This is a genomic window from Rathayibacter sp. AY2B9 (assembly GCF_002931595.1).
Lineage (GTDB): Bacteria > Actinomycetota > Actinomycetes > Actinomycetales > Microbacteriaceae > Rathayibacter.
Genome location: NZ_PSUB01000013.1, coordinates 1 through 54,296, shown reverse-complemented (window position 1 = coordinate 54,296; position 54,296 = coordinate 1). Strand labels below are relative to the sequence as shown.

Here is a 54,296-nt window from a genome sequence, read left to right as displayed (position 1 = left end):
CCCTCCTCCGCCCGTCGAGCGCAAGGCCGAGCGGCGGGAAGGCGCCGAGTGGTAGACCTGGGGGCATGAGCAACGACATCCGCGCACTCGCCGAGGGCGAGAGCTACCTCGCCTTCTTCCAGGGCGGGCCGTTCGACGGCCAGACCGAGAACCGCGTCAGCACCGAGGGGGGCTACGAGAAGGAGGTCGACGTCTACGCCGCCGTCGACGGCCAGGAGACGCACCTCGTCTACAACGCCGTCTCCGCCAAGGAGGTCGGCGAGGCGGTCCACGTGACCTACTCGATCGACACGCCCGACTCCGACCCGATCGAGGACCCGGAGGACCGCGGCGGCGGATTCCAGTAGTCCGCACCACTCTTCGGATGCCGCTCCGGCGTCGCGCTCAGCGCGGCCGGGGCGGCATCGGCATGTGAGGACGCGCCACTCCGGAGACCACGCCTCCCGCCGCTCCTAGGATGATGGTTCCTCACTGTCTCGGCCGATTCAGGTCCGCGTTCCTCGGGAGCCGCCGTGTCCGATCCGCTGATCCGCCCGATGCCCCTCCGCGGCGACTCCGCCCGGCACTGGCTGCGGGCCCGCCACGCCGAGGCCGGGCCCGACCCCGCTTTCGCCGTCACCGGTCAGGAGGCCGCCGCCGGGGGCGTGCTCCTCCGGCGGATCTGGCACACGGCCGGCACGATCGACTTCCGCCCGAGCCCCCGCGCCGACCCGGGGTCGGTGGTGCTCCTGCTCCCGCTCGAGGGCGCGTTCACCGTCGCCAGTCGGGAGGAGCGCGAGTTCGTCGGTCGCGGCACCCTCGCGGTGCTGCCCGCCCGATCGGGAGCGACGATCAGCACGAGCGCTCCCAGCTCCCGGCTCGTCCTGGTCGTGCGGCCCTCGGGCGACGCGGATCCGCCCGCCGGCCTCACCGTGGTCTCCTCCCCCGCGGCACCGGTGCTGGTCGCCGCCGCGAACGCGGTGCTCGACGCCGGGCTGCCCATGAGCCCCGGGCTGCACACCGCGCTGCGGGGCCTCGCCGCGGCCGTCGTCGCGGAGTGACGGGAGCTGTCAACCCTCCCCGCCCCGGCCATCCGCTCGCAGGGACGTCCTCGAACATCGAGTGACGCCGATCGTCGGCGCCGGAAGGAGCACTCGCCATGGCCGAGATCACCGCCCACCACGGACTCTTCAAGGACACGGACCTGCACGTCGACGACACCGGCGGATCGGGCCGCCCCGTGGTCCTCATCCACGGCTGGCCCCTCTCGGGCGAGTCGTGGAAGGAGCAGGTCCCCGCGTTCGCCGAGGCCGGCTACCGCGTCGTCACCTACGACCGCCGCGGCTTCGGGCGCAGCGACAAGCCGCTCACCGGCTACAGCTACGACACGCTCACCGAGGACCTGCACACCCTCCTCACCGAGCTCGACCTGCAGGACGTCACCCTGGTCGGCTTCTCGATGGGCGGCGGCGAGGTCGCCCGCTACTTCACGAAGTACGGCGCCGATCGCCTGCACAGCGTCGTCTTCGCCTCGGCCGTCCCGCCGTACCTGATGAAGACGGACGACAACCCGGACGGCCCGCTCGAGAAGGCGCAGGCCGCGCAGATGACCGCGGGCCTCACGAAGAGCGAGGACGACTTCTACGACCGGTTCACCACCGACTTCTTCTCGGTCGACGGCGTGCTGAAGGTGACGGAGGAGCAGCGCCAGGAGGCGATCGCTCTGGCGAAGCAGTCGGCCAAGCACGCGGCACTCGCCTGCATGACGGCGTTCGCGACCACCGACTTCCGCGAGGACCTGCCGAACGTGTCGGTGCCCGCGCTCGTCATCCACGGCGACGGCGACGGCACGGTTCCGTTCGAGGGCTCCGGCGCCCGCACCCACGCGGCGATCCCCGGCTCCGAGCTGCACGTCGTCCACGGCGCCCCGCACGGAGTGACCGTGAGCCACCCGGAGGAGTGGAACCGCGTCGTCCTGGAGTTCCTCGCGAAGTAGGGGCGGCACTCCCGCATGCTGGTCGAGCAGCCCCGCAGGGGCGTATCGAGGCCCTCCGCACAGAGGCGGATCTCGATACGCGCCCTGTGCGCTGCTCGATCAGCAGGAACCGGTCACCCACGCGCGCTGCTCGATCAGCAGGAGCCGGAGCCCCCGCGTCAGCCCTTCTCCGCGCCCTCGGTCGTGTTCATGATCCGCCGCTGGAAGACGAAGAACAGGACGGCCACCGGGATCGACATCAGCACCGCGGCCGCGAGCTGCAGCGGGTACTGGTTGCCGGTGCCCAGCTGCCCCGACACGAGCGACGCGACTCCGGTCGTCAGCGTGTTCAGCTCCGGCGACTGCCGAGACACCACGAAGTGCGAGAACTCGTTCCACGAGCCCTGGAACGACAGGATGAACAGCGTCACGATCGCCGGACGCGCCATCGGCACCACGATCGAGCGGAAGGTCCGGAACACCCCGGCCCCGTCGATCCGCGCGGCCTCCTCGATGGAGAGCGGGATCGAGTCGAAGAACTGCTTCATGATGAAGATCCCCGCCGCGTCCACGATCAGCGGGACGATCATCCCCGCGTAGCTGTCGTAGAGGCCGAGCTGCTTGAGGATCAGGAACCGCGGGATCAGCAGCACCACCGCGGGCACGCTCATCACTCCGATGAACAACGCGAACAGCAGGCCCCGCCCGCGGAAGCGCAGCCGCGACAGCGCGTAGCCGGCCAGCGAGTCGAAGAAGACCCGGCCGACGGTGACGAACACGGTGACGATCACCGAGTTGAGCGTCCACAGCGGCAGCGGGACATCTGTGAACAGCCGCTCGTAGGAGGCGAACGACCAGGTCGCGGGCAGCAGCGACAGCGGGTTCGCGGTGGCGTCGGCGTCCGACTTGAACGACGAGGCGACCGAGATCAGGAACGGGTAGATGTACACCAGCGCCAGCGCGATCAGCAGCAGGTAGCCGCCGATCAGCGACGCGCGGCCGCGGGCGCCGAGGCGGATGCGGCGGTGCGGCACCGGTGCGGCGGGCTCGGGGCTCTCGGGGGCGCGGGTGCCGGGCTCGGTCAGCGTGCTCATCGGATGCCTCCCGTGGTGAGGGTCGTCGCGGCGTCGGCGCGGGCGGCGCGGCGGGGGCGCCGGCGCGGCTCCCCCTTCTCGCGGAGGAGCGCCCTCTGCAGGAGCGTCAGCACGACGATGATGAAGAAGAGGATGAAGGCGATCGCGGCGCCCTGACCCCAGCGGAGATCCGTGAACGAGGACTCGTAGGCGAGGTACGCCGGGGTGAGCAGCGTCTTGCCCGGCGCCCCTCCTCCGGTGAGGTAGATCTGGTCGAACACCTGCCAGGTGCCGATCAGTCCGAGGGTCAGCACGGTGAAGAGCGTGGGCTTGAGCATCGGCAGGGTGACCGAGAAGAACTTCCGGAGCGGGCCGGCGCCGTCCATGAGCGCCGCCTCGTCGATCTCGGCGCCGATGTTCTGCAGCGCCGCGAGGAACAGCAGCATGAACGTGCCCGAGGTGGTGAAGATCGCCATCGTGATCAGCACGCACATCGCGACGGACGGGCCGGACAGCCAGTCCCACCAGGTGAGTCCGAGCGGGGCGCCCGCGGCCAGCGGCCCGGAGCCGTCGACGCCGACGGCGCCCAGGAGCGAGTGCAGGACACCGGTCGGGTCGGCCATCCAGGTCGGCCCGTCGGCGCCGAACCAGCCGAGCACCGCGTTGACGACGCCCGAGGCGGAGAAGAGGAACAGGAAGATCACGGTGATCGCGATCGAGGAGGTGACGGAGGGGAAGTAGAAGGCGGTGCGGAAGAAGCCCCGGCCCCGCAGGATCCGCCGGTTCACCTGCACGGCGAGGAAGAGCGCGAGCGCGGTCTGCAGCGGCACCACGAGCAGCACGTAGTAGACGTTGTTGCGGATCGCGGTGCCGAAGTCCTTCTGCGCCAGGCCGGAGTCGGTGAGCACCGCGCGGTAGTTGTCGGCTCCGACGAACTGCGCGGTCGGCCCGAGGGGCGAGCCGAGCCCGTTCCAGTTGCTCACGCTGACCCAGAGGGCGAGGCCGATCGGGACGACGAGGAACACGCCGATCACGACGATCGCCGGGAGGGTGAAGAGCCAGCCGTAGCGGGCCTCGTGCCCGCGGATGCCGGAGCGGCGGCTCCGGGGGGCGGCGGTGGTGCTCATCGATGCGTCTCCTTCGACTCACGTGCGCGGGGTGGGGCGTGCCGGTCGGGCACGGGGAGGCGGCGGTCGGGTCCGCCGCCTCCCGGCCGGGCTACTTCGCGTTCGCGGTGTCGAGCGCGTCCTGCAGGTTGGTCTGCAGGTCGCCGAGGATCGACTCCGGGTCGCCGGTCGCGAGGCCCTCGAGCGCCGAGTTGAAGTCGGTGATGACGGTCGCCGCGCCGGCGAAGGCCACGGGGCTCACCGCGTAGTCGTTGCCGGAGACGAAGGCGGCGTTCTCGGGGTACTTCGTCGCGTACTCGGCGGCTCCGGTCTCGGTGGAGGGGATGACTCCGAAGGCGTCCGAGAAGGCGAGCTGCTGCTCGTCCGAGGTCAGGGCCGACACGAGCGACTCCGTCTTCTCGGCCGTGGCGCTGCCGACGGGGATGCCCCAGCAGTTGCTGAAGGTGAAGGTCGACTTCCCGCCGGGGCCGGCGGGGAGCTCGGCGACGCGGTAGTTCACGTCGGGGTAGTCGGCCGCGAGCGCTCCGTTGATCCACGGGCCCTCGATGACCATCGCCGCCGCGCCCTTGCCGAACGCCTCGCCGGACCAGCCGGAGTCGAGCGCTGCCGGGAACTTCAGCACGCCGTCGGTGAGCAGCGTCTTCACTTCGGTCAGGCCCGCGACGTTCTCGGGGGTGTCCGCGGTGACGGTGGTGCCGTCCTCCGAGAGGAGCGATCCGCCGGCCTGGTTCATGAAGGTGCCGATGCGCGCGTACTCGGCGCCGAAGGAGAGCCCGGTCACTCCGTTCGCGGTCAGCTTCGTCGCCGCCGACTCGAGCGAGGCCCAGTCGGTGGGGACGTCCGCGTCGGTGAGGCCGGCCGCCGCCCAGAGATCCGTGTTGATCACGAGGCCGAGCGTGGAGAAGTCCTTGGGCTCGCAGTAGAACCGGTCGTCGTAGCTGAACGCGTCGCGCAGCGCCGGGTAGAAGGCGTCGGCGTCCCCGGCGTCCTGGGCGTACGGCTCCAGGTAGCGGTTGCTCGCGTAGGTCTGGAACTGGTCCCAGCTCATGTAGAAGAGGTCGGGCGGGTTGCCGCCGGAGAAGCCCTGGCCGAGCTGCTGCGTCAGGTCGCTGGCGGCGACCACGTCGACCGTCGTGCTGTTCTGCTCGCCCCAGGCGTTCACGGCGTCGGTGACGGCGGTCGTCTCGGCGTCGCCGGACGAGCCGATCATCACGGTGAGGGCGGAGTCGCCGCCCGCGTCACCGGAGTCGGAGCCGCTCGAGCAGGCGGCGAGCGGGAGCAGCAGGCCTCCGGCGAGGATCGCGGCACCCCAGCGTGCCGCGCGGTGGGTGGGGGTCATGGTCTGGCCTTTCGTGGGGAGGGGCGCCGGTCGGAGTGACGGCGCCTCAGTCGGCGGGGTGGTGGAGGGGGGTGCGGAGCACGAGGTGGGGCTCGATCAGGCGGTGGGCCTCGCCCGGCGCGAGCGAGCGGTGGACGACGTCGTCGCCGCGCTCGCCCAGCAGGAGCTCGAGCGCGCCCGCGGCCACCGCGTCGAGGTCCTGCTCGATGCTCGGCAGGCCGACGGCCGCGGCGACGGGGGTGTTGTCGAAGCCGACGATCGGGAGGGAGGGCCGGCCGACGGCCACGGCTGCCATCGAGGCGCCGAGCGCGAGCGAGTCGGAGACGCAGACCAGCCCGTCGAGCTCCGGGGTCGAGCGGAGGAACTCGATGGCCGCGATCCGGGCCTGCTGGACGTCGTCCTCGGAGGAGGCGGCGAGCAGTGGCGCGTCGGGGAACCGCTCGCGGTGCACCCGCTCCCAGCCGCTGCGGCGGTCGTCGCCGGTCGCGGATCCGCTCGGCCAGCCGAGGAAGCCGATGCGGGAGCAGCCGCTGTCGGCGAGGTGCGCCGTGGCCTGGGCGAGCCCGGCGGCGCCGTCGACGTCGACCCAGAGGTGCTGCGGGTCGTTGCGGTCGTCGACGCCCCAGGGGCGGCCGAAGGTGACGAAGGGCACGGCCTGCTCGATCAGCCAGGCGGTCCGGGGGTCGCCGTAGAAGGTGGAGGTGAGCACGAAGGCGTCGACGTCGGCTCCGTCGCGGAGGCGCCCGATCCGCTCGATCTCCTCCTCCGGGCTCTTCGCCGTGTAGAGGAGGATGCGCATGCCCCGCGCGTCGGCCTGCTCGGTGACGGCGTGGAGGAAGCGGTCGAGCAGGCTGCCGGAGATGCCGTCGAGCACGCGGTCCATCCGGACACCGATGGTGCCGGACTTGCGGGTGCGGAGGCGGCGGGCGGAGGCGTGCGGTCGGTAGTTGAGGTCGCCGATCGCCTTCTCCACGCGCTCGCGGGTGCTGTCACGGACGATGTGCGGGCTGTTGAGCACGTTCGACACGGTCTGGCGCGAGACGCCGGCGGCACGGGCGACGTCCTCGACGGTCGGCAGTGCCATGCGTCCTCCTCGACGTGCTCTTGATCGTTCCAACCCGGCGGAATATACCGGTTTGATCGATCAAATCCTTCGGTAAGGTTACCTCCGACGACGCCGCTGTCAACCGTCCGCCACGCTCCGGCACTCCCGGGGCCGGCGGAGGACGATCGGCGGCACGCCCCCAGCACCGACGATCCAGTGAGGAGTCGACCGTGACGACCGAGCGCGACGACCGACAGACCCCGCCCCGCCAGCCCCTCCTCCACGACTCCCTCGTCCTGCTCCGCGCGCCCGTGCAGCTGTGGTCGGACGAGGCGGGCGAGGTCGGCTCCCGCCCCGTGCACGGGCTCTACCTCGGCGACGTGCGCGTGCTCGCGGGCGCCTCCCTCCGGGTGGGCGGCGCGGCGCTCGAGGCGATCGCGACCGGCCGCGACGGCGCCTCCTCCGCCCGCTTCACCGCGCTCGCCCGCCATCTCGACGACGCCGCCGCGGACCCGCGGATCCGCGTGGTCCGCTCGCGGGAGGTCTCCGCCGGCGGCGTCCGCGAGAGCATCCGCCTCGAGTCGGCGCTGCCCGACGAGGTCGCGACCACCGTCGAGCTGACCCTCGACCCCGACTTCTCGCTCGTGCACGTGGTGAAGGCGGGGCTCCGCGACGAGCCCTCCTTCGCGACCGCTCTGGTGGACGGCGGCCTCGACTGGACCCACGGCCCGGTCCGCGCCGAGCTGCGCGCGCCCGGCGCCTCGATCTCGGGCACGGTGCTCACCTGGAGCGTCGTGATCCCGGCCCGCGGGAGCGTCGAGGTCGTGTGGAGCGTCGCCGCGGGGGACGCCTCCGCCGTGGTCGCCGCCGCGTCCGGACCGGCCGAATGGGCGGGGACCGCGCTCGAGACCGGCGACTCCCGCCTCGCCTCCTGGTGCCGCGCCGCGCTCGACGACCTCGACGCCCTGCGCATGGTCACCGTGGAGCGCCCCGGCGAGCCCTTCCTCGCCGCGGGAGCGCCGTGGTTCTTCACCCTGTTCGGCCGCGACTCGATCTGGGCGGCGCGGATGCTCCTCCCCCTCGGGACCGGGATCGCCGCCTCCACCCTCCGCGTCCTGGCCGGCCTGCAGGGCACCCGCCACGTCGCGGACACCGCCGAGCAGCCGGGCAGGATCATGCACGAGCTGCGCGCCACGACCCTCGAGATCCCCGGCGAGGGCGTCTCGCTGCCCCCGCTCTACTTCGGCACGGTCGACGCCACCGCGCTCTGGGTCTGCCTCCTCCACGACGCCTGGCGCTGGGGGCTCCCGGACGACGAGGTCGAGGAGCTGCTGCCCGCTCTGGAGGCGGCGCTGCGCTGGCTCCGCGACGACGGCGACTCCGACGGCGACGGGTTCCTCGAGTACGTCGACACCACGGGGCACGGCCTCGCCAACCAGGGCTGGAAGGACTCGGGCGACTCGATCCAGTGGCGCGACGGCACGCTCGCGGAGGGTCCGATCGCGCTCTGCGAGGTGCAGGCCTACGCCCACGAGGCCATGGTCGGCGGAGCGGCGCTGCTCGAGCACCTCGGCCGTGACGGCTCGGAGTGGCGCGAGGCGGCGTCGACGCTGAAGGCGCGCTTCGCGGAGGCGTTCTGGATCGACGACGCCGACGGCGGCTACCCGGCGATCGCGCTCGACGCGGCCGGGCGCCCGGTCGACACGATCACCAGCAACCTCGGCCACCTCCTCGGCACCGGCATCCTCTCCCCCGAGCACGCCGCCCGGGTCGCCGAGCTGCTGGTCTCCCCCGGGCTCGACTCGGGCTTCGGCCTGCGCACCCTGGACACCGGCTCGGGCGGCTACTGGCCGCTGTCGTACCACGGCGGCTCCGTCTGGGCCCACGACACCGCGATCGCCGTCACCGGGCTCGCCCGGGAGGGCTTCGGGGCGGCGGCGACGACCCTCTCGCGCGGACTGATCGCCGCGGCCGAGGGCTTCGGCTACCGGATGCCCGAGCTGCACTCGGGCGACCCCGCCGCCGAGGTGCACGCGCCGGTGCCGTACCCGGCGGCCTGCCGACCGCAGGCCTGGTCGGCGGCCGCCTCCGTCGCCGTGCTGTCGGCGGCGCTGGGGCTCGCTCCCGGAGGCGACACCCTGGTCGTCGCGCCGCTCTCGCCCGCGCTCGCCGGGCCGATCCGCGTGGACGGGATCCGCTACCGCGGCTCCGTGGTGCCGGTGGACTGGGACGGCAGGATCTGAGGCGCCGCGCCGCTCAGGGCGGACCGGCTCAGATCAGGCCGGCTCAGGGCAGGCGCGCTCAGGGCAGGCGCGCCACGACCGCGCGCGCGATGCGCCGGCCCGAGCGGTTCGCCCCGATGGTCGAGGCCGTCGGGCCGTAGCCGGCGAAGAAGACGCGCGGATCCGTCAGCGAGGCTCCGTCGGCGACCGCGATGCCGCCCTCGCGCTCGCGCAGCCCGAGCGGAGCGAGGTGGCGCAGCTCCGGCCGGAAGCCCGTCGCCCAGATGATCGCGTCGGCGCGCGTGAAGGAGCCGTCCGGCCAGCGCACGCCCTCCTCCTCGATCGACGAGAACATCCCCCGCTCGTGCAGGAGCCCGCGCTCGATCCCGGCGACCACCCGGCGGGTGCGCTGCACGCCCGTGCCGCCGACGATGCTCGGGAGGGGCAGCCCGGCGCGGGCGGCGCGGTCCTGCTCGGCCACCGCCTCCACCGCCGACTCCATCGCCAGCTGCTCGCCGTCGTGGTAGACCACCGGTCGCCGCGTCGCCCACGTCAGCGAGCGCGCCACCCGCTCGAGCTCCAGCAGGAAGCCGATCGCCGAGGTGCCGCCGCCGACCACGAGCACCTGCTTCCCGGCGAAGTCCTCGGCGCGGACGTACTCGGTCGGGTCGATCTGCACGCCGCGGAAGCGGTCGCGCCCGGGGTAGTGCGGGACGAAGGGCGATCCCCAGGTGCCGGTCGCGTTGACGAGCAGGCTCGCGCGCTCGACCGCGCGGTCGGACTCGACGACGAGCGGCGACCCCGTGTCGTGCGGCGTCGCACTCGTGACGCGCCGCACCGACTCCGGACGGCGGATCTCGAGACCGAGCTCCTCCTCGTAGCGCCCGTAGTACTCGCGGACCACGTCCCGTGCCGGTCGCCGGTGATCGGCCGTGCGGAACGAGAGCCCCATCCGCTCCATGCCCGGGAGATCGTGCACGCGGTGCGCGGAGCCGAGCCGCAGGGCCTCCCAGCGGAACTGCCAGGCCCCGCCGGGCTCCGGACCGCGGTCGAGGACGATCAGGTCGCGCCCGGGGACGAGGCCGAGACGGCGCAGGTAGTAGGTCACGGACAGACCCGCCTGACCCGCGCCGATCACCACGACGGGACGCGGTGGGGCGACGCTGTCCACGGTGCTCCTGACGCGGTCGAGGATGGGCGGCCGTCCGGCAGATCGAGGCCCGGGGTGGCGTGTCCCCCGTCTGCTAAACTACCGCGTAGATTTCAACTTTCCCTGTCTGCTCTTTTCCCCAGCCGGCTCACTGCCCGTCTGGCCTGTCATCGTGAGGGGGTCACCCATGGGGCGCGGCCGTCAGAAGGCGAAGAACACCAAGATCGCCCGTGAGCTGAAGTCGTTCAGCCCGGCGGTCGATTACAGCGCGCTCGAGCGCGAGCTCAGCCACCCGGACGAGCCGGACTACTCGAAGTGGATCGACGCCGAGGACGACGGCGACGACACGGACCTCGTCGAGGAGCCGCACCAGAAGCGTGCGTGACTCCTCCCGTGAATCGGGGCCGCTCCCTCGGGGCGGCCCCGATTCGCGTGCGGGCGGTGATCCGGCGGGTGAGGGACCCGACCTGGAGCGCGGGTCGCTCGGCTGAGCACGTTCTCCCGCTTTCCGCCACTGAGTGCAGAATGTCGGTGCCCCCTGGGACACTGACCGGATGAGCACTTCCCCGCCCGCACGGCTGCCCGTGTGGCAGTCGGAGCGTCGCGGGAACGACCTCGACGAGGCGCGCGACTTCTACGCCGGCTCGTACAACGGCTCCGGCTTCCGGGCCGAACGCTCGGTCGTGCCGTTCGCGTTCCGCTACACGACGACCGGGCCCGGGCCCGTGAGCCTCCACTCCGCCTCCTTCCTGGGCCGGGTGCGCGGCACGGTGGCCCCGAGCGACGTCTACGTCGCCCTCTGGCTGACCGCGGGGCGCGCCTCCCTCGACCTGGGGCGCGACGAGCACCGCCTCGTCGTCGGACGCCCGGCCATGTTCCCGAGCGGCCGGCCCTTCGGCTTCGAGGCCCTCGAGTACCGCGACGCGCTCGTGCACTTCGAGGCCGCCCACCTCGAGGCGATCGCCGCCGAGCTGCACGGCACCGAGCCCGGCCCGCTGCGGTTCGCCCCCGTGGCGCGCGACACGACCGCCTGGTGGGCCGCGATCCGGCTCCTGCGCGACACCCTCGCCTCCCCGCACACGCCCACCGTGCTGCAGCGCGACGGCGTCGCCCGCATCGCCGCGCTCGCCGCCCTGCAGACCTTCGCCCACTGCATCGCCCCGCTGCCGGCCGTGCCGCCCTCGGTCAGCGCTCGGCGCCTCCGACGGGCCGTGGAGTTCGTGCAGGCCAACGCCGACCTGCCCCTCGGAGTGGCCGACATCGCCGACGCGGCCGGGCTCACGGTCCGCGGCGTGCAGCTGGCGTTCCAGCGCGCCTTCGGCGAGACCCCGCGGCACTACCTGCGCGACGTCCGCCTCGAGCGCGCGCACGAGGAGCTCTCGGCCGGATCGATCGGCTCGCTGGTGGTCGGCGACGTCGCCGCACGCTGGGGGTTCATCAGCGGCGGCCGCTTCGCCCAGCACTACGCGACGCGGTTCGGCGAGCTCCCGAGCGAGACCCTCCGGCGCTAGTCCCGCCGATCCCCGACGGCGGTTCCGCCGAGGGGCGTTCGGGCGTACTGTCCGAGGACCGCCCGCTGCCCCGCGGGCCGCGTCGATGGAGCCGCGAATGTTCGAACCCGGAGGATCCGCGCGGCCTGCCGCGCGGGTCGGCTACGTCACCGCCGCCCTGCTGGTCGGCGCGATCCTGGTGGGCGGCGCGGTCGGCGCCGCCGTCGCCCTGGTCCTCTACCTGCCCGGCGTCCTCGCCGCCGACGGCCCGCCCGGGCTGGTGAGCTTCGGCCTGCTCATGGGAGCGGCCTCCGGCGCGGGCATCGGAGTCGTCGGAGGCGCGGGAGCGGTCGCCGGCATGGTCGCGGTGCGCGTCGCGAGCCGCCGCGACGGCCCGTTCGTGCTCGGCACCAGCGCGGGCGCCGGTCTCGGCGTGCTGGTCGCCTCCGCGAACCTGCTCGTCAGCCGCGATGCCCCGACCTGGGCGACCGCCCTGCTCGCCACCGCGGCCGCCTGCGCCCTCTGCGCGGCGGGCTCGTGGCTGCTGACCCGGCACGAGCACTCCTGGGAGCGCGCGCACGCCGCACCGCGCTGATCCGCGGCGCCTCCGGGGATCAGCCCGCGTAGGACCCGACCAGGCGGACCGCTCCGCCGTCGACGCCCTTCGCGCCCTGCTCGAAGCCCTCGAACCCGCGCGCGGCCGTCGAGACGCGGCCCGCGACCCACGACGGGACGCCCGAGCGCTCGAGGCGTGCGATCACACCGTCGGCCGCCTCCGCCGCGACCACGGCGAACATGCCGATGCCGAGGTTCCAGGTGCCCTCGGTGCTCTCGAGCGTCGCGCCGGACATCCCGGCGAGCGCGCGGAACACGTCGGACGGGCTCCAGCTCGCCCGCTCGACCTCGACCCAGGAGCCGCGCGGCAGCACCCGGGCGAGGTTCGCCGCGATCCCGCCGCCGGTGACGTGGCTGATGGAGTGGACGGCCGGGCCGAGCTCGGCGTCGTCGAGCAGGTCGAGGAGGGGCCGGGTGTAGAGGCGGGTCGGCTCCAGCAGCACCTCGCCGACCACGCCGCCCAGCTCCTCGGAGCGGTCGGTGAAGCCGATGCCGCGCTCGGCGAGGATGTGGCGCACGAGCGAGTAGCCGTTCGAGTGCAGTCCGGAGGAGGCCATCGCCACCACGACGTCGCCGTCGCGCACGCGGTCGGCGCCGCGCACCTGGTCGGCCTCGATCGCGCCGACCGCCGCGCCCGCCACGTCGTAGTCGTCGGGTCCGAGCAGGCCCGGGTGCTCGGCCGTCTCGCCGCCGACGAGCGCGGTGCCCGTCTCGGAACAGGCGCGCGCGATGCCGGCGACGATGTCGGCGATGCGGGCCGGGACGACCTTGCCGCACGCGATGTAGTCGGTCATGAAGAAGGGGCGGGCGCCGACCACGACGATGTCGTCGACGACCATGCCGACGAGGTCCTGCCCGATGGTGTCGTGCTTGTCGATCGCCTGGGCGAGCGCGACCTTGGTGCCGACGCCGTCGGTCGAGGTCGCGAGGAGGGGGGCTCGGAAGTCGCGGAGGAAGGAGACGTCGTAGAGACCCGCGAAGCCGCCGACCCCGCCGAGGACCCGGCTGTCGTGCGTCGCCGACACCGCCGACTTCATCAGCTCGACGGCGAGGTCCCCCGCCGCCGTGTCGACTCCTGCGCGGGCGTAGCTGCTCGTCTCATCACTCACGCGACGACCCTACCGACTGCCCTCTCCCGCCGCGGCGCGGATCCGGGTCCGCCGCACCGGCGGCTCCCGCTCCGCGCCCGCGGTCACGCGTCCCAGGCCACGTAGTGCAGCTCGGCGCGGTCGCGGCTGCGGTGGAGGTCGAGGTAGGACCGGGCGATGACCTCGGCCGCCGCGTCCGGGTGGCCGCCGTCGATGAGTGCGGTGATCGCCACGTGGGCGGCGTAGACGCCCCGGGGCTCGAGCGCGGAGTGGAGGTTGAGGACCCAGTTCCGCAGGCCCGCGGCGGCGATGTTGATGTTCGCCAGCGCCGCGTGCGGGGAGACGGAGCCGCCGCCGGTGGTGACGAGGATCGTCCCGCTGCCGGCGGCGATCATGTCCGGAACCACCTCGCCGACGGCGCGGAGCGCGCCGCCGAGGTAGAAGTCGATCTGCGGCTGCAGGTTCTCGGGCGTGACGTCCAGGACGCCGACCGGGGTGAGAGCGGAGTCGGCGGGGGAGAACTCGAGGACGTCGATCGGACCGAGGTCGGCACGGATCGCCCGCAGCGCGGCGGTCAGGGTCTCGGGCTGCGCGATGTCGGCGGCGAACCCCGCCGCCTCGATGCCCTCCTCGGCGAGGCGGGCGGCCAGGCCGTCCAGCTTCTCCTGGTTCCGCGAGACGAGGGCGACGGTGAAGCCGGCCCGGCCGAAGACGCGGGCGATCTCGAGGCCGAGGCCGGGGCCCGCGCCGATGACGGTGAGAAGGGGCATGGGAGGTCCTGTCGTCGTGCGCCCCGGGGCGCGATGCGCGGGGCTGCTAAGTTGAGGTCAGCCTCAACACTCATTGGATCATAAGTTGAGTGGCGCCTCAAGATCATCGGGAGGATCACGTGGACGAGCAGAAGGCCCTGCGCCGGGACGCGCAGCGGAACGTCGAGAAGCTGCACGCCGCCGCCCTCGAGGTCTTCGGCTCCCGCGGCCTGGCCGCCCCCCTCGAGGACATCGCCCGTCACGCCGGCGTGAGCATCGGCACCCTCTACAACCGCGTCGGCTCCCGTGAGGAGCTCATCGACGCCGTCGTCCCGGCCGTCGCCGGCGAGAAGCTGAAGGGCCTGACCGAGCGCGCTCTCGCCGAGCGGTCCTCCCGCGGACGCCTGGAGCGCTTCGTCTCCGGGATGATCGACCTCCAGCTGGAGGACCCCGCCCTCAACGACGCGATGCTGCGCCGCTTCCCCGACGCAGTCGCCCTCATCGAGGCCTGCGACCGCTCGATCGAGCTCGGCCGGGGTCTCGTCGCGGCCGCCCACCGCGACGGATCCCTCTCCCCCGACTTCACCCACGACGACCTGATGGCCCTGCTCTGGATGGCGGGCACTACCAGCCGCGAGTCCGCGGCTCCGCAGGGCTGGCGCCGCGTCCTGGACCGCAGCCTCGCCGGCGCCTGGACGGCTCCGAGCAGCTGAGCGGCCGCGCGGCTCCCCGACCGACCGCCCGGCCGATCCGCCGGTCGACGCCGCCCTGAGCACCCCCGCGACCACGGATCCGCCCACGGCGAACCATTAGGGGATGAGTCCCCCGCGTGCCAGGATGGACCGTCAAACCCCCCTGCTATCCCCTTGGGAGCCCCTCCGGCATGTGCGGAATCGTTGGGATCGTGTCCTCCGGACCGGTCAACCAGTCCATCTACGACAGCCTCTCCCTCCTGCAGCACCGCGGCCAGGACTCGACCGGCATCGCGACCGCCGACGGCAGCACTCTGCACATCAAGAAGGCCGCGGGACAGGTCCGCGAGGCGTTCCGCACCCGCGACATGCGCTCGCTGCTCGGATCCATGGGCCTCGGCCACGTGCGCTACGCGACGAAGGGCAACGCCGAGCGCGAGGAGGAGGCCCAGCCGTTCTACGTGAACGCGCCATACGGCATCATCCTCGTCCACAACGGCAACCTCACGAACACGCGCGAGCTCACCGAGGAGCTCTTCCGCATCGACCGCCGCCACCTCAACACCACCTCCGACACGGAGCTGCTGGTCAACGTGCTGGCGAACGAGCTGCAGGCCTCGATGTCGGGCCGCGACCTCGACGCCGACGAGGTGTTCGACGCCGTCGCCCGCGTGCACGAGCGCGTCGAGGGCTCCTACGCCACCATCGCGCTGATCGCCGGCGTCGGGCTGCTGGCGTTCCGCGACCCCTTCGGGATCCGCCCGCTCATCGTCGGCCGCCGCAGCAACACCGGGGCGCCGGACGACTGGGTCGTCGCCTCCGAGTCGCTCGTGCTCGAGGCGCAGGGCTTCGAGATCGTCCGCGACGTCGCTCCCGGCGAGGCGGTCTTCATCACCCCCGACGGCCGGATGGCCAGCCGCCAGTGCGCGAAGGACCCGCGACTCATCCCGTGCTCGTTCGAGTACGTCTACCTCGCCCGCCCCGACTCCGTGATGTCGGGCATCTCGGTCTACGAGGCGCGCCTGCGCCTGGGCGACCGCCTCGCCGACACCATCGCGCAGTACACCCCGGGCGGAGCGATCGACGTCGTCATGCCGATCCCCGACTCCTCCCGCCCCGCCGCGATGCAGGTCGCGCAGAAGCTCGGGATCGAGTACCGCGAGGGCTTCTACAAGAACCGCTACGTCGGCCGGACGTTCATCATGCCCGGGCAGGCGGTCCGCAAGAAGTCGGTGCGGCAGAAGCTCAACGCGATGTCGAGCGAGTTCAAGGGCAAGAACGTCCTGATCGTCGACGACTCGATCGTCCGCGGCACCACCTCCAAGGAGATCGTCGACATGGCCCGCGCGGCCGGCGCGAACACGGTCACCTTCGCATCCGCCGCGCCTCCCGTGCGCTACCCGCACGTGTACGGGATCAACATGCCCTCGCGCCAGGAGCTCGTGGCCCACAACCGCCGCATCCCCGAGATCTCGGAGGCGATCGGCGCCGACCAGCTGATCTACCAGGAGGTCGCCGACATGAAGGCGGCGATCCTCGAGGGCTCGGACGTCACCGACCTCGAGACCAGCTGCTTCACCGGCGAGTACGTCACGGGCACCGTCACCCCGGAGTACCTCGACTGGGTGGAGCGCACGCAGCTGAGCTGAGCTCTGCACAGCGCCGGGCGCGGCGCAACGGGTGCCGCGCATCCGTGCGCCGCTCCATGATCGGAGGGTGCGCGGCCCCGCGCGCATGCACCCGAGGAGTCCCCCGTGATCTACCGAATCCTTCCGTTCCTGCTCACCTTCGTGGCCAAGAAGATCTCGAAGTTGCAGAAGGCCAAGCGCGCCGCCGCCAAGCGCCCGACGTCCAGCGCGAGCAGCAGCCGCCGCTCCTCGTCGCGCCGGGGACGCTGACGCCGCGGTCCCGTCCGCGAGCGCGAGCCGCGGGCGGGACCCTCAGCGCAGGGCGGAGTGCAGCGGCCGCAGGGCGGCCCGCCTCCGCCGGCTAGACCCGGTCGGACCCCGTCTGCGGGTCGTCCTCGTCGGACGTCGTCCGCGCGTCGGGCAGGGCCTCCTCGGCCACGGGCTCCTCGGCCGCGTCCTCGCGCTCGACGATTCGCTCGGCGGTGGTCCGGACGACCTTCCGGCCGACGACCCGGTCGAGCAGCACCACGACGAGCCCCGCGAGAGCGCCGAACAGCGTCACGAAGAGCAGCAGGCTGAAGCCGAAGACCTGCCCGCGGGAGAAGCCCTGCGTCTCGGGCAGCGCGAAGGTCAGCACGAAGGCCGCGATCGCTCCGAGCCCGACGCCGAGGGTCAGGATGCGCCAGACGCGCGGGGAGCGGCGGACGTCGACCTCTTCGCGGGTGACCTCGGGGCGGGCGGGATCGCTCATGCCTCCATTCTCCCCCGCGCGGGCGAGGGCACGGCACCGTGATCGCTCAGAGCGCGTGCACGAGCCGGCCCGCCTGCGCGCGCAGCTCGCGGACGACGGTGCGGACCGAGAGCCGCTCCGCCCGGTCCGGCCGCATCAGCGCGACGATGTGCCGCACGGAGTTCACCCCGCGGAGCGGCTTCACCACCACTCCCGCGCCGCCCGCCGTGTAGCGCGGGAGCACCGCGATGCCCAGGCCCGCCGCGACGAACGCCTCCGTCACGCGGGTCGACGCGAAGCGCTGCTCCACCCGCACCGCCTCGCCGGACGCGGTCTCGATGTCCTGCATCACGCGCTCGAACGGGAACCCGTCCGGGACGCCGATCCAGGTCTCGCCGACCAGATCCGCCGCCGAGACCGTCGCCCGGTCCGCGAGGCGGTGCCCGGCCGGCAGGCCGATGTCGAGGGGCTCGATCATCAGCTCCGCCATCGCGAGGCCGCGACCGGCCCAGGCGCTTCTGCCGGTGGGCGAGTGGGCGAGCACGATGTCGAAGTCGGCGGTCAGGTCGGCGAACTCGTCGGTGCCGGGGTCCGCGTCCTCGCACTGCACGACGAGTCCCTCGACGCTGCGGAGCGCGACCAGCGCGTTCGGGAGGAGCATCTGGCCCGCAGTGGGGAAGGTCGCGATGGTGACCTCGCCGATCGGGTTGTTCTTGAACGTCTGCCAGACGGCGTCGGCCCGCTCGAGCGCGATCGCGATCTCGGTGGCGCTCCGGGCGAGCTCGCGTCCCGCCGCCGTGAGCACCACGCCGCGGCCGGAGCGCTCGATCAGCGGCACGCCGGCCTCGCGCTCGAGCACCTTGAGCTGCTGCGAGACCGCGGAGGGCGTGCGGTGCGTCGCCTCCGCCACGGCCGTGATCGAGCGGCGCATCGAGAGCTCGCGGAGAAGTTCCAGCCGTCGCACGTCCATGTAGAGAAACTACACGTCAGGGCAAGAACAGTTCGATTGTCCTACGGAACACGCGGCCGGACACTGGACGTTGTACACAGCATCCCGGCGGATGGATCAGAAGCCGCCGCAACGAAAGGCAGAACACTCATGAGCATCGCAATCCTCGTCGTCCTCAGTGGCCTCGCCGCATGGGGCACGGTGTCGACGGTGCTCGTCGCCAGCCGCGACGGCTACCGTCAGGTCCCCGCGCAGCACTGAGCCCCGCCGCTCCGCGACAGCACCTCATCGCGTTCCGACGCCGTCTCCCGACCGGGAGGCGGCGTTCTCGCGTCTCCGGGGGCTGGTGCCGCTCCTCGGGGAGCGCCTCCCCGCCGCGGCTCCCGGGGGTCGACCATTGGCTCGCCCCGCACACGACGACGGGCCCCCGACCGGAGTCGAGGGCCCGTCGTGCGCGCGGTGCGGCTACTTCGCGGCGGTGCGGCGGCGCAGGCGCGCGACCGTCATGCCCAGACCGAGCAGCAGAGCGGCGATCCCGGCGGCGAACGCGGGGGTCGCGTCCACTCCGGTCTCGGCGAGGTGGTGCGAGCCGGCGACCGGAGCAGTGGTCGGCGTCGGCGCGGGGCCCGTGGTGGGCGGCGTGGTCGGCGCGGGCGTCGGCTCCGTGGTCGGTCCGGGAGTCGGGGTGCCCGCTCCGGCACCGGCCGCGACGGCGAAGCCGACGCTGATCTCGGTGCCGGTGGTGTCGAGCGCGAACGTCGCGGTGTGCGCGCCGCCCGCCAGGCTCTCGTCGATCGGGACCGAGAACGAGGCGCGACCGGTCGAGTCGTCGGTGACGGCCCGGGTCGGATCGATCGTCGCGGTGCCGACGACGGTGCCGTCGACGCTCGCGGTCACGGTGGTGTCGGCCGCGGCTCCGGTGCTGAACAGGAGCGAGGAGAGGTCGACGGTCATGGTGTCGCCGACCGCGTACTCGCCCGAGTCCGGGACGTTGTCGGTCAGGCCGATCGTGCGCTGCACGGGGTCGGGGCTGACGGTGCCGAGGTCCTGGATGTAGCCGACGAAGGCGTCCAGGTCGATGCGGCCGGAGTCGGCCGTGCCGGTGCCCTCGGTGAAGGTGCTGAAGCCGTCGCCGCCGCTCGCGAGGAAGCTGCTGGTCACGACGGTGAAGGTCGCGGCCGGGTCGATCGGCTCGTTCTGGAAGAACACCTGCGAGATGCGCGAGCCCTCGGGCGCCGTCGCGTCGAAGACGTAGGTGAGGTCCTTCGAGGTGGAGAGGTTCAGCTGCGGGTGGCTGGAGCTGCCCACCCACTGCTCCTCGAGCAGGTCGGAGATCTGCTCGCCGGTCAGCTGCAGGGTCACCAGGGTGTTCGCGAAGGGCTGGGCGTCTGAGGCCTCGGCGTAGGTGACCACGCCGTCCGCGTCGCCGGGCTGGTCCGGAGTCGCGGTGTAGGACAGGTCGTCGCGCAGGCCGCCCGCGTTCGAGAAGGCGATCTGCGTGCCGAGCTCACGGGTGGCCCACAGCTGGGCGTCCGAGACGAGGTTGCCGAGGGTCGACTCCGAGCCGCGGTTGGTCGTGGTGCCGTCCGGGCGGTAGGCGCGCGAGATGTCCTCGGTGATGGTGCCGACCTTCACGCTGCCCTCGCGGACGGCGACGGCCTGGGCGTCGGCGACGATGGTCTCGACCTCGGGGTCGGGCTCGAAGGCGCCGACGACGATCGTCTTGGCCGGGTCGTCGGAGGTCGGGTCGTCGACGACCTTCGTCAGCGGCACGACCTCGCTGGTGAGCGAGGTGAGCTGCTTGGTCGCCGGGTCGACGGTCAGGGACATGCGGCCGATGTTCTCGGCGTAGCTGCCGGTCTGCGACACGACGGTCGGGAAGGCCCGGCCCGCGTCGATGCCCGCGTCGTACTCCTGGTGGCTGTGGCCCGAGACGATCGCGTCGACGTTCGGGGCGACCGCGTTGACGATCGCGCCGAACTTGGGGTCCGCCTCCGGAGTGTTCAGCTCGGCCGCGTCGGCGTCGGCTCCCTCGTGCAGGAGCAGGACGACCACGTCGGCCTCGTCGTTGGCGGCGTCGCCGTCCTGGAGCTGCGCGGCGACCTCGTTGACGTTCTCGGCGATCGGCTCGATGGAGAGCGTCGAGATCGTGGCGGGGCTGACGAGCTTGCCGAGGTCCTCGGTGATCGCGCCGATGAAGGCGACGGAGACGCCGTCCTGCTCGGTGATCACGTACGGGGAGTAGGCGCGCTCGCCGGTCGCGGTGTCGTAGAGGTTCGCGTTCACGTAGGGGAACGCCGAGGCGTCCACGACGCGGCCGTCGACGTCGGCGCGGCCCTGGTCGAACTCGTGGTTGCCCAGGGTGCTGACGTCGAGGCCCATCGCGTTGAGCGAGTCGAGCGTGGGGATGTCGCCCTGCACCTTCGACACGAAGGTCGAGGCGCCGATGTTGTCGCCGGCCGAGACGAACAGCGTGTTCGGGTTGGCGGCGCGGTAGGAGTCGACGGCACCGGCGAGCACGGCGGCTCCGGCGACGGCGCGGTCGGCGGCGAGCCGCCCGTGGAAGTCGTTGATCGAGAGGATGTCGATGGCGACATCGCCCTCGGCCGCCGCGGCGGGCGTGGCGCCGAGGAGGGCCGCTCCGGCGACGGCGCCGACGGCGGTCGCGGAGAGGAGTCGGGTGAGGCCGCGTCGGCCCGGGGAAGTACTGCGCATCGTGAAGGGGACTCCAAGCATCGAGCGGTGGATCCGGAGAGGATTCGTGCCGCGTGAGGGGGTTATTCCCAGACAACCCGACGGCGGAGCCCAGGTCAAACGTTCTGACGACGGCTCGCCGCCGCGTTTACGAGAAGTTAACTCGCCGACGCTCAGCCGACGCGCAGGATGGGGAGGAACGGCGTGAGGTCCGCGCGCACTCCGGAGGCGTGGATCCGCCCGCTCGCGACACCCTCGCTCCACGGCAGCGAGCCGGTCGCGAGCGGCAGCCAGGTCGCCGCGTCCATCTCGATCACGTTCGGCGGAGTCCCGCGGGTGTGGCCCGGGCCCTCGACGCACTGGGCCGCGCCGAACGGCGGAACGCGCACCTCGACGCTGCGCCCGGGGACGTTCGTCTCGATGATCTGCAGGAGGAACCGCACCGCCGTCGCCGTCGTGTTCCGGTCCGCTCCCCCGGCGAGCGCCGCCCGCACCGCGGACTGCCCGCTCGCCTCGTCGATCCTGCCCTTGGCCATCCACCCATCCTGCCGCCGCCGCTCGCTCCCGGAGGCCTCCGCGGGGCTCCGCCCGGCGTGTCGGCGTCCGCAGCGCCGCCCTGCGGAGGAGGACGTCACAGGGACCAGCCCCGGCGCGGGGCGCCCTATCCTGTCAGGGTGAAGATCCTCGTCCTCGGTTCGGGTGCCCGTGAGCACGCCATCATCACGGCTCTCCTCGCGGAGGAGGAGCACCACGAGATCATCGCGGCGCCCGGCAACGCCGGCATCGCGCGCGACGTCGAGGTCATCCACTTCGACACGAACAGCCCCCGGCTGGTCAGCGACTTCGCGGTGGAGCAGGGCATCGAGCTCGTCGTCATCGGCCCCGAGGCGCCCCTGGTCGCCGGAGTCGCCGACGCGCTCCGCAAGCGCCGCATCCCCACCTTCGGCCCCGACCGGGCCGCCGCCGCACTCGAGGGCTCGAAGACCTTCGCGAAGCGCGTGATGGACATGGCCCGCGTGCCCACCGGCCGCGCGACCCGCGTCTCCACCCTGGTCGACGCCACCCGCGCCATCGACGAGTACGGACTCCCCTCGGTCGTCAAGGCCGACGGCCTCGCCGCGGGCAAGGGCGTCCTGGTGACGGAGTCGCGCAGCGCCGCGATCGCGCACGCCGAGTTCTGGCTGCAGTCCGGCGACGTCCTCATCGAGGAGTTCCTCGCCGGCCAGGAGGTCTCCCTCTTCCTCCTCTCCGACGGCCACGACGTCGTCCCCCTCTCCCCCGCGCAGGACTTCAAGCGCCTGAGCGACGGCGACGAGGGACCGAACACCGGCGGCATGGGCGCCTACTCCCCGCTCCCCTGGCTCGCCGACCTCTGGGAGAGCGAGCGCGCCTTCGTCGACGAGGTGATCGACACGGTCGCCATCCCGACCATCCGCCAGCTCGAGCGCGAGCGCACCCCCTTCGTCGGACTCCTCTACTGCGGCCTCATCGTGACCGACGCGGGCCTGCGCGTGATCGAGTTCAACGCCCGCTTCGGAGACCCCGAGACCCAGGTCGTCCTCCCGCGCCTCGCCTCCCCGCTGTCCGCACTGCTGCACGCGGCGGCGACCGGCGCGCTCGCCTCCGTCCCGTGGCCCGCGTTCACGGACGAGGTCGCCGTCACCGTCGTCCTCGCGAGCGAGGGCTACCCCGAGAACGCCGTCACCGGACGGACCATCACCGGACTCGACGCGGCGGCGGACGTACCCGGCGTCACCATCGCCCACGCGGCGACCCAGCTGGTCGACGGGAGCTTCGTCGCCACCGGCGGCCGCGTGCTCAACGTCGTCGCACGCGGTGCCGACTTCGCCGAGGCGCGGGAGCGGGCGTACCGCGCGCTCGACCTGATCCACCTCGACGGCGGGCTGTATCGGAGCGACATCGCGGCGAAGGTCGCGCAGTAGCGCGACATCCGACGTGCTGTCGGCCACGCCGATCCCTGCGCGGCGTGGCGCAGTCGGCTCAGAGGGCGGCCTGGTCTCGGAGAGCGGGGAGCGATCGGCGCATCCGAAACGCTCGGCACGCGTTCCGGTCGACGCCTCGAGGGTGGCCGGGGGCGGGAGGATCCACACTCGGACTCGGACCTCCGCGACACGGGCTCGCGGCGGAGGTCGGTCGCCCCGCGGGGGCGGGTCAGGCCAGGGTGCGGAGGGCCTCGGCGAGGTGGGGATGCGCGAAGGTGAAGCCGGCGTCCTCGAGGCGGGCCGGCACGACCCAGCGGGACTTGAGCAGGAGCTCGGATTCGGTGCGGAGCAGGAGCGTCGCGGGCTCGAGGACGAAGCGCGGAGCCGGCACGCCGATCCGGCGGCCCACGGCGGCGCGGAGCAGCCGGGAGAGCTCGGTGTTGTCGCTCGGATTCGGCGACGCGAGATTCACCGGCCCGTCGAGGGTCGACTCCTCGAGGAAGCGGATCGACCGGTGGACGTCCTCCACGTGGATCCAGCTGAAGTGCTGACGGCCGCGGGTGCGCCGGTGCTCGTGGTGCACGCCGGCCTCGCGGCGCGCGCGCGTCGAGGGCCACGGCCCGTCGAACTGCGGACCGCCGAGGCCGAGCCGCGCCAGCCGCAGCAGGATCGCCGTCGCCGGACCGTCTCCGAGCACGATGGACATCCGCAGCGCCACGCGCCGCACGCCGGGCGTCTCCCCGGCGAAGAACTCCGACTCCCACGCCCGCGCCACGTCGACCGAGAAGCCCTCGCCGAGCACGCCCTCGTCCTCGGTGTTCGCCCGCTCCTCCTCGTGCCGGTAGATCGTGGCCGTGCTCGCGTTCATCCAGACCGGCGGAGGAGTCGCGGCCGCCGCGACCGCCCGGTGCAGCTCCGCGGTGGTCGCCACGCGCGAGCGGAGGATCTCGGCGCGGTTCGCCGCGGTGTACCGGCAGTCGACGCTCTTGCCGGCCAGGTTCACCAGGAGGCGCGCACCGTCGAGCACGCGGGTGATGCCGGCGGTGTCGCCCCAGCGCGCGTCCGGCCCGGAGCGGCCGATCCTCCGCACCGTCCAGCCGTCGGCGGCGAAGCGGCGGGCGAGGTCCGTCCCGAGGAATCCGCTCGCACCGGCGAGGACGACGACGGGGTCAGCGGTGCTGCTCATCGCCCCATCGTGCCGCACGGCGCCGGAGTCACGGGGAGGACTCGTCGCAGGCGCGCTGCCGGTATGCGAGGTGGGTGGAGGCGGGTCTCGATCAGCCGCCGAGCGACCCCGCACCACGGAGCAGCCGCGCCGCGGCGAGCGCCCCGGCCAGCCGCTCGGCGAACCCCGGCGGCACCTCGGCGGGCAGCGCGTCGACCGGCCACCAGGCCACGTCGTCGCTCTCGTCGCTGACCGTCACGGGAGCGTCCGGATCGGCGATCGCACCGTAGCCCACGTCCCAGTGGCGGGAGCAGCGGCCGAAGCCGTCGCCGAGCGCGTGCCGGTCGAGGTCGAGGGGCAGGACGCCGAGCGGCTGCAGCCGTGCCGCTCCGCTCTCCTCCCGCGCCTCGCGGAGGGCCGCGTCGGCCGTGGAGTCGTCGCCGGGCTCGACATGACCGCCGAGCTGCACCCAGAACCGGCCCTTGCGGTGGAAGCAGAGCAGCACCTGCGCCAGATTCGGCGAGAGCACGAAGCAGCTCGCCGTGACGTGCTCGGGGCCGCCGTCGCGCTCGAGCGCCGACTCGCCGCGCTGCTCGAGGAACGCCAGGTACTCGTCCCGCAGGTCCGCGAGCGCGCCCGCGTCCCACTCCCGCAGCTCGCCCGCCAGCCGCGTCCCTCGCTCCCCCGTCACGCGAAGGACCCTACCTCCCCTCCGCGAGCTGCCACTCCGGTGCGCTGCACGGCGTGCGTGGCGTACCGGAGCGGCGTCTCGCGGAGGGAGGAGGGACGGGAGCGTCAGACGGAGAGGCCGGAGAGGCCCTCGCGGTCGACGCGGCGGTGGAAGCGCATGCCGGCGAGACCGCCGAGCACGGCGCCGACCAGCGCGACGACCAGGGCGGCGAGCGCCGTCACGACCGCCGCGGCCGTGGCGTCGCCGGCGTCCAGGGGGATCGTCGGGAAGCCGCTCACCGCGGAGAGCGCCTGGCTGCCGCCGGTGATCGCCGAGACGATGCCCACGACGATCGCGACGACGACCGCCCAGGCCCACACTCCGACGCCCTGCTTCGCTCCGCTGAAGCGGGCCATGCGGCCTGCCACGTAGCCGCCGCAGTAGTAGGCGACGAGGAGGATGACCAGCAGGGCGATCGCGCCCGCCCAGCCGAACGCGGCGGGGTCGGCCGCGAGGTCGCCGGTGACGTCCTGGGTGCCGATGACGGCGGCCCCGATCGCGGTGACGAGGGCGGTCAGGAGGACGGCGAGTCCGGTGGCGGCGAGCCAGCCGAAGAAGGCGCAGCCGATCTTGAAGCCGCCGAAGCGGTCGCGCTCGCGCTGGTGGATGTCCTTGCGCGCGGCCGCACGGGCCTGCTTCGCCTCGGCGGAGTCGGGGTCGACGGGCGCGCGGTGCTCGGGGACCGAGTGCGCGGAGTCGGAGCGGTCCGTCGAGGCGGAGCGGTCCGTCGAAGCGGAGCGGTCCGAGGAGGCGGAACGGTCCGGAGTCGCGGAGCGGTCCGTCGCCGCAGCCGCTCCCGTATCCCCAGCGGAGTCGATGCGCGCCGTGCCGCCCGCCGCCGAGCCCTCTGCCCGTCGCGGCAGTCCGCCGTCAGCCGGATCCCTGTCTGTCGTGCTCATGTCGAACCTCCTGGCCGAGCGCCCCGAAGAAGGGCGACACGCTCAGTCAAGACCCAGGGAGCCCTCGGTGTCGCGGGCTTGACGACACGACGGAGCGGTCCGGGCGTCAACCCCCTGGGGCCCCCTCCCTCCCACCCGCTTGCATGGAGGGACCGACCGACGACACGAGAGGGAGAGTCATGACTCCGGAATCCCCCGAGCAGACACCGCCCGGCACCGAGGCCGAGCTGACGCCGAAGGCCGACCACGGCGAGACCACCTACCGCGGCACCGGCCGCCTCAGCGGCAAGGTCGCCCTCATCACGGGCGGCGACAGCGGCATCGGCAAGGCCGTCGCGATCGCGTTCGCGCGCGAGGGCGCCGACGTGGCGATCTCGTACCTCGACGAGCACGACGACGCCGAGGACACCGCCAAGTGGGTCCGGGAGGCCGGCCGCGAGGCGCTGCTCCTCCCCGGCGACCTGCAGGACCCGGCGCACTGCCGCGCCGTCGTCACCGAGACCGTCGAGCGCTTCGGCCACCTCGAGGTGCTCGTCAGCAACGCCGCCTTCCAGATGAGCCGCGAGAGCGTCACCGACATCCCGGACGAGGAGTGGGACCGCACGATCGCGACGAACATCAGCGCCTACTTCCACCTCGTGAAGTCGGCGCTGCCCCACCTGAAGGAGGGCGCATCGATCATCGCGACGAGCTCGGTGCAGTCCGACCAGCCGTCGTACCAGCTGCTCCCCTACGCCGCCACGAAGTCGGCGATCCTCAGCCTCACCGCCTCGTTCGCGCAGGCGCTCGGCGAGAAGGGCATCCGCGCCAATTCCGTCGCGCCCGGCCCGATCTGGACGCCGCTCATCCCCTCGACCATGCCGGAGGAGGCCGTCGCCGAGTTCGGCGAGCAGGTCCCGCTGGGCCGCCCCGGGCAGCCGGCCGAGGTGGCCCCCGCCTACGTCCTCCTCGCCTCCGACGAGGCGAGCTACATCAGCGGGTCGACGATCGCCGTCACCGGCGGGAAGCCGATCCTCTGATCACGCTCCAGGGCACCGCTCACCCGCAGGATTCCGCGATAGGTTCCTGCGGGTGAGTGTCCACATCCGCAGCATCGAGACGGCGGTGCCGACCACGGTCCTGCGCCAGTCCGAGGTGCGCGACCTCTTCGCGTCCCAGCCCGCGATGACCCGGCTCGGGTCCCGCCTGATCGGCGCGGCCTTCGACGCGTCCGGGATCGACACCCGCAGCACGGTGGTCGACGAGCTCGACCGGGTCGAGCGGGAGGGTGCGAGCGTCTTCTACGACGCGGGGAGCGGCCTGGTGCTCGACCCGGGGACGGCCGCGCGCAACGCCGTCTACACCGAGCGCGCTCCCGAGCTCTTCACGGAGGCGGCCCGCCGCGCCCTCGCGTCCGCGTCGATGACCCCCGAGGACGTCACCCACGTGGTGACGGTCTCCTGCACCGGCTTCTACGCCCCGGGGCCCGACTACCAGCTGGTCCGCCGCCTCGGCCTCGCACCCTCGACGCAGCGCTTCCACCTCGGCTTCATGGGCTGCTACGGCGCCTTCCCCGGCCTGCGCGCCGCCCGCCAGTTCTGCGAGGCCGACCCGGAGGCGGTCGTCCTCGTCGTCGCGGTCGAGCTGTGCACCATCCACCTCACGAGCTCCAACGACCCGGAGCAGATCGTCGCGACCTCCGTCTTCGCCGACGGCGGTGCGGCGGCCGTCGTCACCGCCCGCGAGGCCGCGCCCGGCACCCCGGTGCTCGAGCTCGACGCGCTCGCCACGACGCTCACCGACGAGGGCGAGACCGAGATGGCGTGGACGATCGGCGACCACGGCTTCTCGATGCGGCTGAGCACCTACGTGCCCTCGATCATCGGAGCGAACATCGAGGCGGCCGTCGCCCCGCTGCTGGCCGGCGCCGAGGTCGAGCGGAGCGACGTGCAGCGCTGGGCGATCCACCCCGGCGGCCGCAGCATCCTCGACAAGGTGCAGGCCTCGCTCGCCCTCAGCGACGAGCAGCTGGCCCCGTCGCGCGAGGTGCTGCGGACCAACGGCAACATGTCGAGCGCGACCGTCCTCTTCATCCTGCGGCGCCTGCTGCACGGCGAGGCGGCCGACGGCGAGCGGATCGGCGCGATGGCGTTCGGCCCCGGCCTCACCGTCGAGCTCGCGCTGCTCACCAAGCGGGGCGGGGAGTGACTCCGCGAGCCCCTCTCGCGCCGGACCTGCGCCACCGCGAGGTCTCCGAGCAGGAGCTGATGGACGACCCGGACTGCGACCGCACCCTGCTCGACGCCACCTACGCCCGCTTCGGCACCGTGAACCGGCTGGTCTCGGGGTGGCGTGGCCTCTACCGCTCGCGCCTGCGTCCGCTGCTGCGGCCCGACGAGCCGTTCCGCCTGCTCGACATCGGCTCCGGAGGCGGCGACGTCGCCCGCTCCCTCGCCGGCTGGGCCCGCGAGGACGGCCTCCGCCTGGCGATCACCGCCGTCGATCCGGACGAGCGCGCCTCCGCCTTCGCCACGTCGACGCCCGCGCCGCCCGGAGTCGAGTTCCGCCGCGCGAGCAGCGCCGACCTGGTCGCCGAGGGCGAGCACTTCGACCTGGTGACCTCCAACCACGTGCTGCACCACCTGTCGCCGGAATCACTCGCCGACCTGCTCGCCGACAGCGAGCGCCTGGCCCCGCGCGCACTGCACAACGACATCGAGCGCTCGCGGCTGGCCTACACGGCCTACCTGCTGGCCACGCGACCGATCGCGGCCGGCTCGTTCCTCCACTACGACGGGTCGCTGTCGGTGCGGCGCAGCTTCACCGCCGCCGAGCTGCGGGCTGTGGCGCCCGAGGGGTGGCGGGTCGAGCGCGCGGCGCCCTACCGGCTGCTGCTCGCGCGGGGCGAGGTGTGAGGACGCGGCGGAGGGTGAGCGCTTCCGGTCCGCTCTGGCTGCGCGCCGCCGCTGTCAGCTACTCCGCCAACTGCGCCCTCGGCACCGCCGTCGCCACCGGCGCTCTCCGCACGGGCCGCTGGCACTGGATCCATCACGCGCTCTACATCTGCACGTCGACGCTCACCGCTCTGGCCTGGGCGACGCTGCGACGGTCGGACACCCGCGCCGCGTCCGCGCTGGCTCCCGCCGCCGTCCCGCTGGCGGTGATCCCCTTCGCGGGGACGCACGGACGTCGGCACCCGGCGATCGCGCTGGCGGCGGCTCCGTTCGTGCTCGCCGCTCTCGGGCGGACGCGGCGGCCGGCGCGGCGCCGAGGAGTGCTCCAGCGTCTCAGAGCCGGGTCAGCCCTGCGCTGACGCGCCCCGGCTTCTAGCGCGGGGGCTCGACGTCGCGGTCGGGGTCGGAGCGGTACGAGCGCAGCGCCTGCCAGCCGGCGATCGCGAGGATCAGCGCGCCGCAGAGCATCGTCAGCAGGTTCGGCACCGAGAAGCCACTGCCCACGACCGAGTTGATGCCCGCGCCGAGCACGAACACACCTCCGAGAAGGTAGAAGATGACCCTCGTCTTCACCGTTCCACCGCTTCCCTCGAGCCTGCACAGGACCCTCGATGCTACCGCGCGCGCCCCGGGCCGCCGCCGCTCCCCCCTCTGCGCGATCGATCGGGGCAGGATCGAGGCATGGAGTTCCTCGATGTCGTCCGGCGCCGGAAGACCACCAACGGCGCGTTCCTGCCCGACCCCGTCTCCGAGGAGCACCAGCGGCTCCTGATGGAGGTGGCCGGCCGGGCGCCCTCGCAGCTCAACAGCCAGCCGTGGCGGTTCGTGCTCGTCGAGGAGCGCGAGACGATCGACCGGATCGCCGCGATCAGCGGCGAGAGCATGACCACCGCGATGTCGAACGGCACGTTCTTCGAGCGCTACAAGCCCTACTTCCGCTTCAGCAGCGAGGAGATGGAGCGGCGGCGCGACGGGATGCTGTTCGACAAGCTGCCGGCTCCGCTCCGCCCCTTCACGAAGCAGGTCTTCACGAAGCGCGGGCAGTTCCTGATGAACTCCCTCCGCGTCCCGCAGACGCTCGGCGAGGAGAACCGCCGGCTCGTCGCGGGATCGCCGCTGCTGCTCGGGGTGATGCTCGACCGCTCCGAGTACCGGCCGGGCGAGCTCTCCTCCTTCTACTCGGTGTTCAGCATGGGCGCCGCGATGGAGAACGTCTGGCTGAGCACGGTCGAGCTGGGGATGGGGATCCAGTTCGTGTCGTTCCCGATGGAGGTGCCGGGAGCGTGGGCGCGGATCGAGTCGCTGCTCGCCGTGCCCGACGAGCTGGAGCTGATGGCGGTGTACCGGCTCGGCTACCTGCCTCCGGAGCAGCGGCGGCCGGCGATCGACTGGTCCTCGCACCAGCGGAAGCTTCCGTCGCAGTACGTCTTCCGCGGCACCTGCGCGACTCCGCAGGAGGGGTGGGACGCGCCGGCCGGGCCGTGACGAGGATCCGGAGCGGCGCGGCCGGCAGCGGAGGTGCCCGCGCTCGCTCCCGGGCCGGCCCCGGCCGACGGGAGATCCGCGACGGAGCATCGACTCTCGCTACATGCGTCGGCTAACGTGGCGCCCAGCACGCCCGGCAGCGCTACGTCCCGTCCGCGGGACTGTCAATGGGGGTCCGGCGTGTCTCCCGCCCGATTCCCCGCACCGGGGTCCGAGCGGATACCGTCCCCCGAGGAGCCGTCCGCCAGGGCCGGCCCGATGAACGAAGGGGGCCCGTGGCCACGCTCATCTACGGACCGCAGAACCTCGAGATCGAATTCGAGGAGCGCGTCCTCGCGCACCTGAAGGTCGCCGTCCTCTCGAAGCTGCGCCGCAACGAAGCCTTCTCGCTCTCGTGGATGGAGGACGCCTCCACCGGACACGGCCGGAGCTCCGTCTGGCTGCACCCGTCGGTGCCGCTGCACTTCCGCTTCACCGAGGCGCACCAGCCCAAGCTCAACCGCGCGTGGATCGAGCAGATGCTCAGCGTCGCCAGCATGCACGGCGAGCTCTCGGTCCTGCCGGAGCCCGAGGAGCAGCGCCAGGGCTCCTGAGCTCCACCGCTCCTGGGCCCCGCTGCCCCCTGATCGCACGGCCGTCAACCCCGTCCCCTCTGCGGGGGACGCGAAGTACCGTCGAGAAGACGTCCCCGGAACCATCGGCGGACGTCGACGGACGGAGACGACCATGACGGACACCGCGCGAGCAACCGGCCTGCCCACCCTCACCCCGGTGCGGACGCTCCGCAAGGCGCAGCCGATCGAGCCGCGCCGCGTGCCGGACTCCGTCTCCGTCGGCTCCCAGCCGGTCATCGGCTGCCGGATCGACGTGAGCGGCCGCTCCTTCGTCGTCGAGCTCGACATGGCCGGCATCTTCCTGCGCCAGGTGCGCCGGAGCCTGCGCGAGGGCGAGGGTGGCCTCGTGCTGCTGCGCCACGTCGACGGGATCGAGATGATCCCGTTCTCGCGCGCGACGCCGTTCGACGTCTCGGACATCGTCTGCCCCGAGGGCGTCGAGCCCGCGGACGCCCGCTCGGCCCTGGGGCTCCGCGACCGCTGAGCCGCGACGGGCGGCGTGCTCCGCCCCGCGCCCGCCGCTGAGCGGGATCAGGCGGGGAGCGACGCCTCGATCAGGTCGACGATCCGCGGGTCGTCGGGCTCGACCGTCGGGCGGAACCGGTGGACCGTGCCGTCGGCCGTGATCAGGAACTTCTCGAAGTTCCACTTCACCCGGCCGGCCTTGCCGTTCTCGTCCTCCGCCTTGGTGAGCTCCGCGTAGAGCGGGTGCGCCGAGCGGCCGTTGACGCGGACCTTCTCGAACATCGGGAAGGTGACCCCCCAGGTCGTCGAGCAGTACGCCTTGATCTTGTCCTCGTCGCTCAGCTCCTGGAGGAACTGGTTGCTCGGGAAGCCGAGGACCGTGAATCCGCGCTCCCCGTAGCTCTTCTGCAGGGCCTCGAGCTTCTCGTACTGCGGGGCGAGGCCGCAGCGGGAGGCGACATTGACGATCAGCCGCACGGGCGGGTAGTCGGCGAGGGTCGACGTGGTGCCGTCGATCGTGGTGAGGGGGATGTCGGCGATCGTGTCGGGCACGGAGGGCTCCTTCGGACGTGGTGCGTCGACGCTACTCCCCGCCGCCGAGGGAACCCCGAGTCGTGGAGGCGGCTCGCTGCGGGTTCCCGCGACGGTCCGGGGTTCCCTCGGCGCGCACCTGCCTCCACCATGGGGGGATGGCCGCCTCGCAGCAGATCGTCTCGGTCGGCGGGCGAAGGCTGCGGCTGACGAACCTCGACAAGGTCGTCTACCCGGAGACGGGCTTCACCAAGGCCGACGTGCTCTCCTACTACGCCTCCGTCGCCTCCGCGATGCTGCCCCATCTCGCGCGCCGCCCGATCACCCGGAAGCGCTGGGTCGACGGAGTGGGCACCGCCGAGCATCCGGGCGAGGTCTTCTTCGAGAAGAACCTCCCCTCCTCCGCCCCCTACTGGCTGAGCCGGACCCGGCTCGCGCACTCGTCGCGCGACGTCGAGTACCCGCTGGTCGACGACGTCGCCGGGCTCACCTGGCTGGCGCAGCAGGCGGCGCTCGAGCTGCACGTCCCGCAGTGGCGGGTGGGCTCCGACGGCGAGCGCCGTCCGCCCGACCGCCTCGTGCTCGACCTCGACCCGGGCGAGGGGGCGGGCCTCGCCGAGTGCGCCGAGGTCGCGTTCCTCGCCCGCGACCTGCTGGAGGGGATGGGGCTGGCTCCGCTGCCGGTGACCAGCGGGAGCAAGGGGATCCACCTCTACTGCCCGCTGGACGCCTCCGCCTCCAGCGACCAGATCTCGGCGGTCGCGCACGAGCTGGCGCGCGCTCTCGAGTCGGACCACCGCGACCTCGTCGTCTCGGACATGAAGAAGACCCTGCGCGAGGGCAAGGTCCTCGTCGACTGGAGCCAGAACAGCGCGGCGAAGACGACCATCGCCCCCTACTCCCTCCGGGGGCGCCTCCGGCCGGCGGCCGCCGCGCCCAGCACGTGGGAGGAGCTGGGTGCCGAGGACCTGCGCCACCTGTCGCCCGACGAGGTGGTGGAGCGGCTGCGGAGCGACGGCGACCTCCTCCGCCCGCTGCTCGCCGCCCGGGGTGCCGGGCTCGAGCCGACCCCGGAGCGGATGGCGGGCTTCGCCGCGACGGACGTCTCCTCCGACCGCCTGGCGACCTACCGCAGCATGCGCGACGCGTCGAGGACGCCGGAGCCGGTGCCCGAGGCGGGGTCCGCGGGCATCTCCTCGGGCGACTCCTTCGTCATCCAGGAGCACCACGCGCGGCGCCTGCACTACGACTTCCGGCTCGAGCACGACGGCGTCCTGGTCAGCTGGGCGGTGCCGAAGGGCCCGCCGCTGGAGGGCGACCCCAACCGGCTCGCGGTGCAGACCGAGGACCACCCCCTCGAGTACGCGACCTTCGAGGGCACGATCCCGGCCGGCGAGTACGGCGGCGGCGAGGTGCGCATCTGGGACGAGGGCACCTACGCGCTCGAGAAGTGGCGCGAGGGGAAGGAGGTGATCGCGGTGCTGACCGGCCGCCCCGACGGCGGGCTCGGCGGCGAGCCCCGCCGCTACGCCCTGCTGCACACGGGCTCGAGGGAGGGCGCCGAGAAGAACTGGCTCCTGCACCTGATGGCGCCGGGTCCCGGTCACGGGCACGGGACGCAGCGACGGGGCCGGGCGGCAGCGTCCGCCGCGTCGCCCGCTCCCCGCCCCGCACCCTCCGCCGACCGCCCGGCCGAGGACTCCGCTCCGCGCCGCCACCGCCCCATGCTCGCCACGGCCGGACGCCGCGGCGACGTGGACCCCGGGGCCGCGATCGAGATGAAGTGGGACGGCTACCGCGCTCTCGTGCGGGTGCAGGGCGGCACCGCGACCCTCACGAGCCGCAACGGCAACGACCTGACCGCGGCGTTCCCCGACCTGCTCGCCCCGCTCGCCGAGGCCGCCGCCGACGCCGTGCTCGACGGCGAGATCGTCGCCCTCGACGCTCGCGGGCGCCCCGACTTCGGCGCCCTGCAGACCCGCGGCGGGCTGACGAAGCCGCGCGAGATCGAGGCGGCCGCCCGGTCCACTCCGGTGCACCTGATGGTCTTCGACCTGCTCGAGCGCGCAGGAGAGGACCTGACCGGGAGCGACTACGACACCCGTCGCTCGGCACTGGTCGAGCTCGTCGACGAGAACGAGCGCGTGCACGTCCCGTCCGTGTTCGACGGCGACCTGGAGGAGGCGATGGTCACCAGCCGCACCCTCGGCCTCGAGGGCGTGGTCGCCAAGCGCCGCGACTCGCGCTACCAGGAGGGCAGCCGCTCGCGCGACTGGATCAAGCTCACCCACCACCGGCTGCAGGAGGTCGTGATCGTGGGCTGGCGCGAGGGCGAGGGCGGCCTCCAGGGGTCTGTCGGGGCGCTGCTGACCGCGATCCCCGGCGAGGACGGGCTCGCGTACTCGGGCCGTGTGGGCACCGGCTTCAGCGACCGCGAGCGCCGCGGACTGGTCGACCGCCTGGCCGAGCACGCCACCGAGGAGCCCGCCGTCTCCGTCCCTCCGCTCGAGTCGCGCGGCGTGCACTGGGTGTCGCCCGTCCTGGTCGGCGAGGTCCGCTACCGCGAGCGCACCGCCTCCGGCACCCTCCGCCAGCCGGTCTGGCGCGGCTGGCGCGCCGACAAGGCCGCCGAGGACGTCCGCGTGGAGGAGCCGGGCAGCTGATCCTCCGGTCTTCCCACGGAGATGCCCGGGAACGCGGCGCGCGCCGGCGATCCGCTGCGCCCCCGGCACCTCAGTCCAGGCGCACCCCGCGCAGCAGGAGGAGGGTCGCGCCGACCGCGGCACCGGTGCCGATGAGGACACCGCCCGCTCCGGCCGCCGCCGCGAGGACGCCGAGGAGGCTGGGCAGGGCGATCAGCCCGAGGCGGTTCCCGGCCAGGCGCAGCGCGAGGGCGCGGCCATGGCGGTCGGCGGGGGTGCGCTCGATCAGCCACGACATCGTGATGGGCTGGCCGATCCCGAGGCCCAGGCCGAGGGCGGCGACCGCGACGAAGAGGAGCACGGTCGGCGCGGGCAGGGCGACCAGCACCAGGCAGAGCGCCGAGATCAGGATGCCGCCCACCATCACCCGGGTGCGCCCGAGCCGGGCGGTGGCCGCGCCGAGGAGGAGCCGCGAGGCCATCGACGCGAGTGCGCGCACGGTGAGCAGGGCCCCGACGACGCCGGCCGGGAGCCCGCGCTCGGCGCCGAGGGCGGGGAGGTAGACGACGGTCAGGTCGACGGCGGCGACGACGGTCGCGCTGGTCAGCAGGGCGCGCGCGAGGCCCGGCACCCGGAGGAGACCGAGCGTCGAGCCCGGAGCCGCAGCCCCCTCCGCCGCGGGTCCGCGCGGGGACGGGCTGCGGATCCCCGCCGTCGAGACCAGCAGCAGCACCGCGAGGATCCCGCCCACGAGGAACAGCGGCGCCGGGTCGGGCCGCACCGAGCCGCCCGCGAGCACCGGGATGAACGCGGGCCCGATCGCCTGTCCGAGCGACGCGGCGAACGTGTAGTAGCCGAAGCGGCTGTCGAGCCGCGTCCCTCCGGTGCCGCCCGCGACGACGGTCTGCTGCCCGACCACGCAGCCCAGGTGCCCCGCGCCGAGCAGGGCGATGCCGAGGAGCAGCCCCGCGACGCTCCCGCCCGCCAGGAGCAGCACCGCGGCCGCTCCCACCGCGACGAGCGAGCCGACGGCCATCACGGCCCGGGCGCCGACCCGGTCGACCAGCCCGCCCACCGGCAGCGCGATCAGCAGCGGCACCAGCGCGAACGAGGCGCCGAGCGCCCCGAGCGCCCAGGCCGGCACGTCGAGCCGGATCGCCTGGTAGACGGCGGCCGGCCGGAGCAGGAACGCGACGGCCTGGATGAGCACGGCGTGCGCGAGCAGGGACGGAGTCGCCAGGCGGTTCCGCACGCGCGCTCCTTCCCGCGGCGCTCGGCCGAGCACCCGCTCCCCCATCCTCCTCCCGGTGCCGCCGCCGAGTCGCCCGGAATGGATCGTCCTGCCCCCTCGAGAACGGGCCTTCTCGTGCGACTCAGCCCTGCGGCGGCGGCGAGGGGAGCGCGTGCGCGGGCAGGGTGCCGAGGCGGTGCCGGCCGCGGAGGAGGAACCAGGCCAGGCCGATCCCGACGACCGCGGCGATCACGACGACCGCGCTCCAGCGCAGCTCCTCCCCGTAGACCTCGACGCGCGGCCACGCGAGGTCGACCGTCATCGCCGCGCCCCAGAGCACCGCGACCACGTTCACCGGCAGGCCCGCGCGGCCGAGCGAGAAGCGCCCGGGCGCGGCTGCGGGCCACCGGCCGCGGTGCCGGGCGATCAGCAGCGGCACCGTCACCAGCAGGTAGGCGAGGTAGATCAGGATGACCGCCACGCTCGTCACGGCCGTGAAGATCGCCGGCGTCCCGATGTTCACGACCAGGATCAGCACCGCGAGCACCCCCACGACCAGCGCCGGCGCCACCGGTGTCCCGCGCCGCGGGTCCACGCGGGCGAGCACGCGGCTGCCGGGCAGGGCGTTGTCGCGGGCCATCGCGAAGATCAGTCGGATGGCCGCCGTGTGCACCGCCAGCGCGCACACCGTGATCGCGACGACCACGCAGAGCAGGAGGACCGATCCGAGGGGGCCGCCGAGCACCTGCAGCACGATCCGCTGCAGCCCGCCCGACGCCTGCCCGAGCGCCGGGTCGGCGAGGTCGGGCGCCGAGAGGATCCCCAGCAGCAGGATGAGGCCGCCGAGGACGAAGGAGGCGGTCACCGCCCGCAGGATCGCCGTCGGCGCGGTCCGGCGCGGATCGACCGTCTCCTCGCCGAGCGAGCCCGCGGTGTCGAACCCGTACATCACGTACGCCGACGCGATCGCGGCGATGAGGAACGCGCCGGCGTACCCGCCCGGCGTGCTCCCGCCGTAGCCGCTGGTGTCGAGCAGCACGGTCGGCGGATGCACCACGTTCACCGCGAGCACCGCCACCAGCAGCACCGCCGCGACGAGCTCGATCAGCACGCCGACGCTGTTGATCCGGGCCATCAGCCGCACGCCGCGCGCGTTGACCGCGGTGGTGAACGCGATCAGCAGCGCTCCCCAGACCACCGCGCTCACCCCCGCGGAGCCGCCGAGCTGGAATCCGCTCCAGATCTGCGGGAGCGTCGCCTGGTACGCCAGCACGACGGCCGCGAGCGTGACCACGGACGCGGTGGCCATCAGCCAGCCCGCCAGCCAGCTCACCGTCGGCCCGGCGAGGCGCTTGCTCCAGTTGTAGACGGAGCCCGCGACCGGGTAGCGGGCGGCGAGCTCGGCGAAGCACAGCGCGACCATGAGCTGCCCGGTGAACACGATCGGCCAGGACCACCAGTAGGCGGGACCGCCGAGCGCGAAGCCGAAGGAGAAGAGCTGGAACGTGCCGGTCAGGATCGAGATGTAGCTCACGCCCGCGGCGAAGCTGCCGAAGCGGCCGATGCCGCGGGTGAGGGAGGGGCGGTACCCGAACTCAGCGGTCCCGTCGTCGACGTCCTCGGTGGTGCTCATCGGGCTCCCCCTCGCGGGCGCGCTCGTCGCACCGAGGTCAGGATGCCAGCCGCCGCCCGGCCGCACGACTCCCCCGTCCCGGGCGTCCGTCAGCGGGTGCTCAGCCCTCGCCCCGCTCCCGGTGCACAGGACTCGGGCGGCCCCCGCGGACGGGAGCGGCGTCAGCCGTGCGCCGCGAGCCGGGTGCGCTGGGGCACCAGGAGCTCGAGCAGCTCCTCGACCCCGTCGACCCGCTGCGGCTCGACCGGGTGCCCGGGTCCGCACGGCTTGTAGGCGGGCGGATCCACGTTCAGGACGTGCCCGACGGGCCGCCCCTTCTCCCAGACCGTGAGGAGGAAGGCGCCGTCCCGCTCGTCGGGGGCGCCGATCTCGAAGACCCGGCCGCGCACGATGGCGCACTGCGGCTCCTTGCGCGCGAGGCGCACCCAGAAGGGATGGTCTCCGGTCATGGTGTCCGTCCTCCCCGGCCGACCCGCGGCCGTGCCCGTAGCGGTCGACCGGTGATCGTGTCGTCGGCGACCCGCAGGGCCACGGTACGTCCGCCTCCCCTCAGCCGATCAGGGGGTTCACTGCGGAGCCTCGCAGTGGTAGCGGACGCCGGTCGCATCCGGGTCCGGGTCCGGGTCCGGGTCCGGGTCCGGGTCCGCACGACGGGGAACCACTCACTGCTCGTAGGAGTCCTCGTAGTCGGCACCACTGGTCAGCTCGCCGTCGCCGGGCTGCACGGGATGCTCGCCGGTGAGCGCGTCGATCCGCGCGCGCAGCCGTGCCACCTCCGCCGCGTTGTCCGGTTCGGGCAGGTCGCTCGGCGTGGTCTCGACGATGAGGGCGGCCGCGGCGTTCACGAGGAAGGTGGCATCGACCGTCCCGCCGTCGGCGCCGATCCCCGTGTACTCGACGGTGTCGGCCGCGCCCTTCGAGGCGAGGGCGACGGCGTACTCGACGAGTGCGTCGGCCGCCTCGTCCCCCACCAGGATCGTCTTGTCGGCGAAGAGGATGTGCTTCATGCCGTCCATGCTCGGCAGCGCCGGCTGCGTGGAGGGAGGAGGTTGACAGAGGACCGCCGCTGACGGAAGACCTGGACAGATCGAGCAGAGAATGGCAGGCCGGGTTGTCGGATCCCTCCGGTCTGCGGAAGGGTGGTGGCAACGGCGGGCGCCTGCCGGCCGGAGATCAGGGGCTGGAGACGCCGATGGGGAAGCTGCACTACGACGGGACCGTCGAGATCGACTTCGAGGACCGCGTGCTCGCGCACCTGCAGATCGTCATCACCGCGAAGCTGCGCCGCAACGAGTCGTTCCTGCTCAGCTGGCGCGACGACCACAGCATGGGCGACGGCCGCAGCGCGATCTGGATCCACCCCTCCCACGCGCTCCGCTACAAGTACTTCGGCGGCCGGATGCCCCGCATCAACCCCGCCTGGATCTCCGCGCTCACCGACCTCGCGAACTCCGCGGGCGGGCTGTACGTGATCTCGGAGCCCGCCGAACCGGTGCGTCCTCCGGCGAAGGGCGATCAGCTGTGAAGCGCATCGACCTGATCTACAACGGCACCGCCTACACGGTCAACAACAGGAGCCTCGACGAGTTCCGCGCCGAGGTCGAGGCCGCCCTCGCCTCTCCGACGCCGCAATGGCTGACGGTCAACTACGGCGAGGGACGCGCGAACCCGGCGCTCCTCCTCATCACGCCGTACACCCCGCTGTCGATCATCACGAACGACTTCGACGAGCTCAACGCAGAGCACGAGTAGCGGCGGACCTCGGGGAGGTCAACCACGTCGTCCGGTCGATCCGCGCCCCGTACCGTCGTGCAGGACCTCGTCGACGTCGTGCGCGGACCCCGCACGGCGACACCCGATCGACACCGCCCGCGCCCCGGCGCGCAGAACAACGGCCGCGGACACCCGGCCAGGAGCCGTGATGACAGATCCCGCCTTCGCCGTCCTCGACGACCTCATCGCCGCCCTCGAGCGTCCCGGCTCGATCGACCCCGGCCTGAGCCGCTCCGTCGCCGTGCAGGCCGCCGTCCTCCGGCTCCCGTCGCCCCGCACCATGCACCGTCCGCGCCCGACGAGCCGCTTCACGGGCCGTCGCCTCGTGCGCCCGGGCAGCGCAGCCAGGCGGACTCCCGCGCGTCACCGCGTCGTCGTCCCCGCCGGTCCGACGGAGCGTCGCGCCGAGCGGAGCCGACGGCTAAAATGGGGGCGGTGAACGACTCCGACGCTCTCTGCGACCCGTATCTGCGCGGGTATCCGATCGACGGTGTCGCGATCTCCACGCTCGGCAGCCCCTTCGGCGGCGAGACCGTCGCCGCGAGCGACAGCACCGCGAGCCGGCTGGACGAGATCCAGATCGACCTCGGCGAGGGCCCGTGCTGGGAGGCGATCCGCGCTGCCGGCCCCGTCTCGGTGCCGGACACCGGCGCGGAGGAGCGCTGGCCGCTCTTCACCGAGGCGATCGGCCCCACGGCGGTGCGCGCGGTCTTCGCCTTCCCGCTCTCGATCGCGGGGCTCTCGATCGGTGCGGTCGACCTCTACTCCCGCCGCCCCACGTCGCTCAGCGACTCCCTCCTCGGCCGGATCAGCGCCTCGACCACCGCGACGGCGCTGCTGGTGCTGGCCGCGGTGCTGCGCGACAACGAGGTCGAGGAGAGCACGAATCCGCGCTCGCGACGCGTGGTGCACCAGGCGACCGGCATGATCATCGCGCGCTACGGCAGCACGGCCGAGGAGGCGCAGCTGCTGCTGCGCGCCCACGCCTTCGCCCAGCAGCGCTCCGTCGTCGATGTCGCCTCCGGCATCGTGGCCCGGCACGACGGGTTCCCCGACCGCCCTCTCACCGCCCAGGACGACACATGGTGACGAACTCCCGCGAGCGCAGCGTCATCCAGACGTTCGTCGCCCTCTCCGACACACTGGTCGACGACTACGACGTCGTCGACTTCACCCAGACCCTCGTGGAGAGCAGCGCGACCCTCTTCGACGCCGTCTCGGCGGGGCTCGTCCTCGCCGACTCCACCGGCTCCCTCGAGGTGCTCGCCTCCACGGACGAGGACACCCGGCTGATCGAGCTGCTCCAGCTCGACAGCGGGTCGGGCCCGTGCATCCAGTGCTTCGAGACCGGGCGGCCGGTGATCGTCGAGGACGCCCGCGCCGTGGGCGAGGAGTGGGCGGAGTTCCGGACGCTGGCGGTCGAGCTCGACGTGCTCTCGGCGCACTGCGTGCCGATGCGCTCGGCGGGGACGACGATCGGCTCCCTCAACCTCTTCCAGGCCCGGCCGGGGCGGCTCGATCCGGACGACATCGCGGTCGTGCAGGCGTTCGCCGACGTCGCGACGATCGGGATCCTGCACCAGCGCGCGCTCCAGCAGAGCACGGTCACTCAGGAGCAGCTGCAGCACGCCCTCGACAGCCGGGTGCTGATCGAGCAGGCGAAGGGGATCCTCGCCTACGCCCACCGCACCACGGTCGAGCAGGCCTTCGAGGTGCTGCGGGTCCGCGCGCGAGCGACGTCGACCCCGATCACGACGCTCGCCCAGGAGATCATCCGCGACTACCGGCGCTGACGCTCCGCGCGCGCGGAGCAGGAGCGGGGCGGATCCGCGCCGGCGGCGCCGCGGCTCAGAGCTCAGTACTCGTTCTCGAGCTCCCACGTCGCGCGGGGGTCGACGTCCGAGGCGGGCACCGGTCCGCCCGCACTGTCGAGCGCGTCGAGGCGCTCGAGGATCTCGGTGCTCGACTCCGCCGCTGCGCTACCGGCCCCTGCGACCACCAGGGGGACGCCGAGCCCGACGGTGAGCGTCACGACGGAGGAGGGAGCCGAGTCGTCGGCGACGCTGACCGTGCTCATCCGGTGCCGCTGCGCGAGCGCGAGCGAGTAGCGGACGACGGCGTCGGCGGTCGCGTCGTCGAGGGAGAGGGAGCCACCGGTGTGGAAGAGCGTCGTCATGGTCAAGTCCTCGCAGGGCAGGCGGATGGGCATGGTTCCGTCACCGGGGGCCAGGATGCGGTGCGCTCACGCTACGCCCTGGGCGCTCGGGGGTGCAGGTCTTGCGCCGATGCGCTCCCCTGTCGCATGGTTCGCTCTCGCCGCCGGAGCAATTCCCCCATGGCTCTGAGGCGGCTCACATGTTAACGTGAACACACGCGTCGGTCCCCTCGGCTCGACGCATCCCTCCCCTGAAGGAAAGGTCTCGACGATGAGACGACGCTCCCCGGAGCCCCCTGCCGCCGCGCCTCGGCGCCGCGTGCGATCCCTCTTCCTCTCCGCTCTCGCCTGCACGAGCGTCGCCCTCACCGGCGCTCTCGTCCCCGTCTCGGCGCAGGCCGTCGACGTCCCGGCGCCCACCGCGCACTACGACATGTCGCACGCCGGCTCGGCCCTGCTCGACATCTCGGGCAACGGACGCAACGCCACCCTGACCGGCCTCACCGACGCGTCCTTCGCGAACGCCGGCGGCGACCAGGTCGCCCGGTTCAAGAACGACGGCTACGCGAGCCTCCCCCAGGGCCTGGTCACCGGAGCCGACAACGCCTTCGCCGTCGAGTACACGGTGAAGACGCAGACCACCGCCAACCAGTTCGGCTGGGTCATCGGCGACGGCGTCGGCCCGTGGAACACCACGCAGCTCGGCAACCACGTCTTCGTGAACCCGCGCAACCCCGACGGCTCGCCCAGCGGACAGGTCCTCGCGGGCATCCGCGTCAAGGAGCCCACCAGCAACGGCGAGACCCGCATGCCGTTCGGCGGCACGCTGAACCCCGGGTTCACGACGCTCACGCTCGTCGGCACCGGCACGGGGTCGAGCACCGTGCTGACCCTCTACCGCGACGGCACGCAGATCTCGACCGCGAACACCGCGAAGTCGATGGCGAGCATCGTCCCGACCGGGTCCACGCTCGGCTACCTCGGCCGCTCGCTCTACTCCGGCGACGCACTCGTGACCGCCGACGTCACCGACGTGAAGTTCTGGGACACCTCCCTCACCGCCGAGCAGGTCGCCTCGAGCATGCCGACCGCCGCGGCGAAGGCGTCCGCGACCTCCGCCCTGCTGCGCTCGGACATCCAGCCCGTCCTGCTGGCCGGCAACCCGTCGCTGACCCAGGTCTCCTCGAACCTGACGCTGCCCGCCTCCAGCAGCGGCGTCCCGCTCACCTGGACCTCCTCGAACAGCGCGGTCGTCTCGGCCACCGGCGTCGTCTCGCGCTCGATCGCGCAGAACACCCCGGTCACCCTGACGGCGACCACCGCCCAGGGCGCGACGATCGCCTTCGAGGTGGTCGTGCTCGCCCCGAGCATCAACGACGACCTCGACGCGCTGAAGCTCGCCACGCGCACCACCGAGAACCTCCCCCTCGCAGTGAAGGGCGCCCGTAACGGCACCGACATCACCTGGACCTCCTCGGACCCGGCCCTCGTCACTCCGACGAACACCTCCTACGCGGCTCCGACGGTCGGCGCGGCCGACCCCTACCGCGGCGGCGGCGTGGTCACCCGACCGGCCTACGGCTCCGGGGACAGGACCGTCACCCTCACCGCGACGGCCACCCTCAACGGCGTCACCGAGACGCGCGCCTTCACGCTGACGGTCGCCGAGCTCGGCCGCACCGCTCCCGACGCGGGCTACGCCTCGGCGTACTTCAAGTCGGACGGCGACGAGAAGATCTACCAGGCCGCGACCTCGGGCAACGACTTCTTCACCTTCTCGCCGGTCAACGGCGGCAAGGCGGTCATCACCTCGACGACCGACACGAAGGGCCTGCGCGACCCGTTCATCCTCCGCTCGCACAACGGCGACAAGTACTACATGGTCGCCACCGACCTCTGCATCTCCTGCGGCACCGGCTGGGGCGACGCCCAGTCCAAGGGCAGCCTGAAGATCGAGGTCTGGGAGTCGACCGACCTGGTGCAGTGGACCCGCACCAACGGCGCCGACACCGGCATCACGGTGAACCAGCCGGCCGCCGGAATGACCTGGGCGCCCGAGGCGTACTGGGACGACGCCCTGCAGTCCTACGTCGTGTTCTTCTCCTCGCGCCTCTACTCCGACGCGACGAAGACCAACAACGACAAGCTCTACTCCCGCGTCTTCTCCGTGATCACCCGCGACTTCCGCACCTTCACCGCTCCTCCCGCCACCTGGCAGGACACCGGCTACGCGCGGATCGACTCGACGATCACGAAGATCGGCGACTACTACTACCGCTTCACCAAGAACGAGGAGGGCGGCGCCGCCGGCACCCTCGAGGCCGGGAAGGACATCTTCCTCGAGAAGTCGAAGGTCCTGACCGCCGGGACGACCTCCTCGAACTGGAGTGCCGACCCGAACACCACCTGGCAGCTCACCGACACCCGGATGACCTCGCTCGAGACCGGCCAGGCCGGTGAGGGACCCGAGATCATCAAGCTGAACGCGGGCGACCCGAACGACACCACCGGCACGGGCGACGGCTACGCGTTCCTCGTCGACAACTACGGCGACGGCGGCTACAAGGCCTTCCTCACCTCCGGAGCGGCCATCGCCGGCAGCTCGCAGACGAACCGCCTCTCGCAGTCGGCCGACTGGAACGTCTCGCCCAAGAGCCGCGCCGGCCTCCCGGCCAGCCCGCGGCACGGTGCGTTCGTGAGCGTCCCGCAGACGGTCCTCACCGCCATGAAGAACTGGACCGGCGTCACCGCCGTCGACTCCACCACGACCCTCACCGCCGACGGCCGCACGGTCACGGCGACGGTCGCGGCGGCCGACAGGGGCGACGTCGTCGGCTCGGTCACCTTCACCGGCGGCTCGTGGACCTCGACCGTCTTGCTCTCCGGCGGCTCGGCGAGCGTCTCGGTCCCGGCGGGCGTGACCGGCGTCACGGCCTCCTACACCGGGTACGCGGACAAGCTGGTGCGCACGTCGGTCTCGGCCGCCGTCCCGCTGGACACCCTCGAGCTCGTCCCCGCCGTCGCCACGCGCTGCGTCGCCGGCAAGATCGTGCTCACCGCGACCGTGAAGAACACCGACACCGCTGCCGCGGACGTCACGATCACCTCGGCCTACGGCTCGAAGTCGTTCACCGCGGTCGCACCCGGATCGTCCGCCTCCGGCGCCTTCACCACCCGCCTGGCCTCGATGCCGGCCGGCACGGTGACGGTGACCGGATCGGCGACCGGCCAGCCCGCGTTCACCGCGACGGTCCCCGTGGCCGCCGCACGCTGCTGACGCACTGACGACGAAGGGCCCCCTCCTGCGCTCGCGCGGAAGGGGGCCCTTCGTCGTTCCCGGGTCAGACGGTGGGAGCGAGCAGGTCCGCGTGGTGGGCGGCCGCCACGTTCGGGTGGGCCCGGAGCCGGTAGCGCAGCGCGTTCTCGCCGTAGGTCTCGAGGATCGGCGCGTTCGTCGGGTCGACCGAGAGGCCGGACTTGAGCTCCTCGGGCAGCGGGAGCGAGGGCATGGTGGCCGAGAGCGCGGGATTGAAGAAGAACGGGATCGAGATCCGGTCCGTTCCGATCAGCGGCGAGATCACGCGGTGCAGCGTGGCCTTGAGGTAGCCGCCCGTGGCGAGCTCCAGCATCTCGCCGATGTTGACGACGAACGCGCCCTCCATCGCGGGTGCCTCGATCCACGAGCCGTCGTGCTCGACCTGCAGGCCGCCCTTGCCGGGCTCGACCAGCAGCAGCGTCAGCACGCCGCCGTCGCGGTGCGCGCCCACGCCCTGCTTGGGCTCCGGGTCGGAGGTGCCCGGGTAGCGGACGACCTTCACCAGCGAGAACGGCCGCTCGGCGAACGCCTCGTCGAACACGTCCTCCGGGGCGTCGAGTGCGACGGCCCAGGTGCGCAGCAGCCGGATCGCGACCGCCGCGAGCTCCGCGTGCCAGCGCTCGAAGACCTCGCGGAACTCCGGCAGCGCCTCGGGCCAGAGGTTCGGCCCCTCGAGGCGCTCGTAGTCGGCGACGCCGGGCCCGGCGGGAACGGCCGGTCGGTCGATGCCGATGTCGACCTGCTCGCGGTAGTCGACGTCGCCGTTGGTGAGCTCGGCGCCGAAGCGGGTGTAGCCGCGGAACTGCGGGCTGAGGGTGTTCTCGATCGCGAGCTTCTCCTCCTCCGGCAGGTCGAAGAAGCGGCGGGAGACGGCGACGACGTCGTCGAGGAGGTCCTGGGGCACGCCGTGGCCGACGAGGTAGAAGAAGCCCACGTCGTGCGTGGTCTCCCGGAGGTCGCGGCGGAAGGCGGCGGCCTCCGCCTCCCCCTGGTCGAGGCGGGACAGGTCGAGGATCGGCAGGGAATCGGTCATGCACCGACTCTCGCGCACGAACCTGCACAGCAGTCGATTGTTACGACAACCAAAACGGCGGGCCCCGCCACGGCGCGGAAGAGGGTTCCTCCGCGCCGCGACCTGGCCCGCCGTGAGCGCCGAGTGTTACGGCGTGGGCATGCCGCCGTTGACGTGCAGCGTCTCGCCGACGACGTAGCTCGACTCCGGGGAGGCGAGGAACACGTAGGCGGGAGCGAGCTCGGCCGGCTGGCCCCAGCGTCCGAGCGGCGTCTGCGAGCCGACCTCGGGCAGCTTGTCGGACGGCTGGCCGCCCGCGGTCTGCAGCGGCGTCCAGATCGGGCCCGGGGCGACGACGTTCACGCGGATCCCCTTGGGCGCGAGCTGCTGCGCGAGCGCCTTCGAGAACGTGTTGATCGTGGCCTTCGTGCTGGCGTAGTCGACCAGCATCGGCGACGGCTGGTAGGCCTGGATCGACGAGGTGCTGATGATCGCGGAGCCCGGGGCGAGGTGCGGCACGGCCGCCTTCGTCATCCAGAACATCGCGTAGACGTTGGTCTTGAAGGTCTCGTCGAACTGCTCGTCCGAGAGCTCGAGGAAGTCCTCGACGTGCTGCTGCTTGCCCGCGTTGTTGACGAGGATGTCGAGTCCGCCCAGGCCCTCGACGGCCTTCGCGACGGCGCCCACCGCGAAGTCGTGGTCGGTGATGTCGCCGGGGATGGCGACGGCGGTGCGGCCGGCCTCCTCGATCAGCGCGACGACCTTCTTCGCGTCCGACTCCTCCTCGGGGAGGTAGACGATCGCGACGTCGGCGCCCTCGCGGGCGTAGGCGATGGCGACGGCCGCGCCGATGCCCGAGTCGCCTCCGGTGACGAGCGCCTTGCGCCCGGTCAGACGGCCGGAGCCGCGGTAGGTCGACTCGCCGCGGTCGGCGGGGTCGTCCATCTTCGAGTCGAGGCCGGAGCCCTCCTGGTACTGGGCCTCCGTGTCGATGTCGGCGAACATCGCGGTCGGGTCTTGGAACGTGTACTGGTCGTTCTGCGGAGTCTGGTCGTTCTGCGAGGTCATGTCTCGACGCTAGGCGCGCGGGATCGGCGGCCGCGCGTGCTTGACAGCCCCGATCCGCCAGGACACAGGAGGTCTTCAGGAGCCGCGGAGCCCCCCGGATCGGGGAGAATGGTGCGGTGACCCGCGACGACTCCCTGTCCTTCGACACCACGGCGCCGCTGCCCGGCTGGCAGCACGCCTACTCCGGCAAGGTGCGCGACCTCTACACCCCCGACGACGCCGACCCCGTGCTCGGCGCCGACCGCATGCTCGTCGTCGCCAGCGACCGGGTCAGCGCGTACGACGCGGTCCTCGAGCCCGGGATCCCCGGCAAGGGCGAGCTGCTGACCACGCTCTCCCTCTGGTGGTTCGCGCAGCTCTCCGACGTCCCCAACCACCTGATCCCCGGCGACATCCCCGAGGCGGTCCGCGGCCGGTCGATGCTGGTGAAGACGCTCGACATGTTCCCGATCGAGTGCGTCGTGCGCGGCTACCTCTCCGGCAGCGGCTGGAAGGAGTACCGGGAGACGGGCTCCGTCTGCGGCGTCCCGCTCCCCGAGGGCCTCCACGACGGCGACGCGCTCCTCGAGCCGATCTACACCCCCGCGTGGAAGGCCCCGCAGGGCGAGCACGACGAGAACATCACCTTCGAGCGCACGGTCGAGATCGTCGGGGAGGAGGCCGCGGAGGCGCTGCGCACCCTCTCGCTCGCCGTCTTCCGCGAGGCGTCCACCATCGCCCTGGCCCGCGGCGTGCTGCTGGCCGACACGAAGTTCGAGTTCGGGGTCGACCGCGGGACCGGAGTCGTCACCCTCGGCGACGAGGTCCTCACGAGCGACTCCTCCCGCTACTGGGACGCCGACGACTACGACGCCGGCATCCGCGGCCGCTCGTTCGACAAGCAGATCGTGCGCGACTGGCTCTCCGACAACTGGGACGGCCAGGGCCTCCCGCCGACCCTCCCGTCCGAGATCGTCGAGCGCACGGCCGCGCGCTACCGCGAGCTCATCGAGCGCCTCACGCGCTGAGGCACCGGAACGACCTGTGGACGATCACCACCCTCGCGTCCGGCTGGAGGCCCGCGGCGAGGATCCGGACGAGGCGCGGCACAGCCTCGCGCGGCTCTACAACGGCGACGAGTGGCGCGCCGCCACCACCGCTGCAGACTTCAGCTACCGCTACGCCGCAATCGGCGACGGCGGGATGACCCTCCGCACCTCGCGGATGTCCGGGCACCTCGCGGGCGGCGTGGGCGACTCGGACGACGTCGTCGTGCAGTGGATCGTGGGCGGCTCCGGCCGGATCGACGTCGGCCGCGCCTCGATCGCGATGGAGGAGAACCGTCCCGTCCTCTTCCCCGTCGGCCGGCCGTTCGCCTTCGACTACGTCGACTTCGACCAGCGCCTGGTGCACCTCGACCGGGGAGTGGTCGACCGGGTCGCCGCCGAGCGGGGCCTCGTCGGGTCCCTCGTCTTCGACTCCGAGCACCGCCCCGACGCCGCGGCGATCCGCCGCTGGCGCACCGCCGTCGCCGACTCCGCCCGCGCGCTGCGCAGCGAGCGCGTCGAGCCGCTGCTCTGGGACGAGCTCACCCGCGCCACGGCCTCCGCGCTGCTCGACCTCTACCCTCCGGAGTCCGCTCCGGTCCCGCCCGAGCTCCTCGCCCCCCGGAACGCACGGATCCGCACGGCCGTCGAGTACGTGCACGCCCACTGCAGCGAGCCGATCGGCCCCGCCGAGATGGCGGCGGCGTCGGGCCTGACCGTCCGGGGCCTGCAGTCCGCGTTCCAGCGGGTGCTCGGGATGCGCCCGATCGCCTACCTGCGCCTGGTGCGGCTCGACCGCGCCCGGGAGGAGCTCGCCGTGAGTCCGCCCCTCGGGACGACGGTCGCCGCCGTCGCCCGGCACTGGGGCTTCGGGAACGCGGGCCGCTTCAGCGCGGCCTACGCGGAGCGGTTCGGCGAGTCGCCGAGCGCCACGCTGCAGCGCTGATCAGTCGACGAGCTCGGGCGGCGGCTGCCCCTCGAGGATGCGGCTGAGGCCGTCGAGCAGCACCGCGACGGTCGCGGCCTCCGACTCGGGCACCTTCGCGACCATCGCGCGGATCTGCTCGTAGGTCGGGTCGTCGGTGCCGACGATGGCCTTCTGCGCGCGCTCCGTCAGGCAGAGGATGCGGCCGCGGCCGTCGGACGGGTCGGGAGTGCGGTCCACGTAGCCGGCGCGGGCGAGGCGGTCGACGAGGAGGGAGACGGCCGCCGTCGTGATCGACAGGGCCGCGGACAGGTCGACGGCGCGGACGATCTCGTCGCGCCGCTCCCCGACCCCGATCAGCCGCAGGGCCGCGAGATCCGTGGCGCCGATGCCCAGGCGCCGCTCCACACGGCCGTCGTAGTCGCGCTCCGCCGTGCGCAATCGCGCGAGCAGAGCGAACAGGTCTGGCCGAGCGTCCATCGAGGTGCACCTTCCGAGCGGCAGGCGCCCCGGACGGGAACTCGCTGCCCCCATCGAACCACTTCTCCGGCGTTCGGACGGCGTGTGTCCCGAAAGCGCAGTCGGCGCCGAGACTGTTAGTCAACCGACTTAGCAATACCTAGTGTCGACGGTGCGGCACGCCTTCCGTGCGCCGCCGACGGTGAGGAGGTGCGCGCGATGGGACGACTGCTCTACGGCGCACCCGCCAGCTCGCACTCCTTCGAGGACCGCGCCCTGGCCCACCTCCAGACCGTGATCACCTCGCGGTTCCGCCGCGGCGAGGGCTTCCTCCTGACGATCGAGGACGCCGAGGGCCGCCGGTCCGAACTGTGGCTCCACCCCGGCATCCCCACCCGCTACGAGTACGACGGCACCGCCGCGATCGAGCTGAACCCGCACTGGCTGCGCGAGCTCTCGAACGCCTCGAACGGCCGCCTCGGCCTCCACCTCCTCCCCGAAACCTCGTCGCCCGACGACCTCTCCGTGAAGAAGATCCCCGCATGAGCGACCACAACGGCACACTGTTCCGGCGCGGAGGCACCGTCCGCTTCGTCCGCTGGATCTCCTCCCGCGACGGCGGCTGGGCCCCCGAGATCGTGCAGGGGCGCTACCTCGAGCGCGACGACCGCGGCTGGCTGGTCGAGATCGAGGGCACCCCGACGGTGCTCGCGAAGGACGACTGGGCCGTCTACCGCTGACCGGCTCTGCGCTCGGCGTACTGTTGAGCAGGTGCGTTCTCGTGATCGCCGCGGCATCACCTCGGCTCCCCTCCTCCTGACGACCATCGGAACGACGAGCCTCGTCTTCCTCTGCGCGTTCGAGTCGCTCGCCGTGACGACGATCATGCCGATCGTCAGCGCCGACCTCGACGGTCGCGCCCTCTATCCCCTGGCCTTCGCCGCGACGCTCGCCGCCGCCGTGGTCGGGATGGTCGCGGCCGGATCCTCCGCCGACCGCCGCGGCCCGACGCCGTCGCTCGTGGTCGCGATCCTGCTCTTCACCCTGGGTCTCGTCGCCGCGGGCGCCGCGCAGGCGATGCCGGTCTTCGTGGCGGCCCGCCTGCTGCAGGGGCTGGGCAGCGGAGGGATCACCGTCACCCTCTACGTGCTCGTCGCGCGGGTCTACCCGAGCCAGCTGCATCCGAGGATCTTCGGCGCCTTCGCCGCGGCCTGGGTCGTGCCGTCGCTGGTGGGGCCGCTGGTGGCCGGAGTCGTCGCCGAGCTCGCGAGCTGGCACTGGGTCTTCTTCGGAGTCGTCGCCCTGGTGGCCCTCGCGAGCGCCGCGATCGCGCCGACGCTCCGCTCGCTCGAGCCGCGCGAGCGCCTCCCCTTCGATCGCCGGGCAGTGGGCCGCATCGCCCGCGCCGTGGTCGTCTCGGCCGGAGTCGTCGTGCTGAGCACGAGCGCCGAGCTCGCGCCCGATCTCGCCGGGCTCCTGGCCGCGGCCGCCGTGGTGGTCGTGGTCGTGGCGGTTCGCGCGCTCCTGCCCGACGGCACGCTGCGCGCTCGGGGCGTCCTGCCGTCGGTGATCCTCCTCCGCGCCCTCGTCGCCGCGGCGTTCTTCGGCACCGAGGTCTACCTGCCGCTGCTGCTCTCGGAGCAGTACGGCCTGCCGCCCTGGCTCTCGGGCGCCATGCTCACCGCGGGCGCCGTCTCCTGGGCTCTCGGCTCGAACATCCAGGGACGCCCGGGTACCCGCCTCAGCCACGGCGGAGCGATGCGGCTCGGCACGTCGCTCGTGCTCGCCGGCATCGGAGTCGTGCTGCTCGTCACGGTGCTCGCCCTCAGCCCGATCGTCGCGGGCGTGGGCTGGTTCCTGGCCGGCGGCGGCATGGGCACGATGTTCCCGCGGATGGGGACGATGACGCTCGCGCTCTCCGCTCCGGGCCGGGAGGGCTTCAACAGCTCGGCCCTGCAGATCGCCGACTCGACCGGCGCCTCGGTCTCCCTCGCGCTGACGGGCCTCCTCGCGGCGGCGGTCACCGGGCTGATCGGGGCCGGGACCGGGGTCTTCGCCGCGACCTTCTCGTACGCCGCGCTGATCGCGATCGTCGCGGTCGGTCTGGCCGGCCGGCTCGACGGGCTCCTGCGCCGCGAGGGACGCCGGGAGCCCGCCGAGCAGGCTCAGCTGTAGAGCGACTCCGGCACGTCGAGGCCGTAGATCGCGCGGCCGGACGACCAGATCACCGAGCAGGCGGCCCGGAGCAGATCGGTCGCGTCGTCGCCGGCGTCCACGATCACCACGGAGTCGCCGTCGAGGCGGACCTTGGCGCCGCGGACGGCGTGCGTGCCGTTCCGCGAGACCGTCGTCGCCGGGTAGGGCAGGTGCAGCTCGCGAAGGTCGCCGAGGATGTACGTCGGCCGGAGCTTGGGCTCCGCGGCGAGGAGCTGCTTGGCCCGGTCGATCCCGGTGAGCACGTGGGCGCTCTCCATGTCGGCGCCGTTCGCGCCGGCGATGTCGGTGTCGAGCCGGTCGCCGAGGAACAGCGGGTTCGTCGAGCCGAAGCGCGCGGTCGCCGCGTCGAAGATGGCCCGCTCGGGCTTGCCCGCGACGACCGGGAGCCGGCCGACCGCGGTGTGCACGGCCGAGACGAGGGTCCCGTTGCCCGGGGCGATGCCGCGCGCGACAGGGATCGTCCAGTCGGTGTTCGTCGCGACCCACGGGATCCCCGTGTGGAGCGCGAACGAGGCCTCGGCCAGCTGCTCCCAGCCGACCGTGGGCGCGAAGCCCTGGATGACCGCCGCCGGCGAGTCCTCCGCGCTGCGCGTCACGGTGAACCCGGCGCGCTCGACCTCGGAGGTGAGGCCCTCCGCCCCGACGACGAGGATCGTCGAGCCGGCCGGCACCAGCTCGGCGAGCAGCACGACCGCCGCCTGCGGGGAGGTGACGACGTCCTCGGGCCGGACGCTCAGCCCCAGCTCGGAGAGGTGCCCGGCGACGGACGCGTCCGTGCGGGAGGCGTTGTTGGTGATGTAGCCGACCCGCAGCGTCTCGGCCGCTCGGTTGAGGCTCTCCACCGCGAAGGGGATCGCGTCGGCACCCTTGTAGACGACCCCGTCGAGGTCGGCCAGGACGGAGTCGCGGCCGTCGAGCGGAGTGGGCTCAGTCCTGCTGCTGCGGAACATCGGCGTCCTCCTCGGTGGTGTCGGCGGGTTCGACCGACTCGTCGGCGGTCGGCTCGGCCGAGTCGAGAGCCTCGTCCGCGTCCGTCTCGGCGAGATCGTCGGACTCGAGGGACTCGTCCGCGAAGGTCGGCTCGTCCGTGTCGACGAGGTCGGCCTCGGCGTCAGCGGTCGCATCGGCGTCGTCCGCGTCCGCGTCGTCGTCGTCGATCTCCTCGGACACAGTCCGGTGGACCTCGTCCTCGTCCGCGTCGTCGACGGCGGTCTGGCCGTCCTCGTCGTCCAGGTAGTCGTCCGCGTCGTCGACCGCGGTCCCTTCCTCGGCGCGATCGGGAGCGGACGCGGCGTCGGCCGACTCGTGCTCCTCCTCGATCACCTCGATCGTCTCGTCGTCACCGCCGCCCTCGGCCGCGAAGACGGCCTGCGCCGCGATGTCGGCGCGACGCTGCCACTCGGCCGCCTCCTCGGAGCGGCCGACCTCCTCGAGGACGAGCGAGTAGGCGGCGAAGAGATCCGGGCTGTACGAGAACGCGCGGTCCGGGTCCAGCTGCGGGATCTCGAGCTCCATGAGAGCGAGCTCCGCCTGGCCGAGGTCGAGGCGGGCGCCGGACATGGCGATGGCCAGCGACACCTGCGCGCCGGGACTCAGCGTGGTGCGGTCGATCGACCGTCCCAGCTCGAGCGCCTTGTCGGGTCGGCCGACGCCGCGCTCGGAGTCGACCATCAGCGGCACCTGCTCGTCCGAGCCGGAGATCCGACGGAAGGTCCGCAGCTCGCGCAGCGCCAGGGCGAAGTCGCCCGTCGCGTACGCCGAGATGGCCAGCGACTCGCGGACAACGGCGATGCGTCCCGCGCGACGGGCCGCCGAGAGCACGTGGCGGTGCGCCAGCTCGGGGTCCTCCTCGAGGAGGCGGCCGGCCATCACCAGGTGACGGGCGACCCATTCGGCGTTGTCCTTCGAGAGCGTGCGCAGCTCGTTGCGGGCGACCTTGTCGAGGTCCTTGGCCTGCACGTCGTCGGGAAGGTCCGGGTCGTCGTGGCGCGGACGCACCGACTGGAGGGAGCGCCGCTCGCGCTCCTCCTCGGTGAGCTCCGGCTCCTCGCGGGGGCCGCCGCGTCCGCCGCCGAAGCCCTCGCGTCCGCGTCCGCCGCCCTGGCGGTCTCCGCCGCCCCGACGATCGTCCGACCACGGCCTGCTTCCCCCGTCGCGCGATCCACCACGGAACGGAGGACGCGAGTCACCGTCACGCTGGGGACGCGAGTCGCCACCGCGATAGGGAGGCCGAGAGTCACCGTCCCGCTGCGGATGCGAGTCGCCACCGCGATAGGGAGGACGCGAGTCACCGTCGCGCTGCGGACGGGAGTCCCCACCTCCACGGTAAGGAGGACGGGAGTCCCCATCGCGCTGAGGACGGGAATCCCCACCCCCGCGGTAAGGAGGACGGGAGTCACCATCACGCTGCGGACGAGAGTCGCCGCCACCGCGGTAAGGAGGACGAGAGTCACCATCACGCTGCGGACGAGAGTCGCCGCCACCGCGATAAGGAGGACGAGAGTCACCATCACGCTGCGGACGAGAGTCGCCGCCACCGCGATAAGGAGGACGAGAGTCGCCGTCTCGCTGCGGACGAGAGTCGCCACCGCGATAGGGAGGACGAGAGTCCCCATCGCGCTGCGGACGGGAATCCCCACCACCACGGTAAGGAGGACGCGAGTCCCCATCGCGCTGCGGACGCGAATCCCCACCGCCACGGTACGGAGGACGGGAGTCCCCATCACGCTGCGGACGCGAATCCCCACCGCCACGGTAAGGAGGACGGGAGTCCCCATCGCGCTGCGGACGCGAATCCCCACCGCCACGGTAAGGAGGACGGGAGTCCCCATCGCGCTGCGGACGCGAATCCCCACCGCCACGGTACGGAGGACGGGAGTCCCCATCACGCTGCGGACGGGAGTCCCCACCACCACGGTACGGAGGACGAGAGTCCCCGTCACGCTGCGGACGGGAGTCCCCATCACGCTGCGGACGGGAGTCCCCACCACCACGGTACGGAGGACGAGAGTCCCCGTCGCGCTGCGGACGGGAATCGCCACCACCGCGGTACGGAGGACGCGAGTCACCATCACGCTGCGGACGGGAGTCGCCACCGCCACGATAGGGAGGACGAGCATCACCGTCGAGGCGGGGGCGGGAATCGCCCGAGCCGCCGCGATCGTTCGAGGAGCGGCCGGGGCCGCCGGCGCGAGGCGGCCGCTCGTCACGACGTCCGGAGTCCCGGTCGTTGCGGTCGGATCCTGAGTCGTCCATGCGTTCCTCGCCTGTCGTGGTGATGCTCTGTGGAGTTGACCCGCCCGAGGGCGGGGAGGACGGCCGTAACCGTCGCACCACCCTAACCCGCACCACGTTCTAGTGAGCAGCGGGGATTCGAGGTGGTGGTTAAACAGCGATGGCCACCCATTTCTGGGTGGCCATCGTGAATGGTTTCCGGCGGTGTCCTACTCTCCCACAGGGTCCCCCCTGCAGTACCATCGGCGCTGAGAGTCTTAGCTTCCGGGTTCGGAATGTGACCGGGCGTTTCCCTC

Annotated in this window: 57 protein-coding genes and 1 rRNA gene; 31 read left to right on the top strand and 27 right to left on the bottom strand. The window is 72.8% G+C overall.

Annotated elements, in window-relative coordinates; genetic code table 11:
* The first annotated feature begins 65 nt into the window (after positions 1–65).
* The 3 genes from C5C25_RS12540 to C5C25_RS12530 all read left to right on the top strand — a co-directional run bounded on the left by C5C25_RS12540 (position 66) and on the right by C5C25_RS12530 (position 1,975).
* Positions 66–347, top strand: a complete 282-nt coding sequence (locus C5C25_RS12540) for an oligoribonuclease (RefSeq protein ID WP_104223758.1) — start codon at positions 66–68, stop codon at positions 345–347.
* Positions 348–512: 165 nt separating this feature from the next.
* Positions 513–1,040, top strand: a complete 528-nt coding sequence (locus C5C25_RS12535) for a hypothetical protein (protein WP_104250797.1) — start codon at positions 513–515, stop codon at positions 1,038–1,040.
* Positions 1,041–1,138: 98 nt separating this feature from the next.
* Entirely contained in the window at positions 1,139–1,975 is an 837-nt protein-coding gene (locus C5C25_RS12530; RefSeq protein WP_104233839.1) for an alpha/beta fold hydrolase, read from the top strand.
* A 158-nt stretch (positions 1,976–2,133) separates the two neighbouring features.
* Here C5C25_RS12530 and C5C25_RS12525 read toward each other — a convergent pair whose 3' ends face one another.
* From C5C25_RS12525 to C5C25_RS12510, 4 genes are all read right to left on the bottom strand, one after another.
* Positions 2,134–3,048 (bottom strand): carbohydrate ABC transporter permease, encoded by a 915-nt coding sequence (locus tag C5C25_RS12525; RefSeq protein ID WP_104238713.1) that lies wholly within the window; start codon positions 3,046–3,048, stop codon positions 2,134–2,136.
* On the bottom strand, positions 3,045–4,154 hold the full coding sequence (locus C5C25_RS12520; RefSeq protein ID WP_104238714.1) for a carbohydrate ABC transporter permease: 1,110 nt from the start codon (positions 4,152–4,154) through the stop codon (positions 3,045–3,047). Before C5C25_RS12520 ends, C5C25_RS12525 begins: the two co-directional genes overlap by 4 nt.
* A gap of 91 nt (positions 4,155–4,245) precedes the next feature.
* On the bottom strand, positions 4,246–5,493 hold the full coding sequence (locus C5C25_RS12515; RefSeq protein WP_104250796.1) for an extracellular solute-binding protein: 1,248 nt from the start codon (positions 5,491–5,493) through the stop codon (positions 4,246–4,248).
* 46 nt (positions 5,494–5,539) lie between these two features.
* On the bottom strand, positions 5,540–6,577 hold the full coding sequence (locus C5C25_RS12510; protein ID WP_104250795.1) for a LacI family DNA-binding transcriptional regulator: 1,038 nt from the start codon (positions 6,575–6,577) through the stop codon (positions 5,540–5,542).
* A gap of 191 nt (positions 6,578–6,768) precedes the next feature.
* Between C5C25_RS12510 and C5C25_RS12505 the strand changes: the two genes are divergently transcribed.
* Positions 6,769–8,781, top strand: coding sequence for a glycogen debranching N-terminal domain-containing protein (locus C5C25_RS12505; protein ID WP_104250794.1), 2,013 nt, complete (start codon positions 6,769–6,771; stop codon positions 8,779–8,781).
* 58 nt (positions 8,782–8,839) lie between these two features.
* Here the strand turns inward: C5C25_RS12505 and C5C25_RS12500 are convergent, their stop codons facing one another.
* Positions 8,840–9,931, bottom strand: a complete 1,092-nt coding sequence (locus C5C25_RS12500; RefSeq protein ID WP_104250793.1) for an NAD(P)-binding domain-containing protein — start codon at positions 9,929–9,931, stop codon at positions 8,840–8,842.
* A gap of 166 nt (positions 9,932–10,097) precedes the next feature.
* Here C5C25_RS12500 and C5C25_RS12495 point away from each other — a divergent pair, with 166 nt between their 5' ends.
* The 3 genes from C5C25_RS12495 to C5C25_RS12485 all read left to right on the top strand — a co-directional run bounded on the left by C5C25_RS12495 (position 10,098) and on the right by C5C25_RS12485 (position 11,995).
* Positions 10,098–10,295, top strand: coding sequence for a DUF3073 domain-containing protein (locus C5C25_RS12495; protein ID WP_097167615.1), 198 nt, complete (start codon positions 10,098–10,100; stop codon positions 10,293–10,295).
* Positions 10,296–10,464: 169 nt separating this feature from the next.
* Positions 10,465–11,421, top strand: coding sequence for a helix-turn-helix transcriptional regulator (locus tag C5C25_RS12490; RefSeq protein WP_146079470.1), 957 nt, complete (start codon positions 10,465–10,467; stop codon positions 11,419–11,421).
* Positions 11,422–11,518: 97 nt separating this feature from the next.
* Complete coding sequence (locus C5C25_RS12485; protein WP_104250791.1) at positions 11,519–11,995, top strand: hypothetical protein; 477 nt, start codon at positions 11,519–11,521, stop codon at positions 11,993–11,995.
* A gap of 19 nt (positions 11,996–12,014) precedes the next feature.
* Here C5C25_RS12485 and purM read toward each other — a convergent pair whose 3' ends face one another.
* Both purM and C5C25_RS12475 read right to left on the bottom strand, forming a co-directional pair.
* Complete coding sequence (purM, locus tag C5C25_RS12480) at positions 12,015–13,124, bottom strand: phosphoribosylformylglycinamidine cyclo-ligase (protein ID WP_104223764.1); 1,110 nt, start codon at positions 13,122–13,124, stop codon at positions 12,015–12,017.
* A gap of 83 nt (positions 13,125–13,207) precedes the next feature.
* Positions 13,208–13,873, bottom strand: coding sequence for an SDR family NAD(P)-dependent oxidoreductase (locus C5C25_RS12475; protein ID WP_104250790.1), 666 nt, complete (start codon positions 13,871–13,873; stop codon positions 13,208–13,210).
* Positions 13,874–13,992: 119 nt separating this feature from the next.
* Between C5C25_RS12475 and C5C25_RS12470 the strand changes: the two genes are divergently transcribed.
* From C5C25_RS12470 to C5C25_RS16565, 3 genes are all read left to right on the top strand, one after another.
* Positions 13,993–14,565, top strand: a complete 573-nt coding sequence (locus C5C25_RS12470; RefSeq protein ID WP_104250789.1) for a TetR/AcrR family transcriptional regulator — start codon at positions 13,993–13,995, stop codon at positions 14,563–14,565.
* A 170-nt stretch (positions 14,566–14,735) separates the two neighbouring features.
* On the top strand, positions 14,736–16,193 hold the full coding sequence (purF, locus tag C5C25_RS12465) for an amidophosphoribosyltransferase (protein ID WP_104223766.1): 1,458 nt from the start codon (positions 14,736–14,738) through the stop codon (positions 16,191–16,193).
* A 105-nt stretch (positions 16,194–16,298) separates the two neighbouring features.
* Positions 16,299–16,442, top strand: a complete 144-nt coding sequence (locus C5C25_RS16565; RefSeq protein WP_181133694.1) for a hypothetical protein — start codon at positions 16,299–16,301, stop codon at positions 16,440–16,442.
* 91 nt (positions 16,443–16,533) lie between these two features.
* Here C5C25_RS16565 and C5C25_RS12460 read toward each other — a convergent pair whose 3' ends face one another.
* The 4 genes from C5C25_RS12460 to C5C25_RS12445 form a co-directional block, all read right to left on the bottom strand.
* Positions 16,534–16,923, bottom strand: a complete 390-nt coding sequence (locus C5C25_RS12460) for a hypothetical protein (protein WP_104250788.1) — start codon at positions 16,921–16,923, stop codon at positions 16,534–16,536.
* 46 nt (positions 16,924–16,969) lie between these two features.
* Complete coding sequence (locus C5C25_RS12455) at positions 16,970–17,872, bottom strand: LysR family transcriptional regulator (RefSeq protein WP_104223768.1); 903 nt, start codon at positions 17,870–17,872, stop codon at positions 16,970–16,972.
* A gap of 444 nt (positions 17,873–18,316) precedes the next feature.
* Positions 18,317–20,566 (bottom strand): bifunctional UDP-sugar hydrolase/5'-nucleotidase, encoded by a 2,250-nt coding sequence (locus C5C25_RS12450; protein WP_104282656.1) that lies wholly within the window; start codon positions 20,564–20,566, stop codon positions 18,317–18,319.
* 152 nt (positions 20,567–20,718) lie between these two features.
* Complete coding sequence (locus C5C25_RS12445) at positions 20,719–21,081, bottom strand: sterol carrier family protein (RefSeq protein ID WP_104250786.1); 363 nt, start codon at positions 21,079–21,081, stop codon at positions 20,719–20,721.
* A 138-nt stretch (positions 21,082–21,219) separates the two neighbouring features.
* Between C5C25_RS12445 and purD the strand changes: the two genes are divergently transcribed.
* Entirely contained in the window at positions 21,220–22,488 is a 1,269-nt protein-coding gene (purD, locus tag C5C25_RS12440; RefSeq protein ID WP_104250785.1) for a phosphoribosylamine--glycine ligase, read from the top strand.
* A 229-nt stretch (positions 22,489–22,717) separates the two neighbouring features.
* Here the strand turns inward: purD and C5C25_RS12435 are convergent, their stop codons facing one another.
* The 3 genes from C5C25_RS12435 to C5C25_RS12425 form a co-directional block, all read right to left on the bottom strand.
* Positions 22,718–23,674 (bottom strand): epimerase, encoded by a 957-nt coding sequence (locus tag C5C25_RS12435; protein WP_104250784.1) that lies wholly within the window; start codon positions 23,672–23,674, stop codon positions 22,718–22,720.
* A 91-nt stretch (positions 23,675–23,765) separates the two neighbouring features.
* Positions 23,766–24,344, bottom strand: a complete 579-nt coding sequence (locus C5C25_RS12430) for an NUDIX hydrolase (RefSeq protein ID WP_258069411.1) — start codon at positions 24,342–24,344, stop codon at positions 23,766–23,768.
* Positions 24,345–24,448: 104 nt separating this feature from the next.
* Positions 24,449–25,282 (bottom strand): hypothetical protein, encoded by an 834-nt coding sequence (locus C5C25_RS12425; protein ID WP_258066724.1) that lies wholly within the window; start codon positions 25,280–25,282, stop codon positions 24,449–24,451.
* Positions 25,283–25,461: 179 nt separating this feature from the next.
* Between C5C25_RS12425 and C5C25_RS12420 the strand changes: the two genes are divergently transcribed.
* The 4 genes from C5C25_RS12420 to C5C25_RS12405 are packed head-to-tail and all read left to right on the top strand — an operon-like array spanning position 25,462 to position 28,574.
* Positions 25,462–26,301, top strand: coding sequence for an SDR family oxidoreductase (locus C5C25_RS12420; RefSeq protein WP_104233826.1), 840 nt, complete (start codon positions 25,462–25,464; stop codon positions 26,299–26,301).
* Between the two features lie 52 nt (positions 26,302–26,353).
* Entirely contained in the window at positions 26,354–27,469 is a 1,116-nt protein-coding gene (locus tag C5C25_RS12415) for a type III polyketide synthase (protein ID WP_104250783.1), read from the top strand.
* Entirely contained in the window at positions 27,466–28,176 is a 711-nt protein-coding gene (locus tag C5C25_RS12410; RefSeq protein ID WP_258060494.1) for a class I SAM-dependent methyltransferase, read from the top strand. Before C5C25_RS12415 ends, C5C25_RS12410 begins: the two co-directional genes overlap by 4 nt.
* A 14-nt stretch (positions 28,177–28,190) precedes the next feature.
* On the top strand, positions 28,191–28,574 hold the full coding sequence (locus tag C5C25_RS12405; protein WP_104247377.1) for a hypothetical protein: 384 nt from the start codon (positions 28,191–28,193) through the stop codon (positions 28,572–28,574).
* A gap of 13 nt (positions 28,575–28,587) precedes the next feature.
* Here C5C25_RS12405 and C5C25_RS12400 read toward each other — a convergent pair whose 3' ends face one another.
* Positions 28,588–28,788: a hypothetical protein gene (locus C5C25_RS12400; protein ID WP_104223776.1), complete on the bottom strand. Its 201-nt coding sequence runs from the start codon at positions 28,786–28,788 to the stop codon at positions 28,588–28,590.
* 108 nt (positions 28,789–28,896) lie between these two features.
* Here C5C25_RS12400 and C5C25_RS12395 point away from each other — a divergent pair, with 108 nt between their 5' ends.
* The 3 genes from C5C25_RS12395 to C5C25_RS12385 all read left to right on the top strand — a co-directional run bounded on the left by C5C25_RS12395 (position 28,897) and on the right by C5C25_RS12385 (position 30,798).
* On the top strand, positions 28,897–29,700 hold the full coding sequence (locus C5C25_RS12395) for a nitroreductase family protein (RefSeq protein ID WP_104233823.1): 804 nt from the start codon (positions 28,897–28,899) through the stop codon (positions 29,698–29,700).
* Between the two features lie 275 nt (positions 29,701–29,975).
* Entirely contained in the window at positions 29,976–30,293 is a 318-nt protein-coding gene (locus tag C5C25_RS12390) for a hypothetical protein (RefSeq protein WP_244229547.1), read from the top strand.
* Between the two features lie 133 nt (positions 30,294–30,426).
* The gene (locus tag C5C25_RS12385) at positions 30,427–30,798 is read left to right on the top strand and encodes a hypothetical protein (RefSeq protein ID WP_104250782.1); all 372 of its coding nucleotides are present in this window, start codon (positions 30,427–30,429) and stop codon (positions 30,796–30,798) included.
* A gap of 47 nt (positions 30,799–30,845) precedes the next feature.
* Here the strand turns inward: C5C25_RS12385 and C5C25_RS12380 are convergent, their stop codons facing one another.
* Positions 30,846–31,331 (bottom strand): glutathione peroxidase, encoded by a 486-nt coding sequence (locus C5C25_RS12380; RefSeq protein ID WP_244229546.1) that lies wholly within the window; start codon positions 31,329–31,331, stop codon positions 30,846–30,848.
* Between the two features lie 137 nt (positions 31,332–31,468).
* Between C5C25_RS12380 and C5C25_RS12375 the strand changes: the two genes are divergently transcribed.
* A complete protein-coding gene (locus C5C25_RS12375) occupies positions 31,469–33,973 on the top strand; it encodes an ATP-dependent DNA ligase (protein WP_104250781.1) in 2,505 nt (834 codons plus the stop codon).
* 70 nt (positions 33,974–34,043) lie between these two features.
* Here the strand turns inward: C5C25_RS12375 and C5C25_RS12370 are convergent, their stop codons facing one another.
* From C5C25_RS12370 to C5C25_RS16310, 4 genes are all read right to left on the bottom strand, one after another.
* Entirely contained in the window at positions 34,044–35,204 is a 1,161-nt protein-coding gene (locus C5C25_RS12370) for an MFS transporter (protein WP_159940156.1), read from the bottom strand.
* Between the two features lie 121 nt (positions 35,205–35,325).
* Positions 35,326–36,816, bottom strand: a complete 1,491-nt coding sequence (locus C5C25_RS12365; RefSeq protein ID WP_104250779.1) for an APC family permease — start codon at positions 36,814–36,816, stop codon at positions 35,326–35,328.
* Between the two features lie 161 nt (positions 36,817–36,977).
* Positions 36,978–37,265 (bottom strand): hypothetical protein, encoded by a 288-nt coding sequence (locus tag C5C25_RS16315; protein WP_104223782.1) that lies wholly within the window; start codon positions 37,263–37,265, stop codon positions 36,978–36,980.
* Between the two features lie 213 nt (positions 37,266–37,478).
* A complete protein-coding gene (locus tag C5C25_RS16310; RefSeq protein WP_104260837.1) occupies positions 37,479–37,823 on the bottom strand; it encodes a hypothetical protein in 345 nt (114 codons plus the stop codon).
* A gap of 185 nt (positions 37,824–38,008) precedes the next feature.
* Between C5C25_RS16310 and C5C25_RS12355 the strand changes: the two genes are divergently transcribed.
* The 5 genes from C5C25_RS12355 (at position 38,009) to C5C25_RS12335 (ending at position 40,382) form a co-directional block, all read left to right on the top strand.
* On the top strand, positions 38,009–38,341 hold the full coding sequence (locus tag C5C25_RS12355) for an ATP-dependent DNA ligase (RefSeq protein WP_104223784.1): 333 nt from the start codon (positions 38,009–38,011) through the stop codon (positions 38,339–38,341).
* A complete protein-coding gene (locus C5C25_RS12350) occupies positions 38,338–38,568 on the top strand; it encodes a hypothetical protein (protein ID WP_104250777.1) in 231 nt (76 codons plus the stop codon). The genes C5C25_RS12355 and C5C25_RS12350 overlap by 4 nt, the downstream gene beginning before the upstream one ends.
* A gap of 169 nt (positions 38,569–38,737) precedes the next feature.
* Positions 38,738–39,028: a hypothetical protein gene (locus C5C25_RS12345; RefSeq protein ID WP_104250776.1), complete on the top strand. Its 291-nt coding sequence runs from the start codon at positions 38,738–38,740 to the stop codon at positions 39,026–39,028.
* The gene (locus C5C25_RS12340; RefSeq protein WP_146082402.1) at positions 39,025–39,678 is read left to right on the top strand and encodes a GAF and ANTAR domain-containing protein; all 654 of its coding nucleotides are present in this window, start codon (positions 39,025–39,027) and stop codon (positions 39,676–39,678) included. The genes C5C25_RS12345 and C5C25_RS12340 overlap by 4 nt, the downstream gene beginning before the upstream one ends.
* Positions 39,672–40,382 (top strand): GAF and ANTAR domain-containing protein, encoded by a 711-nt coding sequence (locus tag C5C25_RS12335; RefSeq protein ID WP_104239019.1) that lies wholly within the window; start codon positions 39,672–39,674, stop codon positions 40,380–40,382. Before C5C25_RS12340 ends, C5C25_RS12335 begins: the two co-directional genes overlap by 7 nt.
* A gap of 62 nt (positions 40,383–40,444) precedes the next feature.
* Here the strand turns inward: C5C25_RS12335 and C5C25_RS12330 are convergent, their stop codons facing one another.
* Positions 40,445–40,765, bottom strand: coding sequence for a hypothetical protein (locus tag C5C25_RS12330; protein ID WP_104223789.1), 321 nt, complete (start codon positions 40,763–40,765; stop codon positions 40,445–40,447).
* A 298-nt stretch (positions 40,766–41,063) separates the two neighbouring features.
* On the opposite strand from C5C25_RS12330, the gene C5C25_RS12325 reads away from it, so the two are divergent.
* The gene (locus C5C25_RS12325; protein WP_258069410.1) at positions 41,064–44,021 is read left to right on the top strand and encodes an immunoglobulin-like domain-containing protein; all 2,958 of its coding nucleotides are present in this window, start codon (positions 41,064–41,066) and stop codon (positions 44,019–44,021) included.
* 64 nt (positions 44,022–44,085) lie between these two features.
* On the opposite strand, the gene C5C25_RS12320 is transcribed toward C5C25_RS12325, so the two are convergent.
* Complete coding sequence (locus C5C25_RS12320) at positions 44,086–45,093, bottom strand: isopenicillin N synthase family oxygenase (RefSeq protein ID WP_104223790.1); 1,008 nt, start codon at positions 45,091–45,093, stop codon at positions 44,086–44,088.
* Positions 45,094–45,219: 126 nt separating this feature from the next.
* Positions 45,220–46,140 (bottom strand): glucose 1-dehydrogenase, encoded by a 921-nt coding sequence (locus tag C5C25_RS12315; protein ID WP_104223791.1) that lies wholly within the window; start codon positions 46,138–46,140, stop codon positions 45,220–45,222.
* A gap of 116 nt (positions 46,141–46,256) precedes the next feature.
* Here C5C25_RS12315 and C5C25_RS12310 point away from each other — a divergent pair, with 116 nt between their 5' ends.
* Entirely contained in the window at positions 46,257–47,147 is an 891-nt protein-coding gene (locus C5C25_RS12310) for a phosphoribosylaminoimidazolesuccinocarboxamide synthase (RefSeq protein WP_258069409.1), read from the top strand.
* 16 nt (positions 47,148–47,163) lie between these two features.
* Positions 47,164–48,111: a helix-turn-helix domain-containing protein gene (locus C5C25_RS12305; RefSeq protein WP_104250774.1), complete on the top strand. Its 948-nt coding sequence runs from the start codon at positions 47,164–47,166 to the stop codon at positions 48,109–48,111.
* Here the strand turns inward: C5C25_RS12305 and C5C25_RS12300 are convergent, their stop codons facing one another.
* Entirely contained in the window at positions 48,112–48,570 is a 459-nt protein-coding gene (locus tag C5C25_RS12300; RefSeq protein ID WP_104326055.1) for a MarR family winged helix-turn-helix transcriptional regulator, read from the bottom strand. It lies immediately after the preceding gene.
* Positions 48,571–48,768: 198 nt separating this feature from the next.
* Between C5C25_RS12300 and C5C25_RS12295 the strand changes: the two genes are divergently transcribed.
* From C5C25_RS12295 to C5C25_RS12285, 3 genes are read left to right on the top strand one after another with little or no spacing between them, the layout of a single operon-like run.
* On the top strand, positions 48,769–49,095 hold the full coding sequence (locus C5C25_RS12295; protein WP_104223794.1) for a hypothetical protein: 327 nt from the start codon (positions 48,769–48,771) through the stop codon (positions 49,093–49,095).
* The gene (locus C5C25_RS12290) at positions 49,092–49,289 is read left to right on the top strand and encodes a hypothetical protein (protein WP_068256013.1); all 198 of its coding nucleotides are present in this window, start codon (positions 49,092–49,094) and stop codon (positions 49,287–49,289) included. The genes C5C25_RS12295 and C5C25_RS12290 overlap by 4 nt, the downstream gene beginning before the upstream one ends.
* Positions 49,290–49,320: 31 nt before the next feature.
* Positions 49,321–50,724, top strand: a complete 1,404-nt coding sequence (locus C5C25_RS12285) for an MFS transporter (RefSeq protein WP_104250772.1) — start codon at positions 49,321–49,323, stop codon at positions 50,722–50,724.
* Here C5C25_RS12285 and C5C25_RS12280 read toward each other — a convergent pair.
* Together C5C25_RS12280 and C5C25_RS12275 are read right to left on the bottom strand one after the other, a co-directional pair.
* Positions 50,715–51,716, bottom strand: coding sequence for an HAD-IIA family hydrolase (locus C5C25_RS12280; RefSeq protein WP_104250771.1), 1,002 nt, complete (start codon positions 51,714–51,716; stop codon positions 50,715–50,717). The genes C5C25_RS12285 and C5C25_RS12280 overlap by 10 nt on opposite strands.
* Positions 51,694–52,764: a hypothetical protein gene (locus C5C25_RS12275; RefSeq protein WP_258069408.1), complete on the bottom strand. Its 1,071-nt coding sequence runs from the start codon at positions 52,762–52,764 to the stop codon at positions 51,694–51,696. The genes C5C25_RS12280 and C5C25_RS12275 overlap by 23 nt, the downstream gene beginning before the upstream one ends.
* A 255-nt stretch (positions 52,765–53,019) precedes the next feature.
* Between C5C25_RS12275 and C5C25_RS16305 the strand changes: the two genes are divergently transcribed.
* On the top strand, positions 53,020–54,012 hold the full coding sequence (locus C5C25_RS16305; protein WP_146079469.1) for a hypothetical protein: 993 nt from the start codon (positions 53,020–53,022) through the stop codon (positions 54,010–54,012).
* Positions 54,013–54,196: 184 nt separating this feature from the next.
* Here the strand turns inward: C5C25_RS16305 and rrf are convergent.
* A 5S ribosomal RNA gene (rrf, locus tag C5C25_RS12265) occupies positions 54,197–54,296 on the bottom strand; the annotation flags it as partial.

What these genes read in the sequence shown, in the direction of transcription:
- C5C25_RS12540 (WP_104223758.1), top strand. Translation starts at nt 66, where the DNA reads ATGAGCAACGACATCCGCGCACTCGCCGAGGGCGAGAGCTACCTCGCC.
- C5C25_RS12530 (WP_104233839.1), top strand. Translation starts at nt 1,139, where the DNA reads ATGGCCGAGATCACCGCCCACCACGGACTCTTCAAGGACACGGACCTG.
- C5C25_RS12525 (WP_104238713.1), bottom strand. Translation starts at nt 3,048, where the DNA reads ATGAGCACGCTGACCGAGCCCGGCACCCGCGCCCCCGAGAGCCCCGAG.
- C5C25_RS12520 (WP_104238714.1), bottom strand. Translation starts at nt 4,154, where the DNA reads ATGAGCACCACCGCCGCCCCCCGGAGCCGCCGCTCCGGCATCCGCGGG.
- C5C25_RS12515 (WP_104250796.1), bottom strand. Translation starts at nt 5,493, where the DNA reads ATGACCCCCACCCACCGCGCGGCACGCTGGGGTGCCGCGATCCTCGCC.
- C5C25_RS12510 (WP_104250795.1), bottom strand. Translation starts at nt 6,577, where the DNA reads ATGGCACTGCCGACCGTCGAGGACGTCGCCCGTGCCGCCGGCGTCTCG.
- C5C25_RS12495 (WP_097167615.1), top strand. Translation starts at nt 10,098, where the DNA reads ATGGGGCGCGGCCGTCAGAAGGCGAAGAACACCAAGATCGCCCGTGAG.
- C5C25_RS12490 (WP_146079470.1), top strand. Translation starts at nt 10,465, where the DNA reads ATGAGCACTTCCCCGCCCGCACGGCTGCCCGTGTGGCAGTCGGAGCGT.
- C5C25_RS12485 (WP_104250791.1), top strand. Translation starts at nt 11,519, where the DNA reads ATGTTCGAACCCGGAGGATCCGCGCGGCCTGCCGCGCGGGTCGGCTAC.
- C5C25_RS12475 (WP_104250790.1), bottom strand. Translation starts at nt 13,873, where the DNA reads ATGCCCCTTCTCACCGTCATCGGCGCGGGCCCCGGCCTCGGCCTCGAG.
- purF (WP_104223766.1), top strand. Translation starts at nt 14,736, where the DNA reads ATGTGCGGAATCGTTGGGATCGTGTCCTCCGGACCGGTCAACCAGTCC.
- C5C25_RS12460 (WP_104250788.1), bottom strand. Translation starts at nt 16,923, where the DNA reads ATGAGCGATCCCGCCCGCCCCGAGGTCACCCGCGAAGAGGTCGACGTC.
- C5C25_RS12455 (WP_104223768.1), bottom strand. Translation starts at nt 17,872, where the DNA reads ATGGACGTGCGACGGCTGGAACTTCTCCGCGAGCTCTCGATGCGCCGC.
- C5C25_RS12450 (WP_104282656.1), bottom strand. Translation starts at nt 20,566, where the DNA reads ATGCGCAGTACTTCCCCGGGCCGACGCGGCCTCACCCGACTCCTCTCC.
- C5C25_RS12445 (WP_104250786.1), bottom strand. Translation starts at nt 21,081, where the DNA reads ATGGCCAAGGGCAGGATCGACGAGGCGAGCGGGCAGTCCGCGGTGCGG.
- C5C25_RS12435 (WP_104250784.1), bottom strand. Translation starts at nt 23,674, where the DNA reads ATGAGCAGCACCGCTGACCCCGTCGTCGTCCTCGCCGGTGCGAGCGGA.
- C5C25_RS12425 (WP_258066724.1), bottom strand. Translation starts at nt 25,282, where the DNA reads ATGAGCACGACAGACAGGGATCCGGCTGACGGCGGACTGCCGCGACGG.
- C5C25_RS12420 (WP_104233826.1), top strand. Translation starts at nt 25,462, where the DNA reads ATGACTCCGGAATCCCCCGAGCAGACACCGCCCGGCACCGAGGCCGAG.
- C5C25_RS12395 (WP_104233823.1), top strand. Translation starts at nt 28,897, where the DNA reads ATGGAGTTCCTCGATGTCGTCCGGCGCCGGAAGACCACCAACGGCGCG.
- C5C25_RS12385 (WP_104250782.1), top strand. Translation starts at nt 30,427, where the DNA reads ATGACGGACACCGCGCGAGCAACCGGCCTGCCCACCCTCACCCCGGTG.
- C5C25_RS12375 (WP_104250781.1), top strand. Translation starts at nt 31,469, where the DNA reads ATGGCCGCCTCGCAGCAGATCGTCTCGGTCGGCGGGCGAAGGCTGCGG.
- C5C25_RS12365 (WP_104250779.1), bottom strand. Translation starts at nt 36,816, where the DNA reads ATGAGCACCACCGAGGACGTCGACGACGGGACCGCTGAGTTCGGGTAC.
- C5C25_RS16315 (WP_104223782.1), bottom strand. Translation starts at nt 37,265, where the DNA reads ATGACCGGAGACCATCCCTTCTGGGTGCGCCTCGCGCGCAAGGAGCCG.
- C5C25_RS16310 (WP_104260837.1), bottom strand. Translation starts at nt 37,823, where the DNA reads ATGAAGCACATCCTCTTCGCCGACAAGACGATCCTGGTGGGGGACGAG.
- C5C25_RS12355 (WP_104223784.1), top strand. Translation starts at nt 38,009, where the DNA reads ATGGGGAAGCTGCACTACGACGGGACCGTCGAGATCGACTTCGAGGAC.
- C5C25_RS12345 (WP_104250776.1), top strand. Translation starts at nt 38,738, where the DNA reads ATGACAGATCCCGCCTTCGCCGTCCTCGACGACCTCATCGCCGCCCTC.
- C5C25_RS12335 (WP_104239019.1), top strand. Translation starts at nt 39,672, where the DNA reads ATGGTGACGAACTCCCGCGAGCGCAGCGTCATCCAGACGTTCGTCGCC.
- C5C25_RS12330 (WP_104223789.1), bottom strand. Translation starts at nt 40,765, where the DNA reads ATGACGACGCTCTTCCACACCGGTGGCTCCCTCTCCCTCGACGACGCG.
- C5C25_RS12320 (WP_104223790.1), bottom strand. Translation starts at nt 45,093, where the DNA reads ATGACCGATTCCCTGCCGATCCTCGACCTGTCCCGCCTCGACCAGGGG.
- C5C25_RS12315 (WP_104223791.1), bottom strand. Translation starts at nt 46,140, where the DNA reads ATGACCTCGCAGAACGACCAGACTCCGCAGAACGACCAGTACACGTTC.
- C5C25_RS12300 (WP_104326055.1), bottom strand. Translation starts at nt 48,570, where the DNA reads ATGGACGCTCGGCCAGACCTGTTCGCTCTGCTCGCGCGATTGCGCACG.
- C5C25_RS12295 (WP_104223794.1), top strand. Translation starts at nt 48,769, where the DNA reads ATGGGACGACTGCTCTACGGCGCACCCGCCAGCTCGCACTCCTTCGAG.
- C5C25_RS12290 (WP_068256013.1), top strand. Translation starts at nt 49,092, where the DNA reads ATGAGCGACCACAACGGCACACTGTTCCGGCGCGGAGGCACCGTCCGC.
- C5C25_RS12280 (WP_104250771.1), bottom strand. Translation starts at nt 51,716, where the DNA reads ATGTTCCGCAGCAGCAGGACTGAGCCCACTCCGCTCGACGGCCGCGAC.
- C5C25_RS16305 (WP_146079469.1), top strand. Translation starts at nt 53,020, where the DNA reads ATGCGAGTCGCCACCGCGATAGGGAGGACGCGAGTCACCGTCGCGCTG.